General features: G+C 39.1%; 55 protein-coding genes (2 of these 55 cut by a window edge). 34 read left to right on the top strand and 21 right to left on the bottom strand.

Going from position 1 to position 57,671, the window contains the following annotated elements; genetic code table 11:
* Positions 1–1,223 carry the 3' portion of a M56 family metallopeptidase gene (locus RF53_RS09075; RefSeq protein ID WP_039037383.1) on the top strand. It extends 394 nt beyond the left edge of the window, so only the last 1,223 of its 1,617 coding nucleotides appear in the window; the start codon falls outside the window, past its left edge; it ends in the stop codon at positions 1,221–1,223.
* Here RF53_RS09075 and RF53_RS09070 read toward each other — a convergent pair.
* The 11 genes from RF53_RS09070 to hisG form a co-directional block, all read right to left on the bottom strand.
* Entirely contained in the window at positions 1,218–2,015 is a 798-nt protein-coding gene (locus RF53_RS09070) for a glycosyltransferase family 25 protein (protein WP_039037382.1), read from the bottom strand. The two genes, RF53_RS09075 and RF53_RS09070, sit on opposite strands and share 6 nt — an antisense overlap.
* A 63-nt stretch (positions 2,016–2,078) precedes the next feature.
* Positions 2,079–2,264 (bottom strand): DUF1289 domain-containing protein, encoded by a 186-nt coding sequence (locus RF53_RS09065; protein WP_006793440.1) that lies wholly within the window; start codon positions 2,262–2,264, stop codon positions 2,079–2,081.
* Positions 2,265–2,266: 2 nt separating this feature from the next.
* Complete coding sequence (locus tag RF53_RS09060; RefSeq protein ID WP_039037381.1) at positions 2,267–2,797, bottom strand: hypothetical protein; 531 nt, start codon at positions 2,795–2,797, stop codon at positions 2,267–2,269.
* 119 nt (positions 2,798–2,916) lie between these two features.
* A complete protein-coding gene (gene hisIE / locus RF53_RS09055) occupies positions 2,917–3,531 on the bottom strand; it encodes a bifunctional phosphoribosyl-AMP cyclohydrolase/phosphoribosyl-ATP diphosphatase HisIE (protein WP_010556207.1) in 615 nt (204 codons plus the stop codon).
* On the bottom strand, positions 3,522–4,301 hold the full coding sequence (gene hisF, locus RF53_RS09050) for an imidazole glycerol phosphate synthase subunit HisF (protein ID WP_006793443.1): 780 nt from the start codon (positions 4,299–4,301) through the stop codon (positions 3,522–3,524). Before hisF ends, hisIE begins: the two co-directional genes overlap by 10 nt.
* Positions 4,283–5,017: a 1-(5-phosphoribosyl)-5-[(5-phosphoribosylamino)methylideneamino] imidazole-4-carboxamide isomerase gene (locus RF53_RS09045; RefSeq protein WP_004586383.1), complete on the bottom strand. Its 735-nt coding sequence runs from the start codon at positions 5,015–5,017 to the stop codon at positions 4,283–4,285. Before RF53_RS09045 ends, hisF begins: the two co-directional genes overlap by 19 nt.
* A 33-nt stretch (positions 5,018–5,050) precedes the next feature.
* Positions 5,051–5,641 (bottom strand): imidazole glycerol phosphate synthase subunit HisH, encoded by a 591-nt coding sequence (hisH, locus tag RF53_RS09040; protein WP_004586382.1) that lies wholly within the window; start codon positions 5,639–5,641, stop codon positions 5,051–5,053.
* The gene (gene hisB / locus RF53_RS09035) at positions 5,638–6,699 is read right to left on the bottom strand and encodes a bifunctional histidinol-phosphatase/imidazoleglycerol-phosphate dehydratase HisB (protein WP_039037380.1); all 1,062 of its coding nucleotides are present in this window, start codon (positions 6,697–6,699) and stop codon (positions 5,638–5,640) included. Before hisB ends, hisH begins: the two co-directional genes overlap by 4 nt.
* A complete protein-coding gene (gene hisC, locus RF53_RS09030; RefSeq protein WP_039037379.1) occupies positions 6,696–7,805 on the bottom strand; it encodes a histidinol-phosphate transaminase in 1,110 nt (369 codons plus the stop codon). The genes hisB and hisC overlap by 4 nt, the downstream gene beginning before the upstream one ends.
* Positions 7,795–9,096 (bottom strand): histidinol dehydrogenase, encoded by a 1,302-nt coding sequence (hisD, locus tag RF53_RS09025; RefSeq protein WP_039037378.1) that lies wholly within the window; start codon positions 9,094–9,096, stop codon positions 7,795–7,797. The genes hisC and hisD overlap by 11 nt, the downstream gene beginning before the upstream one ends.
* Before the next feature lie 5 nt (positions 9,097–9,101).
* Positions 9,102–10,001 (bottom strand): ATP phosphoribosyltransferase, encoded by a 900-nt coding sequence (gene hisG, locus RF53_RS09020; protein WP_008129142.1) that lies wholly within the window; start codon positions 9,999–10,001, stop codon positions 9,102–9,104.
* Between the two features lie 407 nt (positions 10,002–10,408).
* Between hisG and RF53_RS09015 the strand changes: the two genes are divergently transcribed.
* Positions 10,409–10,657, top strand: coding sequence for a hypothetical protein (locus tag RF53_RS09015; RefSeq protein ID WP_006793450.1), 249 nt, complete (start codon positions 10,409–10,411; stop codon positions 10,655–10,657).
* Positions 10,658–10,678: 21 nt separating this feature from the next.
* Here the strand turns inward: RF53_RS09015 and RF53_RS09010 are convergent, their stop codons facing one another.
* Positions 10,679–11,629, bottom strand: a complete 951-nt coding sequence (locus RF53_RS09010; protein WP_039037377.1) for a GlxA family transcriptional regulator — start codon at positions 11,627–11,629, stop codon at positions 10,679–10,681.
* 196 nt (positions 11,630–11,825) lie between these two features.
* Between RF53_RS09010 and RF53_RS09005 the strand changes: the two genes are divergently transcribed.
* The 4 genes from RF53_RS09005 (at position 11,826) to RF53_RS08990 (ending at position 15,612) form a co-directional block, all read left to right on the top strand.
* Positions 11,826–12,449, top strand: coding sequence for a transglutaminase-like domain-containing protein (locus RF53_RS09005; protein ID WP_039037376.1), 624 nt, complete (start codon positions 11,826–11,828; stop codon positions 12,447–12,449).
* A gap of 129 nt (positions 12,450–12,578) precedes the next feature.
* Positions 12,579–14,495 carry an ATP-dependent DNA helicase gene (locus RF53_RS09000; RefSeq protein WP_039037375.1) on the top strand — a complete coding sequence of 639 codons (1,917 nt, stop codon included), beginning with the start codon at positions 12,579–12,581 and terminating at the stop codon, positions 14,493–14,495.
* A 9-nt stretch (positions 14,496–14,504) separates the two neighbouring features.
* A complete protein-coding gene (tsaB, locus tag RF53_RS08995) occupies positions 14,505–15,206 on the top strand; it encodes a tRNA (adenosine(37)-N6)-threonylcarbamoyltransferase complex dimerization subunit type 1 TsaB (protein WP_006793454.1) in 702 nt (233 codons plus the stop codon).
* 76 nt (positions 15,207–15,282) lie between these two features.
* A complete protein-coding gene (locus RF53_RS08990) occupies positions 15,283–15,612 on the top strand; it encodes a hypothetical protein (protein ID WP_008129130.1) in 330 nt (109 codons plus the stop codon).
* Between the two features lie 97 nt (positions 15,613–15,709).
* Here RF53_RS08990 and RF53_RS08985 read toward each other — a convergent pair whose 3' ends face one another.
* On the bottom strand, positions 15,710–16,999 hold the full coding sequence (locus RF53_RS08985) for an alkaline phosphatase (RefSeq protein ID WP_039037374.1): 1,290 nt from the start codon (positions 16,997–16,999) through the stop codon (positions 15,710–15,712).
* 359 nt (positions 17,000–17,358) lie between these two features.
* Between RF53_RS08985 and RF53_RS08980 the strand changes: the two genes are divergently transcribed.
* The 3 genes from RF53_RS08980 (at position 17,359) to rnd (ending at position 21,160) form a co-directional block, all read left to right on the top strand.
* Positions 17,359–18,210, top strand: a complete 852-nt coding sequence (locus RF53_RS08980; protein ID WP_039037373.1) for an alpha/beta hydrolase — start codon at positions 17,359–17,361, stop codon at positions 18,208–18,210.
* Positions 18,211–18,325: 115 nt separating this feature from the next.
* Positions 18,326–19,978, top strand: a complete 1,653-nt coding sequence (gene fadD, locus RF53_RS08975) for a long-chain-fatty-acid--CoA ligase FadD (RefSeq protein WP_006793459.1) — start codon at positions 18,326–18,328, stop codon at positions 19,976–19,978.
* Between the two features lie 51 nt (positions 19,979–20,029).
* A complete protein-coding gene (gene rnd / locus RF53_RS08970) occupies positions 20,030–21,160 on the top strand; it encodes a ribonuclease D (protein WP_008131726.1) in 1,131 nt (376 codons plus the stop codon).
* Between the two features lie 61 nt (positions 21,161–21,221).
* Here the strand turns inward: rnd and minE are convergent, their stop codons facing one another.
* Genes minE through minC form a run of 3 tightly spaced genes read right to left on the bottom strand, consistent with a single transcriptional unit; the run spans position 21,222 to position 23,006 of the window.
* Complete coding sequence (minE, locus tag RF53_RS08965) at positions 21,222–21,485, bottom strand: cell division topological specificity factor MinE (RefSeq protein ID WP_006793461.1); 264 nt, start codon at positions 21,483–21,485, stop codon at positions 21,222–21,224.
* A 1-nt stretch (position 21,486) separates the two neighbouring features.
* Positions 21,487–22,296: a septum site-determining protein MinD gene (gene minD, locus RF53_RS08960; protein ID WP_006793462.1), complete on the bottom strand. Its 810-nt coding sequence runs from the start codon at positions 22,294–22,296 to the stop codon at positions 21,487–21,489.
* A 5-nt stretch (positions 22,297–22,301) separates the two neighbouring features.
* On the bottom strand, positions 22,302–23,006 hold the full coding sequence (gene minC, locus RF53_RS08955; RefSeq protein ID WP_010556195.1) for a septum site-determining protein MinC: 705 nt from the start codon (positions 23,004–23,006) through the stop codon (positions 22,302–22,304).
* Positions 23,007–23,161: 155 nt separating this feature from the next.
* Here minC and RF53_RS08950 point away from each other — a divergent pair, with 155 nt between their 5' ends.
* Together RF53_RS08950 and RF53_RS08945 are read left to right on the top strand one after the other, a co-directional pair.
* Complete coding sequence (locus RF53_RS08950; protein ID WP_006793464.1) at positions 23,162–23,443, top strand: YcgL domain-containing protein; 282 nt, start codon at positions 23,162–23,164, stop codon at positions 23,441–23,443.
* Entirely contained in the window at positions 23,436–24,452 is a 1,017-nt protein-coding gene (locus RF53_RS08945; RefSeq protein ID WP_006793465.1) for a lytic murein transglycosylase, read from the top strand. Before RF53_RS08950 ends, RF53_RS08945 begins: the two co-directional genes overlap by 8 nt.
* Before the next feature lie 32 nt (positions 24,453–24,484).
* Here the strand turns inward: RF53_RS08945 and RF53_RS08940 are convergent, their stop codons facing one another.
* From RF53_RS08940 to RF53_RS08930, 3 genes are all read right to left on the bottom strand, one after another.
* Entirely contained in the window at positions 24,485–25,030 is a 546-nt protein-coding gene (locus RF53_RS08940) for a GbsR/MarR family transcriptional regulator (protein ID WP_006793466.1), read from the bottom strand.
* Between the two features lie 176 nt (positions 25,031–25,206).
* Positions 25,207–27,624 (bottom strand): TonB-dependent receptor, encoded by a 2,418-nt coding sequence (locus RF53_RS08935; RefSeq protein WP_039037372.1) that lies wholly within the window; start codon positions 27,622–27,624, stop codon positions 25,207–25,209.
* A 410-nt stretch (positions 27,625–28,034) separates the two neighbouring features.
* Positions 28,035–29,312 (bottom strand): Xaa-Pro dipeptidase, encoded by a 1,278-nt coding sequence (locus RF53_RS08930; RefSeq protein ID WP_039037371.1) that lies wholly within the window; start codon positions 29,310–29,312, stop codon positions 28,035–28,037.
* 143 nt (positions 29,313–29,455) lie between these two features.
* On the opposite strand from RF53_RS08930, the gene RF53_RS08925 reads away from it, so the two are divergent.
* The 17 genes from RF53_RS08925 (at position 29,456) to asd (ending at position 52,479) form a co-directional block, all read left to right on the top strand.
* Positions 29,456–31,285, top strand: coding sequence for a DUF885 domain-containing protein (locus tag RF53_RS08925; RefSeq protein ID WP_039037370.1), 1,830 nt, complete (start codon positions 29,456–29,458; stop codon positions 31,283–31,285).
* 97 nt (positions 31,286–31,382) lie between these two features.
* The gene (locus RF53_RS08920) at positions 31,383–31,895 is read left to right on the top strand and encodes a YcgN family cysteine cluster protein (protein ID WP_006793470.1); all 513 of its coding nucleotides are present in this window, start codon (positions 31,383–31,385) and stop codon (positions 31,893–31,895) included.
* Positions 31,895–32,413 carry an RNA methyltransferase gene (locus RF53_RS08915; protein ID WP_006793471.1) on the top strand — a complete coding sequence of 173 codons (519 nt, stop codon included), beginning with the start codon at positions 31,895–31,897 and terminating at the stop codon, positions 32,411–32,413. The genes RF53_RS08920 and RF53_RS08915 overlap by 1 nt, the downstream gene beginning before the upstream one ends.
* A 157-nt stretch (positions 32,414–32,570) precedes the next feature.
* A complete protein-coding gene (locus tag RF53_RS08910) occupies positions 32,571–33,464 on the top strand; it encodes a substrate-binding periplasmic protein (protein ID WP_006793472.1) in 894 nt (297 codons plus the stop codon).
* A 98-nt stretch (positions 33,465–33,562) separates the two neighbouring features.
* Complete coding sequence (locus tag RF53_RS08905) at positions 33,563–34,813, top strand: sugar MFS transporter (RefSeq protein WP_008131736.1); 1,251 nt, start codon at positions 33,563–33,565, stop codon at positions 34,811–34,813.
* Between the two features lie 252 nt (positions 34,814–35,065).
* The gene (locus tag RF53_RS08900; protein WP_039037369.1) at positions 35,066–36,955 is read left to right on the top strand and encodes a methyl-accepting chemotaxis protein; all 1,890 of its coding nucleotides are present in this window, start codon (positions 35,066–35,068) and stop codon (positions 36,953–36,955) included.
* Between the two features lie 2 nt (positions 36,956–36,957).
* Positions 36,958–38,046, top strand: coding sequence for a GGDEF domain-containing protein (locus tag RF53_RS08895; RefSeq protein ID WP_039037368.1), 1,089 nt, complete (start codon positions 36,958–36,960; stop codon positions 38,044–38,046).
* Positions 38,047–38,054: 8 nt separating this feature from the next.
* Complete coding sequence (locus RF53_RS08890) at positions 38,055–38,669, top strand: DsbA family protein (protein ID WP_039037367.1); 615 nt, start codon at positions 38,055–38,057, stop codon at positions 38,667–38,669.
* Between the two features lie 211 nt (positions 38,670–38,880).
* Entirely contained in the window at positions 38,881–39,633 is a 753-nt protein-coding gene (locus RF53_RS08885; protein ID WP_006793478.1) for a DUF3450 domain-containing protein, read from the top strand.
* A gap of 10 nt (positions 39,634–39,643) precedes the next feature.
* The gene (locus RF53_RS08880) at positions 39,644–41,011 is read left to right on the top strand and encodes a MotA/TolQ/ExbB proton channel family protein (RefSeq protein ID WP_039037366.1); all 1,368 of its coding nucleotides are present in this window, start codon (positions 39,644–39,646) and stop codon (positions 41,009–41,011) included.
* 3 nt (positions 41,012–41,014) lie between these two features.
* A complete protein-coding gene (locus RF53_RS08875; RefSeq protein ID WP_006793480.1) occupies positions 41,015–41,542 on the top strand; it encodes a MotA/TolQ/ExbB proton channel family protein in 528 nt (175 codons plus the stop codon).
* Positions 41,543–41,592: 50 nt separating this feature from the next.
* Entirely contained in the window at positions 41,593–42,003 is a 411-nt protein-coding gene (locus RF53_RS08870) for an ExbD/TolR family protein (protein ID WP_006793481.1), read from the top strand.
* Between the two features lie 9 nt (positions 42,004–42,012).
* Positions 42,013–42,618, top strand: a complete 606-nt coding sequence (locus RF53_RS08865; RefSeq protein ID WP_006793482.1) for an energy transducer TonB — start codon at positions 42,013–42,015, stop codon at positions 42,616–42,618.
* A 30-nt stretch (positions 42,619–42,648) separates the two neighbouring features.
* Entirely contained in the window at positions 42,649–43,977 is a 1,329-nt protein-coding gene (locus tag RF53_RS08860; protein WP_039037365.1) for a tetratricopeptide repeat protein, read from the top strand.
* Between the two features lie 307 nt (positions 43,978–44,284).
* On the top strand, positions 44,285–48,373 hold the full coding sequence (locus tag RF53_RS08855; protein WP_039037364.1) for a hypothetical protein: 4,089 nt from the start codon (positions 44,285–44,287) through the stop codon (positions 48,371–48,373).
* Between the two features lie 63 nt (positions 48,374–48,436).
* Entirely contained in the window at positions 48,437–51,136 is a 2,700-nt protein-coding gene (locus RF53_RS08850; RefSeq protein WP_039037363.1) for a TonB-dependent receptor domain-containing protein, read from the top strand.
* 203 nt (positions 51,137–51,339) lie between these two features.
* Entirely contained in the window at positions 51,340–52,479 is a 1,140-nt protein-coding gene (asd, locus tag RF53_RS08845; RefSeq protein ID WP_039037362.1) for an aspartate-semialdehyde dehydrogenase, read from the top strand.
* Between the two features lie 125 nt (positions 52,480–52,604).
* Here asd and RF53_RS08840 read toward each other — a convergent pair whose 3' ends face one another.
* Entirely contained in the window at positions 52,605–53,570 is a 966-nt protein-coding gene (locus tag RF53_RS08840) for a GGDEF domain-containing protein (protein ID WP_235420611.1), read from the bottom strand.
* Between the two features lie 466 nt (positions 53,571–54,036).
* On the opposite strand from RF53_RS08840, the gene RF53_RS08835 reads away from it, so the two are divergent.
* A complete protein-coding gene (locus tag RF53_RS08835; protein ID WP_039037360.1) occupies positions 54,037–55,152 on the top strand; it encodes a DUF748 domain-containing protein in 1,116 nt (371 codons plus the stop codon).
* Positions 55,153–55,204: 52 nt separating this feature from the next.
* On the opposite strand, the gene RF53_RS08830 is transcribed toward RF53_RS08835, so the two are convergent.
* The gene (locus tag RF53_RS08830) at positions 55,205–56,008 is read right to left on the bottom strand and encodes an ion transporter (RefSeq protein WP_006793489.1); all 804 of its coding nucleotides are present in this window, start codon (positions 56,006–56,008) and stop codon (positions 55,205–55,207) included.
* A gap of 101 nt (positions 56,009–56,109) precedes the next feature.
* On the opposite strand from RF53_RS08830, the gene RF53_RS08825 reads away from it, so the two are divergent.
* The 5 genes from RF53_RS08825 to RF53_RS08805 all read left to right on the top strand — a co-directional run.
* The gene (locus RF53_RS08825) at positions 56,110–56,322 is read left to right on the top strand and encodes a hypothetical protein (protein ID WP_039037359.1); all 213 of its coding nucleotides are present in this window, start codon (positions 56,110–56,112) and stop codon (positions 56,320–56,322) included.
* 8 nt (positions 56,323–56,330) lie between these two features.
* The gene (locus RF53_RS08820; RefSeq protein WP_039037358.1) at positions 56,331–56,612 is read left to right on the top strand and encodes a hypothetical protein; all 282 of its coding nucleotides are present in this window, start codon (positions 56,331–56,333) and stop codon (positions 56,610–56,612) included.
* A 68-nt stretch (positions 56,613–56,680) separates the two neighbouring features.
* Positions 56,681–56,872, top strand: a complete 192-nt coding sequence (locus RF53_RS08815; RefSeq protein WP_006793492.1) for a YwbE family protein — start codon at positions 56,681–56,683, stop codon at positions 56,870–56,872.
* The gene (locus RF53_RS08810; protein ID WP_039037357.1) at positions 56,872–57,387 is read left to right on the top strand and encodes a DUF4240 domain-containing protein; all 516 of its coding nucleotides are present in this window, start codon (positions 56,872–56,874) and stop codon (positions 57,385–57,387) included. The genes RF53_RS08815 and RF53_RS08810 overlap by 1 nt, the downstream gene beginning before the upstream one ends.
* A 226-nt stretch (positions 57,388–57,613) precedes the next feature.
* A protein-coding gene (locus RF53_RS08805; RefSeq protein ID WP_039037356.1) for a hypothetical protein crosses the window boundary here: on the top strand, positions 57,614–57,671 show its start. The gene runs 398 nt beyond the window's last position; the window shows 58 of its 456 coding nt (coding positions 1–58); its start codon is at positions 57,614–57,616; its stop codon lies off the right edge, out of view.

Raw genomic sequence — 57,671 nt, 5'->3', positions numbered from 1 at the left:
ACTCAAAGCCAAGTCCTGAACTTAAACACATCAACAATCAGTATCCAATTAGGCTAACAACCCATACAGAGCCAGCTTTTGCTACCGGATTAATAAAGCCTGTTATTTGGTTAGAGTCGACGATGATAAATCGTGAAGAATTAGATTCAGTCATTCAGCACGAGGCAACCCATTTACAACAAGGTGATATTTATTGGACGTGGCTTATTTGTTTTATAGAAAGCGTTTTATGGTGGAATCCTATCTGCTTAAAGTTAACTGGTTTAGCGCGAGAACAACTTGAACTGAGCTGTGACGAATTGTGTATGGAAAAGCTAAAAGATAAATACCAATTAGATTTAGCCAGTTTATTACTAAAAAAGCAAAACGTTATAAATAAAAACAACTTTTTTACCCCCCCACTTTTGAATATTGCTCATTCTAAGAGCTTTAATATTCAGAGGATCAAAATGTTAAACAAGGAAAAAACAATGAAAAGTAAATATTTGGTTATGGTCGCGGCGGCAATGTCTTTTAGTGCTTTAGCTGCAGCGCAAATTGTAGATGGTAATACGAGTAGTAAACAGCAAAGTAGTAAAACTTCTCAGGTACCTGTAAAAAGTGAAGCTTATAATCAACAACTTGCACAACTTCTTAAAAGTGCAGCAGGGGCAAAAAGTGATAACTCTGAACTGTTAACCCAAGCTGCGCAAGGCATTCAACAATGGCACTTAAATAGAGATAAACTTGCTGGTTTTGAAGAAGCTGAAATCAAACTACAAAGCTTTAGGCTGCTAAATCACGTTTACTCTAAACTTGAGCAATATGAAGATATATTAAGTGCTTACGAAAAATGGTATGAGCCTGGTAGTAACCCGCCTTACTTTTTAAAAAATTCACTAGCAACCGCGTATATACAACTAGGGCGTTATGAGCTTGCAGTTGTAGAGCTTGAAGATTTATCAAAACAGCTTGGAGGGAAACTACATGTTGGCTCTTCTGATAACTTAGCACTGGCATATATTTACCTTGCTGATTACGATAAGGCATTAAAAACTCTAGAGCAGGTTGATGCAAAAGATGATGTATACGGAAATATCCTTAAATACTATGTTTATGATAAACAAAATAACCGCAAAAAGATGAACGAAATCAGTAGTAAAATCCCAGAAGTATTTGCAGTTACCCCTGCGTTATTACCGCAAACTGGCATACCAGGTTCTCAGCTTTTAAGGATGTTATAAGCGTTGAGTAATTAAACTTGGAGCCTTTGAGGCTCCTTTTTCATTCTGTTTAAATTTTTTTACAAAGGCGCTTGTATAAACCTTATTAAAGATACAGCTTTTAATTTGTTGTGCTTTACGCCTCAAAAAAGCTTTTTTAACCTTGGTTTTAGTAGCGCAGCTTGCAATATCGCTCTGTATGTCGGTATTTTGCGAAACAGGGTATGGCATAAGCGAAAAACCATTTACGTGGGTTTCCCAAATATGTTGTAAGTCGCAATCTACAGGGCGGCCAAATTGAGCTGTGGCTTTAAGTAATTGTTTAGCCCCTTCATAGCTTATTGCTGTAGCGCAGCAGCCAGTCATTAGCTTTTTATGTATGACTAATCGCTGGTGGTTATTTAGGTTTTGCTGATAGGCAATAGGGCGAGTGCGGTTTTCATAGGCTGCGAGTTTAATAAGTTGCCAGGGCTGGTTTAACTGCTCAATATTTTTAATCGCATTATGAATGCTGTCATCAATATAAAAATCATCCTCTAGCACAATCGCGTATTTTAATTTCTCATCAACTATTTTTTGCCATGCTTTACGGTGGCTTAAATAGCAGCCAATTTGGCCATTGCTTAGCGGATAGTGATACTGTTGTTTATTCAATTGCGGGCTGTAATGTAGGTACTTTTGTAGTGTACTCAATTGTGCGCCATCTACGGCATCAATACGTTCAAATGGCAAGCTAACACGTGCCAGTTGCGTTTGAGTATTTGCGAGTCGCTGCGTTGAGCGCGCTAAGTTTATTACAAATAATGCTGCCATGATGTTCACCCCCTAGCGTTTTCAGCAATACTAAAGAGGGGCTGTTACACGCAAGTGGCAAATTTATGGATTTTTTAAGTCAGCTCGCGGCTGTGCTAAAATGGCGTTTTTTTCTTCTTGAGAGAGAATGATCCAATCAAATATTTCTTCATTAGTTCGACCGCACCCAGTGCAATAACCGCTGCGACGTTCACATATGCCTAAACAGTCGCTTTTTAATTTAGATGTGTTTTTATTCGTTTTTCGCATTATTAAAATCCTAACGGTGGAGCAATTTCAAAGCGAGTAGAAAACCCATTACCTTCTTGATTTGTAGACAGTGTAATAACCGGATTTTTAGTATCAAGTACAAAGGTGCTGTAAATTGAACTGGCTGTTTCTTTTTGGCTTTCAAACCAACCTGTTTTTGATAGGCATTGGCGTAACTGTTCAGCAAGTGTTTGATGCGAATTTACTGCATGCGTTTGCGCTTTAACAGGTGTTTGGCATTGGTAACTTACTTGCTCAGACTTATTTAAAGTAATTGTACAGGCAGATCCAATGATATGAGTATTAGTGCGCCATTGGTTTGAAAACGGGTTATTCACTTTATCTGTTTTGATTGAATTAAAACCAAACTCATAACCATTTATTAGTTTATTTATGCTGCTACATTCATCGGATGTGACTGTGGTTTTTACAGACTGATTCGTTGTAGTAGCTTTGGTTGTAGTCTGATTAGTTTTGCTTGTACAGCCCGCTAAAATAAACACGATAATAAGAAGGATAATATAGTTTTTCATAGTTCACAGTAACCGATAAATTGAGCCATGCACTATAACACACATCATTTATTCAACTAAAAGGGAAAATAAAAAGGCCCATAAAATATGAGCCTCTTTTTAACTTACTTTAGCACGCGTTATTTATGGCGACCTTGCAGGCATTTTACAACGTCTTCTAGGGCTAAGCCTTGGCGTTGTAGTAATACAGTAAGATGATAAATTAAATCAGCCGATTCGTTAGTAAGCTCATCGTTATCGTGCTTCATTGCGGCAAGCGCTACTTCTACGCCTTCTTCGCCCACTTTTTGACAGCTACGGCTTAAGTCTTTAGCAAATAATGAAGCGGTGTAGCTTTTTGCTGGGTCGTCGTTTTTACGCTCAACAATCACATCTTCTAATTGCGCTAAAAAGCTTAGGCTAGGTTTTGCATCATCACCAAAGCAGCTTTGTGTGCCTAAGTGACATGTTGGGCCTTCTGGATTAGCCAGTACTAAAATTGAGTCGTAGTCACAATCGGTATGCACCGATACTACGTTTAAGTAGTTTTCTGATGACTCACCTTTGGTCCATAAACGTGACTTTGAACGCGAGTAAAAGGTTACTTTGTTACTTTCAAGCGTTACCTTTAGTGCTTCGCTGTTCATGAAGCCTTGCATTAAAATAACACCAGAGCGAGCATCTTGAACAATCGCAGGGATCATTTCGCTTTTAGCAAAATCTACTTGAGTTTGGTTTTGTTGTGTTACTTGCATAGTCTTGCTGCCACTTGGTTATCAGTTAAAAATTGTTTTAATTCGCCAATGTTAATCACATTTTTGTGAAAAACGCTTGCTGCTAATGCGCCATCGACTTCGCTTTGTTTAAATACATCAACAAAGTCTTGCATACTGCCTGCACCGCCTGATGCGATTAAAGGAATATTACACAATGCGCGCATTTTACTTAGCTGTTCATTGTCGTAACCGTTACGTACGCCATCTTGGTTCATACAGTTTAAAACAATTTCGCCTGCGCCTAAGTCTTGTACGCGTTTAACCCATTCCTCGGTTTTGTAACGTGTACGGCTTGATGCATTAGGATCGCCGGTTAATTGATACACTAAATACTCGCCGGTCACTTCATCGTAAAAGCTATCAATACCTACAACAACACATTGCTTACCAAATTCATCGTGTAGCTCTTTTATAAGCTCAGGGCGGGCAATAGCAGGGCTGTTAATACTTATTTTGTCAGCGCCACGCTCTAGTACACGTGCTGCATCGGCTACCGATTTAATACCGCCAGCCACACAAAATGGAATATCGATGTGGCGGGCAATGCTCTCTACCCAATTTACATCAAGTAGGCGTTTTTCAACACTTGCGCTGATTTCATAAAAAACCAGTTCATCGGCGCCGGCATCGCTGTATGCTTTTGCCATTGTTAAAATATCGCCCACTATTTCGTGGCCTTTAAATTTAACGCCTTTAACTACCTGGCCGTCTTTTACATCTAAACACGGGATTATGCGTTTTGATAACATGCCAACGCCTCCTCAACACTAAATGCGCCATCAAGTAGTGACTTACCTAAAATAACGCCACCTACACCAAGCTCTTTAAGCTTTTTAATGTCATCAAGTGAACTTACGCCACCCGAAGCTTGCACTTTAATGCTGCTGTTATGGCGAGTTAAATCTTCGTAAAGCTCAAACGATGGGCCAGTCATGGTGCCATCTTTACTGATGTCCGTACATAAAAAGTCAATAACGCCCAAGCTTACATAAAAATCTACAAGCTCAAGTAAACCAAACTCAGATTCACTTAACCAACCATGGGTTGCAGGAGCCCAGCCCGTGGCTGTTTTATTTACATCAAGGGCAATAACAAAGTGCTCTGCGCCAAATTGTTCTATCCAGGCTTTTACTTGCTCGCGTTTTTCTACCGCCATTGAACCAATAACAACTTGGTTAGCACCGGCTTTTAGCCAATCGCTTACATCCTGCTCTGAGCGAATACCGCCGCCCACTTGATACGGTACGTTAAGCGCTTTAGTTGCAGCTTGAATATGTTGCCACTGTTTTTTACTTGGATCGCGTGCGCCTTCTAAATCTACAAGGTGCAATTTACCTGCGCCGCTATCGGCGTATTCTTTTAAACGTGCGCCAAGCTCAAAAGGGTAAAACTGAGCGGTGTCGTACTTACCTTGGTATAAACGAACAATTTGATTTTGTAATACGTCTAATGCTGGAATAATCACAAATAATCTCTTTATTGTTGGTTAATGGGCCGTTTATAACTGCCAATCAACAAAATTTTGTAATAAACGTGTGCCTACTTTTGCACTGCGCTCTGGGTGAAATTGCATGCCAGCGTAGTTGTCTTTTGCAACTATGGCTGAAAAGGTTTGGCCGTATTCGCCGCTTACAAGTGTTGCATCGTTTACGGTGTGCGCAAAGCTATGTACAAAGTACACTTGCTCGTCTTGTGTTAAGCCTTTGGTGAGTGCATGCTCTTTATTTACGCTTAAGTTATTCCAACCCATATGCGGCGATGTTAAATTGCCAACATCAAGGGCTTTTACTTGGCCTGGTATTTTACCTAAGCATTGTACGTTACCTTCTTCGGTGCTTTCGCACAGTAACTGCATACCTAAGCAAATTCCCATAAGTGGGCGCTGGTATTCGTTTATAGCTTGTTGCCAGCCGTTATCTACAAGGCGTTTCATGGCAACAGATGCATGTCCAACGCCTGGTAATATTGCACGCTCAAAACCAGCTAATTGCTCTGGTGAGGTAATGACTGTTGGCGTTTGACCTAAGCGTTCAAAGGCAAAGCGTACTGAATTTATATTGGCACACCCGGTATTAATTATGGCAATCATAAACATCCCTTAGAGCTGGCTGTTTGTTGGGTCGTGTCTTGTGCTATTGCCATACGAAGGGCACGTGAAAACGCTTTAAATAAGCCTTCTACTTGGTGATGACAGTTACCGTCGCTGACCGATAAAATAAGGCTAATAGCGGCATTATCGCTTAAGCTTTTGAAAAAGTGCTCCACCATTTGTACGTCTAAATCGCCTGCTTTTTCGCGGCTAAAATTAGCGTTTAATACAAACGAAGCGCGCCCCGATAAGTCAATTTGTGCTTCAGCTTTACATTCATCCATAGGTAGCGCAAAACCATAGCGCGCTATTTGCGATTTAGTGCCAAGCGCTTGTTTAAGCGCAACACCTAGGGCAATACCTATGTCTTCAACAAGGTGGTGCTCGTCTATGTGTAAATCGCCTTTCGCTTTAATATTTAGACCAATGTTGGCGTGGGTGCGAATTTGATCAAGCATATGATCAAAAAAGCCAAGGCCTGTTTCGATACTACCGTTTTTAGTTTGATCTAGGTTTATGGCTACATCAATTTGGGTTTCTTTGGTGTTACGCGTAACACGGCCTTCGCGATTGGCAGTTGTAAGCTTTGTAACAATGGCAGGCCAGCTGCCATCATACAAAATGCCTTCACAACATAAATTTTGAGCAAGGCCAATATCGGTTTGGCGATCGCCAATTACATATGAACGTGCTAAATCAACTTTGCCAGAGCGCATAAGCTCAGTTAATAAACCTGTTTTAGGTTTACGGCAATCACAGTTTTGCTCGTCAAAGTGTGGACAAATCAATACTTCATCAAAGCTAATGCCTTGGCTTTGCATTATGTCCATCATTTTATCTTGGGCTATGTCAAAGTCAGCAGTCGGGAAGCTGTCTGTGCCTAAGCCATCTTGATTCGATACCATCACTAAACGGTACCCTGCGGCTTGTAACTGTAATAAAGCCGGGATAACACCAGGTAAAAACGCTAATTTTTCTAGGCTGTCTACCTGTTTGTCGGTGATTGGCTCTTCAATTATGGTGCCGTCACGGTCAATAAATAAATAGGGGTTACTCATGATACTTCTTGTCCTGATAAAAGAGGTGAGGTTGCTGGCTTATCAAGGCCATCTAACCAAATTTTTACTTGCTCAAGTTCTTGCTCATTACCAATGGAGATACGTAGCCAATCGTCTTCACCGTATAGGGTAAACGCGCGCATCACTAAACCTTGTTCAAGTGCTACTTTAAAGTAGTTTTTGTCGGCTAATTTTAAGGTAACAAAGTTACCTTCACCAGTGAGAATTTTTAATGCAGCAGGAGATGCGTTTAACCACTGTACAAGTTTAGCTTTTAAACTATTTAAAATAGTTACTTGTCGGCGCATTGATGTAATGGCATCAGGTGCTATGGCTTGTGCTGCAATACTTGCTACCACACCCGATACCGGATACGGCGCAATCACTTTGCGAATAGGTGCAAGTACACTTTCTTGTGCAAGTGTAAAACCGGTTCTTAGCCCTGCAAGTGCAAACGCTTTAGATAAAGTGCGCAGTACCACTACATTACTATATTCGTTAATCAGCGCTGTAGCACTTTGCTCAGGGCAAAACTCAATATAGGCTTCATCAACAATAACTAAGGCCTTACCGGCAAGCGCTGTTGCCAGTGCTTTTACTTTTTCAAGGGGGGTTATGCTACCTGTTGGGTTATTTGGATTACAAATAAACACCAGTTTTGAGCTGCCCACTGCCTCAACTATTTCATCAACACTGCCATCAAGTAATAGCGCTTGGGTTAAGCCATTGATTGCAACGTTATGCGTATCAGCGGTTACTTTGTACATACCGTAGGTTGGCAAAAATAACGCAATGCTGTCTTTTGCAGGTTCGCAGTAGGTACGTACTAAAAGCTCAATGCCTTCATCGGCGCCGCGCGTCATTAATACGTTTTCGCTTTCAAGCTCTGCATACGCAGCATAGCGGTCAATAACCAATTGTGGTTGTGGATCTGGGTAGCGATTTAAATCTTCAATACTCAGTTCAATATTTTTAGCGTACGGGCTTTCATTGGCATTTAACCACGTTGACCCTGTTAGCTTTTCACTTTTAGCAGAGCTGTAGGCAGCAAGGGCTGCAATATTTTGTGGTAATAAGCTAGTCGCTTGTGCGCTCTCATTGCTCATTTTTAATTGCCTCTAAACGAATTGAAACCGCATTTGCGTGTGCATCAAGGCCTTCTGCATCTGCTAGTGGTAAAATAGCTTTTGACAGCTGTGTTAGGCCACTTTTACTTATAGTTTGTACTGTGTAAGTGCGGAAAAAATCAAGCAAGTTTAAGCTTGAATAGGTTGCACTGTAACCGTAGGTAGGTAACACGTGGTTAGTACCCGATGCGTAATCGCCCGCTGATTCTGGCGTGTAGTCGCCAACAAATACCGAGCCTGCATTTTTTACTTTATCTAAGTAAGGTGTTGAATCTGCTAATTGCAAAATTAAGTGCTCAGGGCCATATTGCGCTGATACGTCAAATGCTTGCTCAACAGAGTCCACTAAAATAAGTGATGAATTAGCCAGAGCTTGCTCGGCTGTCTCTTTGCGGCTTAATTTAACAAGCTGACGTGTAAGAGCCTGCTGCGTTTGCTCAATGATACTTTCGCTGTTACATAATAAAATAACTTGCGAGTCTGCGCCGTGCTCAGCTTGCGAGAGTAAATCTGCCGCTATAAATTCTGGGTTTGCACGCTCATCTGCAATAACTAGTACTTCAGAAGGGCCTGCTGGCATATCGATTGCCATACCAGGAATTGTTTGCGCAACAAGCTGTTTTGCCATCGTTACAAAGCTATTACCCGGGCCAAAAATTTTGTTCACTTTAGGCACTGATTCAGTGCCGTAGGCCATTGCGGCAATTGCACCTGCACCACCACTTTCAATTAAAGTTGTAATGCCACATAACTTAGCTGCATATAATATCGCAGGGTTAATGCTTTCATCACCTTGCACAGGAGTTGCAAGAACGACGGTTTTAGCACCACTTAATTGTGCAAGTACACCTTGCATAATAACCGATGATGGCAGTGGAGCACTGCCACCAGGTACATAAATACCCACAGCTTCGATGGCCTGATATTTCAGTTCACATTCAACGCCAGGTTGGGTTGATAACTTAATATCTTTAGGCAATTGCGCTTCGTGAAAACGTTTAACGTTTGCATAAGCGGTGTCAATTGCGTATTTAAGCTCTGCGCTTAGTGCTTGCTCTGATGCGTTTATTTCATCAAGCGGTACACGTAAACGAGGGTTAGCTCTATTATCAAACTTTTTAGCCATATCAAGTAAGGCTTTATCGCCTTGCTCTTTCACATTGCTCATAATTGTTTGGCATATAGCTTCAACCTTTGCGCTGGCAGAAACCGCAGGGCGCATTAGCGCCGCTGCTTGTACTTGTGAAGATTCCTCATTCCAACGAAGCATGGTACTTACTCCATCATTTTTTCAATTGGCATTACTAAAATAGAGTTAGCGCCTAGGGCTTTAAGCTGCTCCATTGTTTCCCAAAATAATGTTTCGCTGCTTACCATGTGAAGCGCTACGTACTCTTCATTACCAGCAAGTGCAAGTAGAGTAGGTTGGCCAGAGCCTGGTAAAATTTCGCAAATTTCATCAAGTTTAGTTTTTGGCGCGTGTAGCATAATGTATTTGCTTTCTTTAGCTTGTTTAACACCGCGAAGGCGTGGCATAAGCTTATTGATTAGCGCTAGTTTGTCTTCATCTTGCAGGTCTTTATTTTGAATTAAACATGCGTTTGATTCTAAAATTGTATCACCTTGAATCAAGCCGTTCGCTTCTAGCGTTGCACCGGTAGAAACTAAATCACAAATTGCATCAGAAAGACCGGCACGTGGGGCTACTTCTACTGAGCCTGTAAGCATTACAGTGCTTGCATTAATGCCTTCGCGCTTTAACCACTGCGTTAATATTTCTGGGTAGGTTGTTGCAATACGTTTGCCTTCAAACCAGCTTTTATCACGTGGGCCAAGCTCTTGTGGCCATGCAAGTGCAAGGCGGCAGTAACCAAAGTCTAGTTTTGCTAGTTTGCTAACTTCGCTTGGTACACCTTGGCGTTCACGTTCTGCTTGTACTTCTACTAGTACGTTTTCGCCAACAATACCTAAATCACAAACACCGTCCATTACTAAGCCCGGAATATCGTCATCGCGCACACGAAGTACGTCAATTGGCATATTAGTTGAGTGTGCAATTAAGCGTTGCTCACGTAGGTTTAATTTAACACCTAGTTGCTTTAGTAAATCTTGACAATCTTTAGACAGGCGTCCGCCTTTTTGGATGGCGATACGTAGACGATTTGTGTTATTCATTATTCATTTTCCTTTAATTTAAAAACTAAAAACCCCGAGGGGAACCTCAGGGCGAAAATGAATCAATGTGTTTTGAATCGCCAGAGGTTCCTTTTAGGAATAACCTCTCAGCGAAAGACCTGACAGGTTATTCCGGTGAATGGTGGTGATGATGTACTGTTGTCAGGTTTAAGCGCATTTTATTTCCTTTGTGCTGCTCGTTACTAACGTAACGCTCAACAAATATCTGTTTTAATAAATTTCGCGATTATAAAAACATATTATGCACCACTATGGCAAGTGTTTTTTAAGCTTAATTAAAGCATATCTTATAACTGCCGATACTATAGATGTAACCGCATTAGTTTGTATTATATCAATTGGTTGATTTTCACTCACAACTAGGCTTTGGCTTTAAGGATGTATTAATGGATATGATGATCCCTTATTTGGGTAGAATAACGCGACTGTCAATTGAAACTAAAGGGGCATTCCATATTGCAGGTGTGCAAAATAGCGCGGCGAGTGAAAAAGTAGAACTTGAAAACAAAAAAAAGAGAGAATTACAGAAAAAGAAAAAACTAAACGGTTTAAGTGATGAGACTCAACCATCAACCCATAAAAAAAGCGTTAATCAAGATGACGATGGTATCGAGCATTTAGACACATGGGCATAAGTGCCCAAAAATTAAAACTTATTATTCATTTTTACGCCACTTTGCGGGTGTTATCCCTGTATTTTTTTTAAACAGGCGGGTGAAGAAACTGCTGTTTTCGTAGCCTACGTTAATTGATATTTCGTTTACGGTTTTATCTGTAGACAGTAACAGTTTTTTGGCTTTGTCTATTCTCACTTCTTGCACATACCTATTTATAGATATACCGGTTGCTTGCGTAAATCGTCTCTTTAAATTGCGTTCACTAAAATTAAAGTATTTTGCTAACTCAACGATTGTGATTACGCTGCTTGAGTGATTATAGATCCAGTCTTGCACTTCACTAATTTTTTCGTCTCTGTGGCTACTATATTTTGGTAATGCAAAATTTAACTGACCAGAGTCAGAAATAAGTAAATGTGTGGCACATTGCTGGGAAAAGCGATCGCCTTTGTCTTTTGCAACTATTTCTAGTAGTACACTTATTCCCGCCTCAAAAGAGCCCGTTGTATAGATACTTCCCATTTTTAAATACGATTTATGATTAATAAACTGGCAGTCGGGAAATAGTTTACTCAATGGTTTAATCAAACTCCAATGAGTTGCAATGGCTGTTTTATTTAACTCGCCTGTGGCGGCTAAAAAATAAGAACCAGTGCTTAAGCTGAGAATAGACGTACTACTATTGATTTTAGGTATTAACCATTCAATTATTAATATACTGCTAGAGGGCATACTCTTTAATTTAGAACCCTCAATTGGTGGAATAATCACTAAATCATACGGTTTGTCAGAAAGCGAATTATCGGCAACAACAATTGAATTACTTGAGCTTGTTATAGGTGCACCGTCTGTCGTAACTATTTCTACGTTATAACTTTGAGGCAATAAATAATGCGAGTCGAGTAACGAAACAATGGTAAAAAAGTCTTTAGCTAATAATACGCTGACGGCCCAGCATCCCTCGTAGGCAATAATTGCTATATTTTTCATAATTTCATTTGGCCCAATCGGACTGTTAAAAGTACCCGTGCAGACATATTATTTTAATTTTTGTATTAGTAACATTAAAACCTACTTCAAATAGCGGTTATTTTTTAAGTGGCTGTTTTAAAGGTTGTTTTATTTAATATTAAATGCATTTTAAATATTTTAATTTATAAAAATCAGAGTCACAAAGGGGAATGGTTTGCAGCAGTATATACAAAATGATGCTTATTTTAATCAAAAGCACATTGAAATAAATAACTGGTTGAAAAATGTTAAAGGCCATGACGAACGTACTAAGGCCGTATCAATTTATTATCTTGTAAGAGATGGAATTAAATATGATCCTTTTACACTTTTAGATGGGGCAAAGTCACTTAGTAGCGACTATTGCTTAGACAATAAAGCAGCATACTGTATTCCAAAGGCATCATTACAAATTGCATTGAGCCGAGCTATTAATATTCCTGCCCGCTTGGGTTTGGCTGATGTTCGTAATCATTTAAGTACACCTAAGTTAGACAAGTTACTAAAAAATGATGTGTTTACAATGCACGCTTATGTAGAGCAGTTTATTGAGGGAAAGTGGGTGAAATCGACACCTGCCTTTAATAAAGAGCTGTGTGATCTCGTTAATATAAAGCCATTAGAATTTGATGGGGTTAACCACTCTTTATTTCATCAATTTACTGCTGACGGCGAAAAGCATATGGAGTATTTAAAAGATCATGGTCAATTTGCGGCAATGCCAACGGCACTTATTAACAAAAATTGTGATCACTATTACCCGCATTTAGCTCTCGATTTTTCAAATATTGGTGGGTAAATATTTTATATGGGTTGCTCCTTTTGCAGTCTTTAGTACTTAATTATAATTTTTTATATTTTGTTAGGAGGGGGATTTGCTTGCCCTTGGTTACAGCCTTACGTAAAATCGCGCTATTGTTTTTAAAATGTGATTGCTGTTATCAAACAATTGTTTAGTGCAACCGGCCCTTTAGCGTTATCTTTTGATGGCTACACACCACGTCAACCGCAAATTGATATGGCCGTTGCAGTTGCCCAAGCGTTAAAAAACAGTTCCCAACTCGTTGTTGAGGCCGGCACAGGTACGGGCAAAACGTTCGCTTACTTGGCACCCGCGCTTAGGTCTAAGGGTAGAACAATTATTTCTACTGGCTCTAAAGCACTACAAGAGCAACTGTATCATCGTGATTTACCACAATTAGTAAAGGCACTCAGTGCTACAAAAAAAACGGCCTTACTAAAAGGTCGCGCTAATTACTTATGTACTTACAGGCTAAATCAACATGTTGCGCATGTGCCTACAGACGATCCCGATGTTATGCATCAACTTGCCATGGTTGCTAAATTTGCAAGTGAAACACAATCAGGCGATTTAGCTGATTGTATTGGTATAGAAGATGACGCCAAAGTTTTACCTTATGTGAACTCCACTGCAGATAATTGTTTAGGTAAAGAGTGTCCAGACTTTCAAGAGTGTTACATACGAAAAGCGCGTTTAACTGCTGCTGAAGCTGACGTTGTTGTTATTAATCATCACTTATTTTTTGCAGATATGGCTGTTAAAGAAAGTGGCTTTGCTGAATTGATGCCCACAGCCGACGCTTATATTTTTGATGAAGCTCACCAACTAAGCGAAATTGCCAGCGACTATTTTGGTGAAAGTGTAAGTACTAAAAAGCTGGTGGATTTAATTAACGATTTACGCGCGATATACCGAGCTGAAATTCCTGATATGTTACAACTTGGTAAAAGCTTGAATAAATTAGAGACCAGTGTAGCTGATTTACGCTTGCAGTTTGGTGTCGATGGCAGTAGAGGTGATTGGCGAGAAAAGCTTAGCGATAAGCAAATATGTGCAGCACTGCATCGTGTCATTAGCGATTTGGACTTTGTTTATCAAGTACTAAAATTATGCTTAGACAGAAGCGATAAAATAGAACACCCGTTTGAACGGGCTTTAGCATTTAAAGGTCAATTAGAGCGGGTTTTTGATACAGCACAAACTGGTTTTAGTTACTGGTATGAGACAACACGGCGCTTTTTAACTATAAATATTACGCCGTTAAATGTATCGGCAAAATTTTCACAAATGATGCAAGATACCGGTGCTGCATTTGTGTTTACCTCTGCAACGCTTTCGGTTGATAATAAGCTTGACCACTTTAATGCAAGCTTAGGGCTAAAACCAGCACAAAGCATGATGGTTGACAGCCCGTTTGATTACCCAAACCAAGCATTATTGTGTTTGCCAAGATACTTGCCAGAATCGCATGCTGATAATATGCCTCATGCTATTGTAAAATTAACCCTTGAGCTTATAAAATCAGCGCAAGGGCGCTGTTTTGTGCTTTTTACAAGTTACCGTATGATGCATTTAGTTGCAGAGGGGCTCACAACGCAAATAGACTACCCCGTTTATATGCAAGGGCAAATGTCTAAGCGGATTATTTTAGAAAAATTTACCCGCCATGGTAATGCAGTTCTACTCGGTACGGCATCATTTTGGGAAGGGGTAGATGTGAGAGGCAGTACATTAAGCTGTGTTATTATAGATAAATTGCCTTTTGCAGCGCCAGACGACCCCTTGTTGCAAGCTAAAATGCAGGATTGCCAAATGCAGGGAAAAGACCCATTTGCACATATCCAATTACCACAAGCAGTTATTGCCTTAAAGCAAGGTGTAGGGCGATTAATTCGCGATAGCAAAGATAAAGGCGTGCTTGTTATATGTGATAATAGATTAGTAACACGCCAATATGGTCAAGTGTTCTTAAAAAGCTTACCTGCAATGCGTCGTACGCGAAGCTTAGAAGTCGCTAATACATTTTTACAACAAATTAATTAGAGTAATAAAATGATCAAAAGTAATATTCTTGCCCTTGATGCTTCAACAGAAGCACTATCACTTGTTTTACATTATAAGGGAGAGACATTTCATCATTTTGAAGAGTGCCCTCAGCAGCATAGTCAAAAAATTCTACCTTTGATTGATGAGTTATTGGCCAAAGCAAATTGTAAATTAAAAGAACTGGATGTTATTGGTTTTGGCCAAGGGCCCGGTAGTTTTACAGGCGTAAGAATTAGTGTTGCTATAGCTCAAGGGTTAGCGTACTCAACTAATTTACCATTGGTAGGTGTTTCTACATTGGCTGTTATGGCGCAACAAGCATACGAGCAAAACAACAGCTCACTTGTTTTTCCAAGTATAGATGCGCGTATGGGTGAAATTTACTTTGCACAATACCAAGAAAATAATGGTTTAATGGAATTAGTTAATAACGAGTGTGTTATTAAACCTGAACTTTTAACTAATGAGTATATAACGAGTAACGAAGCATCAGTTGCAGTAGGCACAGGTTTTAAAACGTACCCTGATGCATTAGCAAACTTTGAAAACATCACTATTAATACAGACATAACATTACCAGATGCACGTTTTATGCTTGCCTTTGTTGATGCCGCATTTATTGCAGGCCAGGGCGTTCAAGCAAGTGATGCCCAACCAAAGTACGTTCGTGATACTGTAACATGGAAAAAGTTACCAGGGCGCGAATAAAACAGTACCGCGTTAATTTGCAAATTGGTTGTTTTTAAATCATAATTTTAGTTATGTTTAAGGTTGGAGAAGCGTGATGACGCTGCCTATTGGCTCAGGTTTTTTTACAGGTGATATTCCTGGTAGAGTAATCCCTGCTAAGGGAGTAATTGCAAGACCACAAGGTTTGGCAGATCAAGCTGCTGCTCAAAAAACAAATACTGATTATGTAAAAACCAGTGCCGAGGGTGTTGAGCTTGCTAATCGATTGTTCAAAACTAGCGCAAAGGGTGAAAACTTCAGCCAAACAATTTACGACCAGCCTAGTGCAAAAAATAGCAAAGCCATTTCTACCTATACTGAGTTTGCAAATTTAGAACGCAGAGCTGAAGTACAAAATTTAATAGGGGTAGATATTTACGCTTAAAAGTAATCAACCTTTAATAAAAAAACCGAACATTGTGAAGTGACCCCCAATAGTTGGACAATCCAATTACTGGGGGTTTTTTTGCTTTATACGTATTTTACTGTTCTATAAAGTGTATTAACTTATCAGCTATATCTGTATTATTTTGAGAGCCAACAAATTGCTCACTCCCTTTACCATAAGCAAAAACTTGTACGTCTACTGCAGTATGGCCACCCGTAGTCCATCCAGTAAAGCTTGTGTCACTAATAATACTTTTAACGGCTAAGTTGAGTGCTTTGTCACCCATAGATTTAGCTTGCTCAAGTTTTATTTTGTTTTCAGGGGTAAATGCAATGCTGGTATATTTATTCCACACTGATTTTAAATCATCAGACTCAAGTAAGTGTTGTGTAATTGCACCCGCTGTTGCTTTTACGCCATGCACAACATCTGCTTCCCACTTATATTGGCCGTGCGCACCCAATGTTAAGCCACCTGTAGAGTGATCAGCAGTTATAACTAATAAAGTATCTTTATTTTTATCAACATAGGCTTTAGCTTTTTCGATAGCAGATGCAAAGTCATCCATTTCGGCCATGGCACAGGCTATATCATTTGCATGCCCACACCAATCAATTTGGCTACCTTCAATCATTACAAAAAAACCATCTTTATTTTGATTGTCTAGAAGGTCGAGTGCTTTAGAAGTAAGCTTAGTTAACCTTGTTGGGTTTTCGTCTAACGCAAAAGGTAAGCCTTTAGTGGCATATAAACCGATAGCTGGAAGTTGCGTAATTTGATTAAGGTTTTGAATATCGTCACCATACTGGTAACCCGCTGCTTTAAATTCGTCAACTAAATTTCTATCGTCTCGAATAAAGTATTTAGTACCACCACCCAGCATTAGGTCAACGGGTAGTTTGCCTGCAATTTTATTATCAATATAATCATTAGCAATTTCGTCGTAATTATTACGTGATTCATTATGAGCGGCAAAGCTTGCTGGTGTAGCGTGGTTTATTTGTGATGTAGCTAATAGGGCTGTAGTCATGCCTCGCTGTTTAGCGATTTCAAGCATTGTTTTAAGTGGTTTTTTATCAGTATCTACGGCAATTGCACCATTATAACTTTTATGCCCGCTGCTCAACGCTGTCGCACTTGCGGCGCTATCGGTTACAACTGTGTGATCGTCAGGGTAAGTACGCGCCATTCCTGTCAGCATGGTATCAAAAACAGTTTGCTCAACAGACTTTGTAGTGGGGTCATCTTTAAAATAACGATAAGCAGTAGTATAAGCAGGCCCCATGCCATCACCAATCATATAAATTACATTTTTAGGTGCAGTTTCGGCCATTGCACCAGATGCAGTGCACATTAGAGCTAACACACTTAATTGTTTTTTCATGTTTTATGTACCTTTTGAGTGTACTTTATTAATAGCTAAATTATTGTATACCTTAACTATGATAAATAAATTAATAGATTGCGACAAATGATGATTTAGCTATATATAAGCTGATTATTGTGCGTAAAAATTATTGTAAAGCCGTTAAAATATCTATTAGGAAACACCAAATAACAAAAAACACACACATAATAGTCGAGCTAAATTAAAAATAACATTATGAATAAATGACGGTTTTTATTTATTCTTCTAGGTTGCAGTTGTAGCCTCAGCGACTAAAATAACAAACATTTAGTGAAACTATTTAGTGGTCTGACAACTTGTATGTTATAAATTTACAAAAATAAAAAGAGGTTTATGTGCGGCCATTTAATATTAAAACACGTAATTTAGATATTCATGGTTTAAAAATAGGCTCTGGTGAAGAGGTAGTAATAGCACTTCACGGTTGGTTAGATAATTGTAAAAGTTTTAAGCCCATGCTTGATGGTCAAAAGCCAGAGCAAACTTGGTACTGTATTGATTTTTCTGGACATGGTTTAACATCGTGGCGCAGTGATGACGCACATTACTATTTTGTTGATTACATCGATGATGTTTATCAATTTATTGAAGCCATTGGTGCTGACAAAGTTCATTTAGTCGGGCATTCTATGGGAGCTATGGTCGCGGGTCTTTTCGCCAGTTGCTTTAGTCAAATGGTTAAATCGGTAAATTTTATTGAGGGTATTGGCTGCGTAACAACACCCAGCGATGAAGTTACGGAGCAACTAAAAAATGCTGTGCTTAATCGTGCAAGAACGCATAATAAAAAAACAAGAATATATCCCTGTAAAAAAGATATTTACGAGGCACGGTCTAAAACAACCGACTTAGATGTTGAATTAATTTCGCTATTGATGGAACGAAATATCAAAGCAGTCTCTAAGGGTTTTGCACTTACAACCGATCCTAAGCTCAAAAATCATTCAGGTTTTAGGTTAGATGAAGTGCAATGTATTGGTGCAATAAAAGAATTAATTGCACCATGCCAATTAATTTTAGGTAACCAAGGTTACGCGTTTGTAAAACAAAATTTAGAAAAGTATATTAATTATTACAATGACTTGAGTGTAATTAATGTGGAGGGTGGGCACCATTGCCATATGCAAAGTAGCAAAGAATGTTATGAACACATTCAAGCATTTATGGTTCAAAGTGGTGCACGTTAATTGTATATTGACGTTAAATGTGGGATTATTCCCGCATTAGAGTATTTGCTCAATTGTTAAAGTGCCTTACTTAGATTAAGGTTAATAAAAATATAACTATAAACAGGGGCTAAGAGTGGAAAAAATCTGGCTTAAGCGCTACCCAGAAGGTATGCCTGAAACAATCGATCCTGAGCATTACAACTCGTTACTCGAAGTGTTCGAAAAAAGTTTTTCTGATTACAAAGATTTACCTGCATTCACAAACATGGGTAAAACGTTGTCGTATGAAGAAATAGACACAGCAACTAAAAAAGTTGCCTCGTATATTCAAAATGATTTGGGACTCAAAAAAGGCGACAAAGTTGCCGTAATGATGCCTAACTTATTACAAACACCTATTTCTATTTTAGGTATTTTACGCGCCGGGTGTGTGGTAGTTAACGTTAACCCTTTATACACTGTACGTGAGCTCGAACATCAGTTAAAAGATTCAGACACAAGCGCCATTTTCATTCTTGCAAACTTTGCAGATACTCTTGAAAAGGCTTTAGGTAAAACAGACGTTAAACACATCGTGGTTACTCAAGTTGGTGACATGGTGGGTGGCCTTAAAAAGCACATTGTTAACTTTGTTGTTAAGCACGTTAAAAAAATGGTGCCTAAATACAACTTACCAAACACGATTAAATTTTCAGATTTGTTAAACGCTGACGAAAACGCTTACACACGCCCTGAATTAAATTTATCTGACCTAGCATTTTTACAATACACAGGCGGTACGACCGGTGTATCTAAAGGTGCTATGTTGAGCCATGGTAATATGGTGGGTAACCTTGAGCAGGTGTCTGGTTGTTTAGATAAGGTACTAAACCGTGGAACAGAAGTGGTTGTTACTGCACTTCCGCTTTACCATATCTTTGCACTTACGGCTAACTGCTTAACGTTCATGAAATATGGTGGTTTAAACTTATTGATTACTAATCCGCGTGATATGCCGGGTTTTGTAAAAGAGTTAAGTCAAACTAAATTTACAGCAATCACCGGTGTTAACACATTATTTAATGGTTTACTAAACACACCAGGTTTTGATGAACTTGATTTTAGCCACCTAAAAATGTCGTTAGGTGGTGGTATGGCTGTTCAACGTCCTGTTGCTGAAAAGTGGCAAAAAGTGACGGGGTCAAAACTGATGGAAGGCTACGGCCTTACTGAATGTGCTCCACTTGTTACAATTAGCCCTTACGACTTAGAGTCTTATAACGGTTCTATTGGTTTACCTGCACCAAATACTGACATTAAGCTAATGCTTGAGAATGGTGAAGAGGCAGCTAAAGGTGAGCCTGGCGAATTATGCGTTAAAGGCCCTCAGGTTATGCTTGGCTATTACAAGCGCCCAGATGCCACAGCCGAATGTTTACAAGACGGTTGGTTCGCAACAGGTGACATTGCTACATATGACGATGAAGGCTTCTTCTATATAGTAGATCGTAAAAAAGACATGATCATAGTATCTGGCTTTAACGTTTTCCCAAATGAGATTGAAGAAGTTGTTGCAATGCACGACGGTGTGCTTGAAGTGGCGGCTGTTGGTATACCTCATGATGTCAGCGGTGAACAAGTTAAAGTTTTTGTTGTTAAAAAAGACCCTTCTTTAACTGAAAAAGATATAATAAACCATTGTCGTGATAATTTAACTAATTACAAGGTTCCAAAACTCGTTGAGTTTAGGGATGAGTTACCTAAAACAAACGTAGGTAAAATACTCAGACGAGCCTTGAAAGATTAGAAAACTATAAAAAAGCCGGCATTAGCCGGCTTTTTTATTGTAGGAGACTAAGTGCAATATCAATTAATTCAAACACAAGTTCAGCTTAATACCTTTGTTGAGCAGATCCAAAATAAGCCTATATTAGCTATTGATACCGAGTTTATGCGTCGTCGCACTTTGTATCCAGAAGTTGCACTGATTCAGGTTTTTGACGGTGAGCATTTAGCACTTATCGATCCTTTAGCTGAGCTCTCGTTATTTGATTTTTGGCAGGTTTTAAAAGACCCCGCAGTTTTAAAAGTGCTTCATTCACCATCTGAAGACATTGAAGTATTTCAAAAATATGCTGGGTTTGTTCCTGCACCATTGTTTGATACTCAATTTGCTTTGCAATTGCTTGGTGAAGGAAACTGTATGGGGTTTGCCCTTATGGTTAAAACACTCCTAGGTATTGAAATAGATAAAAGCGAATCACGTACCAATTGGCTACAACGACCGCTAACTACTAAGCAACTTGATTATGCTGCCGCTGATACATTTCATTTATTACCGTGCTTTGAATTAATTATCGATCGCATCAACAAAGCTGACTTGTTTGAGATTGTGTTGGATGAGAGCGAATTAATTGCTAATAAGCGAGCTTTTCAAACACCGGATGAATTGCTCTATAAAGATATTAAAAATGCTTGGCAGTTAAAACCACATGAATTAGCTGTATTAAAAGAGCTAGCTATATGGCGCCGTAATAAAGCAATACGTAAAAACCTTGCTCTCAATTTTGTGTTGAAAGAACATAACATGACCGAAATAGCTAAGCGAGGGCCATCTAGTTTAAATTCATTGCGTCAAATACCGGGTGTAGAATCGATTGAAGTTAATCGCTCAGGCGTTGAGATTTTAAAGTGTATAGAAAAAGCTAAAGCAATTGCTGTTGACGAGCACCCGCAAGTGTTGAAGCGTTTAATCGATTTTCCTAATTATAAACAAACGGCAAAAGATATTAAGCAAAAAATAACGAAAGTTGCTAAAGCTAATAATATTCCCGAGGATGTTTTAGCATCTAAAAAACAAGTAAATCAATTAATTAGCTGGAATTGGAAGTTAACGGCAGAGCAAAAAATGACACATATAAAGCCAGATTTATTGAGCTCTTGGCGTTATAGCTTTATTAAAGAAGCTTTAAAAGAGTGGGATACCTAAAAGGTTAATATTTTAGTAGTTGTTAGTTATAAAGAGGGCGCTTAACGCGCCCATTCTTCAATTATTTCTTTTCTTCGTCAGGTAAAGTTACGTTTAGCTCTAATACAGCTAAGTCGTCTTCATTCTGATCAAATTGTACCTGCACGGCATCACTATTAACGTTCACATATTTTCGAATTACATCCAAAATATCTTGTTTTAATTGTGGTAGGTATTCAGGTGTTCCACGCTGAGAACGTTCGTGTGCGACAATGATTTGCAATCGCTCTTTTGCAAGAGACGCACTGTTTTTCTTTTCTGAGCGGAAATAGTCAAGTAACGACACATTAGCCTCCAAAAATCCGTTTAAAAATGCCTTTTTTCTCTACATCTAAGAAGCGAAAATCGACGGTTTCACCAAGTAAGCGGTTTATGGCATCAGCATATGCTTGACCAGCATCTGATTCGCCATCCAATATTACCGGTTGACCTGAATTTGATGCACTCAATACTGCTTGTGACTCAGGAATAACACCTAACAAATCGATAGCTAAAATGTCTTGTACATCTTCTACCGAAAGCATTTCACCTTTAGCAACACGCTCAGGGTTGTAGCGTGTTAATAATAGGTGTTCTTTGATATTTTCAAGGCCTTCTTCAGCGCGTTTAGATTTGCTATGCAAAATACCTAAAATACGGTCAGAATCTCGTACAGATGACACTTCTGGGTTGGTGGTTACAATCGCTTCATCAGCAAAATACATTGCCATCATCGCACCCGCTTCAATTCCTGCTGGTGAATCACATACAATATAATCAAAGTCTTCTTTTAGCTCGTTTAAAACGCGTTCTACACCATCACGAGTTAGTGCATCTTTATCACGCGTTTGCGATGCTGGCAGTAAAAATAACTTCTCAACACGTTTGTCTTTGATAAGTGCTTGGTTTAGGTTTGCTTCACCGTTTATGACGTTTACAAAGTCATAAACAACGCGGCGCTCGCACCCCATAATTAAATCAAGGTTACGTAAACCGATGTCAAAATCGATAATAACCGTTTTGTAGCCTTTTAATGCTAAGCCTGTGCCTATTGCGGCACTTGATGTTGTTTTACCAACACCACCTTTACCCGAGGTAACGACAATTACTTTTGCCATGAGATTTATCCTTTAACCAAAGCTGAAATTTCTAATGATTCATTTTTTTGTTGTATTTGCACTGCACTGCCCCAAAACTCACCTTGTAGAGAGTCACTGATCCAGTAGTTGCCATTTATGGAAACAAGTTCTGCTTCTAGCTTTTGGCAAAATATATGTGCGTTTTCTAATCCTTTTGCGCCCGCTATTGCGCGACCACGAAGGGTTCCGTAAATATGTACGTTGCCATCTGCTATTACTTCTGCACCATGACTAACAGCGCCTAATACAATAAGGTCGCGGTCTTTTGCATACACCTGTTGACCCGAGCGTACAGTACCGTTAATTATTTGTGCTGGAAGTATAATATTTTTTTCGACAATTGACGTGTTTGGTTGCTTTTCAACGGGCTCTGCTTTTACGTCTTGCGAATAATTTAATACTGAAAAGCCAGCTTTTTTGGCATTTGCATGCTGCCCATCAGAGCCATTGCATACACCCACTGCGTTGAAGCTCATTCGTTCGATAAGTGACTTTAAATGAACAAAGTCTAAAGAACTGCTTTTTACTTCTTCTAAATTGACAACAATAGGGGCTCCTTCAAAAAAACGAGGGGCTTGGGCTATTTTTACGTACAATTGTTCTGCTAAAAGGTTTATATCAGCACTATAAAGATGTAAAACTGATAACGTAAAAAGATTCCCTTTTAACTCAAAAATTTGGTCCGACATACACGCTCAATTGAATTGTATGATAAGAAATTATAATTAGATAAACACAGGCTGAATAAGGCCTTAATCAAAATTTCTAATCTAAATTTTCTAACTTATTATTACTCTCATGGTATAGTGTGCAGCATTGTTGTGCAAGAATTTATAGGGTCATAATGTTAACTGCGGTATATAAAAGTAAGAAAAAGACGGATACCTTCTTATTTGTTGAAAAAAGAGATGATTTTAGCAAAGTTCCAGAACCTCTAATGGCTATGTTTGGCAAACCTCAATATGTGATGCTCATCAACTTAGCTAAACGTGAGCACCTAGGTGGTGCGGATTTGGAAACCGTTAAGGGTGCATTAACCGATCAAGGATACTATTTACAACTTCCACCACCGGAAGATAATTTGCTTACTGAACTAAGAAAACAAAATGGAGCCGATCGTGATTAAAAAACTGGCAGTTGTATTATGTGGTTTATGCTTGAGTTCGTCAGTTGTTGCCAAAACACAAGCCGAATTTAAAGATTACTTAGTAAACCTAAAAGAAGAAGCAATCGCAAAAGGCTACGAAACGTCGTTAATTGATAGTGCATTTGCGACTGCGACTTATAAAGAGAAAGTGGTATCAGCTGATAAAAACCAGCCTGAAGTGAAAGAAACACTCGAGACCTATTTACCAAAACGTGTACCACAATGGAAAATTGACCGTGCTCGCAAACTTTATGCTGAGAATAAAGATATTCTTGAGCAAGTAGCTAAAGAGTTTGGCGTACAAGCACGCTTTATAGTCGCTTTATGGGGTCTTGAAAGTAACTTTGGTACTATTCAAGGCGGTCACAATGTTATTTCATCATTAGTGACACTTGCCTTTGATGGCCGCCGTGAAGCACTTTATAAACGCCAGTTGTGGGCGGCTTTAGACATTTTAAAATCGGGTCATATTACTTTAGACAAGTTTAAAGGTTCTTGGGCTGGGGCTATGGGGCAAACTCAATTTATGCCAACGTCTTTTAATGCTTACGCAATTGATTATAACAATGATGGTCGCAAAGATATTTGGACTACAAAAGAAGATGCGTTTGCTTCAATTGCTAATTATTTAAAGCAAGAAGGGTGGAACGACTCATTAACTTGGGGTCGTCAAGTTATGCTTCCTGATAACTTTGACAATAAATATATTTTAGTTCGTGGTACTAAAACACGTAAACAATGGCTTGAGTATTGGAATGATTCTGAGCGTTCACTCGATGAGTGGCAGGCTTTAGGGGTGAGAAGAGCAGACGGTACTGCGTTGCCTAACGTTGATGTACGAGCAGCACTGGTTATGCCTGATGACATTAATGGCCGTATGTTTTTGGCTTATGATAATTACAAAGTGTTAATGCATTGGAACCGTTCTTATTACTTTGCAACGAGTGTGGGTTATTTGTCTGATAGAATCGGATACCCAAAAATATAGTTCAACAAAAAATAAAGCCGCAAAATGCGGCTTTATTCTTTTTTAAAAATTTTCTCTTTTAAATCGATGACCTTGCCAATTCCTGATCCCAGTTTCATAAGTTTGTTGAGCTGCTCGGGAGTTAAACGCTGTAACTCAGACGACCATTTAGTGACCGTTTCAAGTAGGTTGTGAATTTCTTCCATTTGCTTTTGGGCATACACTTCTTCTTCGTTATTCGCTTCATCGAGTAAGTTATCTCGCAAAAGGCTGAGCGTTGGATCGATTTCACGTTTTTTTCGCTCTTCAAATACTCGATTAGCCATATCCCAAATATCGCCTGCAGGCGCATAATACTCTTTACGATCACCCGGAATGTGCTGAACTTTAATTAATTGCCAAGATTGCAGCTCTTTTATGCCCATACTCACATTGCCACGCGAGATACTTAGTGAGTCGGCAATTTCATTCGCTGTCATCGGGTTTTTAGTAATGATTAGTAAACCACACATTTGGCCTATTGTACGGTTAAAGCCCCAACGGCTGCCCATTTCGCCACAATGCATCACAAAGGTAAAATTCTTTTCAGATAAAGTCATATTATTAACTTTCAGTAATTTCAGAAATTAAATGCTAGCATGTTGATTTGCGATAGCAAGGCATTAAGTGCACTAAAATAATCTTAGTTTGGCTTAAATACAATTTAATCCATTTTATGCATAGTTTTTAAATATTAAGGGCGCTTGTAAACACAAGCACCCATAAATTTTAACCGCTAAAGTGTGTAACTAAAACTTAATTTAGCATTACGCTCTTCACCAGGCATACCGCCTAAAAACATCGCTTTAGAATAATACTGTTTGTTAAATAGGTTGTTTAAATTAAGCTGCATGTTCCACTGTTTAGTTGTATACGAAATTGCAGCATCGTACACAGTGTAGCCAGGTACATAGCCATCAGGAATACTAAATGAACTTGAGTTAGTACTTCTGTTATCAACGTAAGTAATACCCCCGCTAATATTAACTGACTCGGGTAAATTAAATATGTTTGCATAGTAAGTAACCCATGTGCTTGCAGTTACATAAGGCACCCCTTTTTGACGAGTGTCGTAAGCGCTACTAGTGGGGTTAGATTTATCACGCGCGTCTTGATATACGCCGTTAACATTTATTTTCCATTGCTCATTTAAATACGCATTTAAATCAAGCTCAACGCCTTTGGTTTGCTCTTCGCCATCAAAGTAGCTTTCTACTATATCAGGGCCAGACACACCAGCTTCATACAGTGGGTTACTGTATTCAAGATTTGTACGAGCGCTTTCAAACACAACTAAAGTAGCTAGTAGCTGGTCGTCAAATGCTTTATACCTAAAGCCTAAGTCATTACTTATTGACTCTGAGTCTTCTCTATCTGCTTCGTTACCAGCAACAGAGCCTAATACACTGTATGCGGTTCGGCCTTTAGAGTGATTAACAAACACAGAAAAATCTTCAGTAGGCTGATAAGTAGCACCTAAATTATAGGTTAAACCTGAATCAGATGTGTTTGCTTCAGGGGTTGGCTCTGCACGGCTTGAACTGTAACGTTCATCTACACCATTATGTTCGTAGCTCTGCTTAATACGGTTATAGGCGATTCCTATGCGTGTAGTCAGTGTGTCATTAATATAACCTACATGCTGAACGCCCATTCCCCATGCTTGAACCTTTTTATTATAATCACTCGTTTTTAGCGGGTCGTAATCGTCAAAGCCACCGATTGGCCAATTTGGTTGCCTCATGTCATAGATATAGGGTAAAGCACCTTGATAAAGCAAATTACCATCAGTGTCGTAAATTACTTTATCGCTGTCATAAATAGAGTATTGTTTGAAACCAATATCTCGGTCTTCATAATTTGCATTAACTAAGAGTTCGTTATCAATATCGCCTATCTCAAAGTCGTATCTTAAATCTAAAAAGTACTGCCATGATTTTTCATCTGCTTCTACTTGGCGATACTCTTGGCGCCTAGCTGCAAATGGATAAAGTACATCATTTTCAACTAAAGGAGCACGAGGGTCTTGATTAATAACGCCACTGCGAGTTGAGTACACGTAATTAAAAGCCCCTGTTTGACGAGCAAAGCTTGATGTGTAATTACGGTACTGTAGTTGCTGGTTTAAGAATAAGTCATCAGTAATAAAGTAATTATGCGTAAGTTTAAATCGTAATTCTTCACCTTCATTATCATCGGCCATTGGTGAAATAATCCCATTGGTACCAAAGTCATAGGGTGTTAAACCATCTGTTGCAGAAAGAGAGTTCGCTAATTGTAATTGCTGTTCACTTGTCAGTTGTAAGCCACTGCCTGTCGGATCGTTTACTAAGTCTGCAGCGGTTACTTCACCAGCAGTTAAGCCATTCGCTGTCTCTGCGTTGTATATGCGAATAGGGTGGCCAATTGAGTCAACAGCAATTGAGTCCTTAATATAGGCAGCAGAGAGCATAACGTCTTGTTTATCGTTTAACACATACTTAAGTGATGTATAAATTTCATCACGCTCTGCTTTTAAATCACGAAAGCCATCGCTTGATGCTGTTTTAGCCATTACACGATACGCTAAGTTCTTGCTAAGTGCATTTGTGCTGTCAAACGCAAGAGAGTAGCTGTCCCATTGACTAAGCTCTAAAGCGACTTTATGCTTTTCTTCAAATTCAGGTTTTTTTTCAATTAAATTAATTACACCACCAGCGCTACCAATACCATATAAACCTGTAGCTGGGCCTTTTAACACTTCAACCGACTCAACATTGGTTAATGAGCGAGTTGGATTAAAGGTGTTTCCAAGTCCAGCTCCCCCATACATACCATCATAAGTGTAATTGGCGTCAAGACCACGAATAACCAGGTTATCGCCAATGCCATAATTATTACCCGCTTGGGTTAAACCACTCACATTACGGACAAGATCTTGTAGGTTGTCTACGCCCTGTGATTCAATTAATTCACGATCAATAATAACAACAGGAGCAGGGGTTTCCATTAATGACATATCTGACTTTGTGGCAAGGCCCGAACTCATAACAACTTGATTTTGTTTTTGATAGACACTTATGTGTTCAATATCTTGTTCTGCAGTGGTTGATGCTAAAGCGGCTTGTGCATTTAAACAAGCAAGGGTGAGGAGTGAGTATTTAAACTTTTTCATTATGATAACCATTCGCATTTATTTATTTGCGGTAATGGTAATGATTATTATTTGCAAAATATACTAAAAGTTCAATAAATATTAGATTAAAACAACTGTTTGCGTGTTTTTTATACAAATAGGCCGGCTTAGTTAATAAAAACCAAACAAATATAAAGGAGGGGACGAATTTGGCAATTAAGAAAAAAAAATTGCAATATGATTTTCTTTAACAACTCTCCCGAATTAAGAGTAATAAACTAAAAGTGACAATAGAGATCAGGTAAAACAATGCTATTAAAGCTTTAACACATTGTTTTACTCTGCTTTTAATTTTAGTGTTTTTAGGATTGAGAATTAAAATTTAATGAATTTTAACGTTAAAAGTAAAGGCTAACATTATAAAGCCAGCCTTAACTTAGATTTAAATTTTATTTTTCAGTTTTATAAACAATACCTGCTTTCATCACAAACTGTATTTGCTCTAATGTTGAAATGTTTTTTAATGGGTTTCCTTCAACAGCAATAATATCGGCGGCATATCCCGTTTTTATTTGCCCTAGTTTGTTATGCATTTTCAGCAGTTTAGCGCTGTTAATGGTAGCTGATTGAATAGCTTGCAGTTCAGTCATGCCAAATTCAACCATACGTGAAAATTGCTTTGCATTATCACCATGTGGGTAGATGGCAGCGTCGGTTCCAAATACCATGTTCACACCAGCTTTCACAGCTCGGCTAAAGCTATCTCTTTGTTTTTTAGAAACTTGGCGTTCTTTGTTTAGGTTTTCTTCGTCTACACCATTTTGTTCGCCAAAGCTTAATGTGTATTCTGTGTTGTATATATCCATAGAAAGCCAAGTGCCATGTTTTTTAGCCAGGGCTATGGCTTCATCGTCTAAAAAGCTTGCGTGTTCTACGCTGTCAACACCTGCAATGATGGCTGTTTTTATGCCGCTTGTGCCGTGTGCATGCGCTGCAACTGGTAGGTCGCGCATGTGAGCTTCTTCAACAATGGCTTTCATTTCTTCAAGCGAATATTGTTGCACACCTACTTTGGTACCCTTTGAAAAAACACCACCTGTAGCACAAAACTTTATAGCGTTTGCACCGTACTTTATATTTTCACGTACTTTTGTTCTAACCGCCCATGGCCCGTCTGCTACACCTGTTGAGGTATATTTTAGCTCAGGCGGTAAACGGTTATTGTCACAGTGCCCGCCAGTTATACCCAATGAAGGCCCTGCAGCCCAAATTCGTGGGCCTACAATGTCACCCGCATTAATACCGTCTCGCACCGCAATAACGCTATAACCATCTGCGCCCACATTTCTTACGGTAGTAAAACCTGCTTCAAGGGTCTTTTTAGCAAAATAAGCCGATTTAACTGCCATGCGTGGGATTGATTGACCCAAGCGCTCACTTCGAGAAACAGTAGGATCACTCGTTAAGTGTACATGCATGTCCATCAATCCAGGCACTAGTGTTAATTGTGGCAGGTTAATAAGTTCATCATTTTTACCTAATTTCGGCTTTTTATTACGTTCTATTGAGGTGATCACACCATCATCAATAGTAATTAATGGCGATTGAATGAGTGTGCCATTCTCTACATCTAACATGGCTTTTGCAGAAATGTAGGTGACTGCCTGGGCAGGTAGACTGCTGAAACATAATATGGCTATTGAGGCTGATAATAGGTGCTTTTTCACTTTTTAATTCTTTTATATGAAAGTTACGTTGTTTTGACTTTACCAAGCTCAAGTAAAAGTGCAATAAAATAACGACTAAGTTACTACTTTATTTAGCTTAATTTAAAGCTCATAATCGAGCTGAGTTTTTTATAAGGATTAATATGAAATTATTAAAATTAGCACTGGTAGCTTCTTCAGTGATCGGTGCGCTAATGGGGTGTAGTAGCACAACGTCTCAACAAAATAATAGTAAACCGGTTCCATCATCTATAAATGCTGTGGTTTCAGAATTATCGGCCGAGCAGCAATTAGACGTGCTTGTTGATCAATACTACAACGAGTCGCTTGCATTTTCGCCAATCAGGGCAACATATAGCGGTAAAAATGAATTTAATGATCAGTTCACGCCTGAAATTTCAGCGACAAATCGTAACAAAAAGGCGGCTTTTTATAAAAAGTATCAACAACGCCTTGCTTACATTGATTCAAAGCAGTTAACAGGGCAAGCGCTATTAAGTTATGAAATTTTAAAACGTGACCTTGCACTTAACCTAGAGGGGATGCAATTTCCAAGCTACTTTCTGCCTATTAATCAAATGTCGGGAGCACATAATGTGTTTGCTGGATTTGGCTCTGGGCAAAGTGCACAACCTTTTAAAACAGTACAGGATTACAATAATTTTTTAAAACGTAGCGATGGCTATATCAAATGGCTTAAAAGTGTTGAGCTATCTATGGCTGAAGGTATAAAACAAAATATTGTTTTACCTTTGCCACTTGCAAAAAAGTTAGCCCCACAATTTAGTGCGCATGTTGTAAATAAGGCTGAAGATTCACTGTTTTGGGGACCTATAAAAAACTTACCTAATTCGTTTACAGTTGAGCAAAAACAAGAAATAACAGCGCAATACCGCGATTTAATCATGAAGCAATTAGTGCCGGCTTATCAAAGCATGCACACATTTTTAATTAACGATTATATACCTAGTAGTCGTGTGTCAGTAGGCTACAGTGATTTTACTAATGGTAAAGCTTGGTACGAATACCAAATAAAGAAAAACACAACGCTTAACTTATCTGCTGACGAAATTCACAATATTGGTTTAAGCGAAGTATCGCGTATTTTAAGCGAAATGAAAAAGGTAAAACACACCGTTGGCTTTGACGGCGATTTGCCTACATTTTTTACTCACTTGCGTGATTCAGATGAGTTCTACTTTAATACCGCTGATGAGCTTATTGAAGCGTACGAAAATGTTAAGAAAAAAATTGATGCAAAAGTACCGCAGTTATTTGATGTGGCCCCTAAAGCGCCTTACATTGTTAAACCAGTTGAGGCTTATCGTGCTCAGTCTGCGGCGGGTGCTTCTTATGCAGCCCCAGCACCAGATGGTTCACGTCCGGGTATTTTTTATATCAATACTTTTAATTTAAAAGCACAACCTAAGTTTTTACTCGAAACACTCTCGATTCATGAAGCGGCACCTGGTCATCATTTTCAAATTGCTCTTCAACAAGAAATAGACGGTTTACCTGATTTTCGTAAATTTGGTGGGTATACGGTTTTTGCTGAAGGGTGGGCACTGTATGCAGAAAGTTTAGGGAAAGAGCTTGGGTTATTTACCGATCCTTATATGTGGTATGGGCGTTTGGCTGACGAGCAATTACGGGCAATGCGTTTAGTGCTCGATACTGGTTTTCATGCAAAAGGGTGGACGCGCGAGCAAGGTATAGAATACATGCTTGCTAATTCATCAATGGCTGAAAGCGATGTAGTGGCAGAGGTTGAGCGTTATATTGCGTGGCCAGGGCAAGCACTTTCGTACAAATTAGGGGAGTTTAAAATTAAAGAACTTCGCGATTATTGTAAAAAAGAGCTAGGTTCCCAATTTGATATTAAGGCGTTTCATACGCAAATATTAATAGATGGCGCATTACCCATGCCTATTTTGGAGAAAAAAATAAAGCGTTGGGTGCAATCGCAGCGTTAATGAATAGCGCAAAGTGATTATCAAATTGAGGTATTCGCTTTGCGCCATTTAGTGCAATACGTTAGAATGCGCGCTCTTAAAAGGGCGCGAGAACACTATGTTTGATCAACAGTTAGCAAATACACAGTTTTGGCTTACAAAAAGCTTGAGCGAAATGAGCCAAAATGAATGGGAAGCTATTTGCGATGGCTGTGGTAAATGTTGTTTAAATACGTTTATAGATAGTGAAGACGAAGACGATTTTTCCCCAACCGATCAGCTACGTGAAGGTGAACAGCTCATTTTCACAAATATTGTTTGTCAGTATTTAGATAATAATACCTGTGGGTGTAGCGAATACGAAAACCGCCAAACACTTGTCCCTTCTTGCGTAAAACTAACCAAAGAAAACCTTAAAGATATTTTCTTTATGCCGCAGAGCTGCAGTTACCGCCGCCTGCATGAAGGGCGTGGTTTAGCTTCGTGGCACCCGTTATTAAATAACGGCGATAAAACACTTATGCATGATCTCGGTATTTCAGTAAAAGATAAAACAGTCAAAGACAGTAATGTAAAATTAGATGATTTTGATTTATACATTGCTGAGTGGCCAACAAAGGATTGCGATTAATGAGCAAGTTAAAAGCGAGTATTGGTTTAATAAACCCGAAGAGCCCTACTAACGTTGGCGGTGTGTTACGAGCTGCTGGGTGTTACGACGCAAAGCAGGTTTATTTTACGGGTAATCGTTATCTTAATGCGCAAAAATTTCATACCGATACTAAAAATGTGGTTGAACGTATTCCATTAACCTCTACTGATAGCCTAGAAAAAGTAAAACCTGAAGGGGCAACCGTTGTTGTTGTTGAGTTAATTGAAGGGGCTACACCGCTCCCTGAATTTAAGCACCCAGAAAATGCATTTTATGTTTTGGGCCCAGAAGATGGTTCTGTTCCTAAAGACGTACTAAAGTGGTGCGATGAAGTAGTTTACATTCCTACTATAGGGTGCATGAACTTAGCTGCAACCTGTAATGTAGTACTTTACGATAGGCTTTCTAAATTAGGTGGTGTTAAAAGCAGTGATGACACTATAATAAGTTCGCGCGATACCAATAATAAAATGAAATGGGTTAAACCTGCTTTATAACTTTTGTAATGCCAATTAAATCTGCTAGTTGGCATTAGACACTGTCTATATTCAATTTCACGTTCTACCAATTTTTCATTCTCTAGATTTATTTCTCCTTCAAAAGTGTAAATAACGCCTACACTTAACTGACTATTAGTTTGACGATAGCTTTATTATGCGCATTGTAGTCTTTTTGTTGTCCTTTATTAGTTGTTTTAGTTTCGCGAGTCAAAGCGTAACCTTCATTCATAAAAATAGCCTTAAAACTGTAGAAGGGCAGCGTTATAAATCGGGGCTTTTATATAGCGCCCCAAATAGTAAACGCACATTACATATTGTTACCTTAGATTGGCCGCCTTATATAAGTAACGACTTATGTAACAAAGGGTGGGTCTATCATTTTGCCGTTGCTGTTCTTAATAGTCAGGGTTACAGCGTTTATTTAGAATTTTTACCTTGGGCAAGAGCTGTGCGTAATGTGGAACTTGGAAAAGCCGATATTTTAATGCCTGAGTACTTTATTGAAGACACTGCGCCTTCAGACTATGTTAAAAATAAAATGCGAAGAGAGCTGCTTGGTATTTCAAATTCGTTTCAAGGTGGAAATATTGTATTTCTAAAGCGAAAAAACGCACCTGGTATTTTTACAGGTAATCTAAACTCATTAAAAGGCTCAACAATAGGTGTTGTAAGAGGATATCAAAACACGCCTGAATTTGATGCCATGATGGATAATGAAGAGTTTAAAGTTATTAGTGCGGTAAACGATTTGCAGTTAATGCAATTACTTTTTGCCAAGCGGGTCGATCTTATTATAGGCGATCCTTCGGTGTTAACCCATTCAGTTACGTTTTCTGAGCTTAACCAAAGTGAAAAAATAGCACTGCTTAATGCTGTTGAGCAAGATGGCAAACCACTACATTATAACTCATTGTATTTTGCTATAAGTAAGCTAACACCTAACTGGCTTGGAGTGCTAGATGATATAAATCAAGCCTTATATATATTTTCTAATAGCGGTGAAACTGAGCGTTTAATCAATACTGTTTCAGAAGAATGTGCAGTTTGAATATGTATGATGATTTGGAACGTTCTAATCACCTTATGCCCAAACAACTTATTAACAATGTAGAATCAGTTTAACTTGTTAATGGAGTGAAAATAAAAATGAGCACACTGAACACACATCATGATTATGGCGTTAATAAACAGCACAACAAAAATTATCTGTTTCCCCTAACTGCAATGACAACCCTGTTTTTTTTATGGGGTTTTATTACAGTATTAAATGATGTATTGATTCCACGATTAAAAGGCGTATTTGATCTTAGCTACTTTGAGGCAATGCTAGTGCAGTTTTGCTTTTTTGGTGCCTATTTCATTGTATCTATTCCCGCTGGTATTTTAGTTAAACAGCTTGGTTATAAAAAAGGTATTCTAACGGGCCTTATTATTGCTTCGATTGGTTGTATGCTTTTTTACCCTGCGGTAGTAGTGCATGAGTATTGGTTGTTTTTAGGCGCATTGTTTGTACTCGCTGCTGGTATAACCGTATTGCAAGTATCAGCTAATCCATACGTTGCTGCTCTTGGCCCAGATAAAACCGCCTCTTCACGATTAAACTTAGCGCAAGCGCTTAATGCCCTGGGTACTACAGTAGGGCCTTACGTAGGAGGCATTCTCTTTTTCGGTACTGCTGGTACATTGGCTGCGTCTGCTGCATCGGCAGAATCAGTAAAAGTGCCTTATTTAATGTTGGCGGCAGCACTTTTATTAATTGCCATCGTGTTTGCATTTATAAAGTTACCTGAAATTGAAGCCCATAAGGAAGACAGTACCGATACTGAAACTCGTTCTTTAATGCAAGCGCCTCACCTTACTATGGGGGTTGTAGCAATATTTTGTTATGTAGGCGGTGAAGTAGCTATAGGTAGCTTTTTAGTTAATTACTTTGGTGAAGCACACATTGCTGGGCTTGAAGAGCATGCTGCCGCGGCACTTATTAGTTATTATTGGGGCGGAGCAATGGTTGGGCGTTTTGTAGGCTCTGCGTTGTTACAAAAAATTGCGCCTTCTAAAGCAATTGCCTTTAATGCTATCAGTGTTATTGCGTTGTTATTAATCACTATTTTTACACAAGGTGATGTCGCTTTGTATTCAGTATTGGCAATCGGGTTGTTTAATTCAATTATGTTTCCAACTATATTTTCTGTTGCGATTGAAAAATTAGGCCCGTTAACTAGTAAAGGCTCTGGTTGGCTATGTTTAGCGATTGTAGGTGGTGCATTAGTGCCTTTATTACAAGGGTATATTGCCGATACCGTAAATATTCAAGATAGCTTTTTCGTGCCTATGGTATGTTATGTATTTATAGCTTGGTATGGTTTAAATGCTGTTCGTTTAGCTAAAAAATGGTAGAAAATGTATTGAATAATAATGGCTGAATACGTATTCAGTCATTATTATTCTCTTTTTATTTGGAACATTCCAAATTTTGTTATCTATTGAACATTATTTATGTAAAATTAATTACTTAAAATTTGTAATTAAGTTTGTCTAGTCCTTTTTTATTGTTTTTAGCTGCTATTTTCGGAAAAACCGAAAATAGCTAAGACAATGCTCACAATATTTGCTAAAACTAGAATGCTAAAAATAAATTAAAGGGCATTTATGTTTGGGGCATTCAAATTTACTACAAAAGTCACAATAGCAGCGTCTGTTGTACTCGTTTTGGTATTAGGGTTATTCACTGTAAATAACTACTTTACCTTAAAAAACCAAACACAAAATCAGCTTGCTCTCGTCTTGCAACAAAACTCAGAATCTGTTTCTCAAAATATAGCTAGCTGGTTAAATGCAAAGCTGGCCATTGTTAGCGCGTTTGCTAAAACCCACCAACCATCAGATCCAAATACGCTTACATTACTACAATTAAACACAGCAGGGTTAGCAGGTAGTTTTAAAAACACCTATATTGGCCAATCTAACGGTAATTTTATTTTAAATGATCAAAGCATCGTTTTACCGCCAGATTTTGATGCAACATCACGTCCTTGGTATAAGCTAGTCGAAAACAAAACCAATACTGCCTTTACTACTCCCTATATTGATGTAACAACTAACGAGTTAACTATATCTGCTGTTGTGCCTATAAACCAAAATGAGCGTTTTGTTGGTGTTGCTGGTGCTGATATTGATATGCAAACGGTGACAGAAATTATTAATAATATTGATTTTTTAGGGCTGGGTTATGGTTTTTTACTCGATGACAGCGGCCAAATATTAAGTCACCCACAAAGCAATGTTAACCTAAAAAATATCGCTGAGTTATTTGGCACCAAACCATTACTTAGTAGCGAGTTTGTTGAATATCAAATAGCTGGCGAAACTAAATTGGTTTCGTTTAATAAAATACGTGGTATTGAAAATGTAAATTGGTATTTAGGGGTTGTTATTGATCAACAAAAAGCATTTGCTAGTGTATCTAGTTTTGGTGAAACGGCATTTATTTACTTAATTGTGGGTACAATCGTAATTGTAATTTTAATGCAATTTTTACTTCGTTATTTAATGCGTCCAATGAATCGGTTAAATGACGCTATAAAAGATATTTCACAGGGAGAAGGTGATTTAACACGTCGTTTAGAGATAGAAAATGACGATGAGTTTGGTGAGCTAAGTCATTCATTCAATGTGTTTATTGAAAAAATTCAATCATCAATCGAACAAGTTAAAGATACAACAATACTTCTTGATGACGTAATAGCCAGTCTGCTATCACAAACACATTCTTCACTTGCTATGTATGACGATCAAAGTATGCGTACTGATAGCGTTGCAGCTGCAATTAATCAATTTACAGGGATGACATCAGATATATTCAATAGTGCGTCTGACGCATCAACACTTGCAAAAGATGCGAATAAGCACTCTACACAAAACCAGGAAATATTAAGCACTAATGTTGCAGGGATCCATGAGCTATCTGCCAATATAGTGCAAGCTCAACAAACTATTAATAGCTTAAATGAACATACAGAAAGCATTGGTAATGTTTTAGAAGTGATTAAAGGCGTGAGTGAACAAACCAACTTACTTGCATTGAATGCAGCTATTGAAGCAGCTCGCGCAGGTGAAGCAGGGCGTGGTTTTGCAGTAGTGGCAGATGAAGTTCGACAATTAGCTCATCGCACCAAAGAATCAACGCAAGAGATTGAAGAAACAGTCATAGAATTGCAAAAAGGGTCAACTTTGGCTGTGGAGTTAATGAAAACAAGTTTACAAGGCAGTGAAAAAAGCGTGTCAGAAGCTGATGCAGTTGGAAAATTAATGCAGCAAGTTATAGAAGATATAAAACAAATAAGTGTTGCCAATCATACCGTTGCAGACGCTACAGAAGAACAAAATCAAGTTGTTAAATCATTAGATGCAGATATACAAACTATCAGTGAACTATCTATTCAAAGTAAAACCAACCTAAATAATACGCTAAACGAATGTACAAAACTGAGACAACAATTCGGTGATTTAGAACAAATGGTCCAAAAGTTTAAAGTATAGATATGGAAGAGGAAAAATTAGCTAAGTCAAATTGGCGCAATTTAATTAACATAGATAGCGTTTACAATTCGGACAGGCAGCGCCAAGCACTTTCATTATTTACAATGATAGCCTTTGCTATTCTTATATTGGGTTTTTTACTTCTATCTAATTATGATGTGTATTCGCCCATCTTAAGTGTGGCTTTGCTCGTTGCTAATATGACGATCATTGCCTGCACTGTTTACTTCTTCAAAACCGGTAAGCTAGAGGTTGTGTCTTTAATAACCATGCTAATCATTTTTATTATGTGTATTGCGCTTATTTACACAGGTGGTAAAGAGAACACAGCGCTGTATTGGCTTATGTTTTATCCAGTTGTTACCTTTGCTACTCTCGGTGTTAAATTAGGGTTATGGCTTAGTGGGTTTTTATTGGTCTGCTGTTTAGGGCTATTATACGGCCCTAATTTTGGGCAGGTCGATTACGGTTTTGTAGAAAAATCACGTTTTATGGCCTCGTTTAGTTTGGTGTTTATTTTTTCGTTGATTGGTGAATTTTTTAGGCAAAAAAGTCATGCGTCTATTGCTGAAATTACTTTATCGCAAAAAAAGGATGCGTATACCGACCAGCTAACTGGCGCTGCAAACAGACGTTTTGTTACATCTCACTTTTTTAACTTAGTAAGTGACTGCCCAGATGAGTATTTACCATTTAGTATTTTATTATTAGACCTCGACCATTTTAAGTCTATAAACGATAACTATGGTCATGATAGTGGTGATACTGTCCTAATAGAATTTACTAAAATGCTGGAGTCACACTTCAGTAGCGATTCAATAAAAGCGCGTTATGGTGGTGAAGAGTTTGTGGTTATTCTCCCAAAAGCGACTATTCAAATTGCAGAGCACATTGCTAACAACTTTAGAGAAAGTGTCGCCAATACAACACTTTTGAATGTTGATAGTAAAAACGTAGCACTTACCTGTAGCATAGGTGTAGCACAAGTAAATAAACTATCAGATTACAATGATGCTTTAAAACAAGCCGATCGATGCCTTTATAAAGCAAAGGAAATGGGTCGAAATAAAGTTGTTTCAGCTTTTATGTAGGAGTTGTTATGTTTCAAAGTAAGTTAATTTATATACACGATCCAATGTGTAGTTGGTGTTGGGGCTATGCACCTACTTGGCTAAAATTAAAAGAACAACTTGAGCATAAAATTATTGTTGAATATAAAGTGGGCGGCTTAGCTGCCGATAGTCAGCAGCCTATGCCAAAAGCAATGAAAGAAATGCTTGAAGATACGTGGCACAAAATACAAAAGCAATTAGGTACCCAGTTTAATTATGACTTTTGGCGTAATTGCGAACCTCGACGTTCTACTTACCCGGCTTGTAGAGCAGCTCTGATCGCGCGTAAAACCAATAAAGAAGCGCAAATGATAGAAGCAATCCAACATGCTTACTATTTAAATGCGCAAAACCCTTCTGATGAAGCCACCTTGTTAGCGCTCGCTAAAAGCATTGGTCTAGATGAAGAGGGATTTGTAAATGAATTAGTCAGTTCATCATTAAATAATGAATTGAGTGACGAGTTGGCATTTGTTAATGCGTTGCCTATTAATGGCTTTCCTTCCTTGGTACTTATTCATAACAACAGCTACTATCCTATTGGCGTTAATTACACTGATTGGCAAAGTACTTACAGCCAAATTTTAAATATTATTGATTAGGCAGCGTTAATTTTAACGCTTCGACCGTCTTTATTCTGCTATAAGTCCTAATTATGACAGCTGTCATAAAAGCGACTTTTTTGCGCAACATCCTTGTCATCTTTTATCTATAAACTTCCCTTCATTGAATTATTCAAGCCACTAAAGCTCTGTTTATTGGCTTGAAATACAACCTAGCAAATCCGCTAATTAACGAGTAAAGGTGTATGCGATGAAAGGCGTTAAACCATTAATCTTAGCTGGTATTGTGGCCGCAAGTGCAGCAGTACACGCTAACGATTTAGATAAGGTTATTGATAAAAGCAGCGAAATTAATAAATCAGCTGCGCAATCACAAACAAAAATAGACAAGATTGCAGATTCAATGCAAGGACGTTTACAGCAATTTAAAACGCTCAATAAAGAGATTGACGGTTTAGCTGTTTATAACGCGCAGTTAAATAAACAGCTTAATAATCAAATTGAAGAAATGGAATCGCTTAACCTATCAATGGATCAGGTTTCTATTATTGAGCGCCAAATTACACCACTTATGATGCGAATGATCACAGGTCTTGAGCAGTTTGTATCGTTAGATATTCCCTTTTTGCAAGACGAGCGCGCTAAGCGTTTAGTATCACTTAAAGCCATGATGGACCGTGCTGATATCACCTCGAGTGAAAAATTTCGTCGTGTGCTAGAAGCTTACCAAGTAGAGGTAGATTACGGGCGCACTATTGAAGCTTACACCGCATTGTTAGATGTAAACGGTAAAGAGCGTGAAGTTGACTTTTTACGCATTGGCCGATTAGAGCTGATTTACCTAACACGTGATGGTAAACACGCTGGTAGCTATAACACAGAGACTAAAACATTTGAAACATTACCAGATTCAACAATTAGTCAAATCAATAAAGGTTTACGTATTGCGCGCAAGCAACTTGCCCCAGATATGCTAACTCTGCCAGTACACGCAGCAGAATAAGAGGTTAAAAATGAAATTGTTTACTAAAATGACAAAAATGGCATTGTTTGTTACAAGCCTCGGTTTTGCAGGCGTTAGCACTGCGGCAGAAACAATGGATCTTGATTCATTATTAAAAACATTAGAAAACGGCAAGACCGTTCAAAGTGCGCAAAATAAACAACGAGAGCAGGAGTTTACTTCTCGCCAAAACCAGCAAGTTCAAATGTTAAATGATACAACTGCAAAGCGTAACCAAATGCTTGTTGAATCAGAGCGCCTTGAAACACAATTTGAAGAAAACGAAGTTAAACTCGCTAACTTAACCGATACCTTATCTAAGCGAATGGGATCACTTAAAGAGTTATTTGGGGTATTACAGCAAGTCGCTGGGGACTCTAGCAATAAGTTTGCTACTTCGGTTGTATCAGCAGAATTACCGGGCCGTAGTGACTTTATGGACGAGTTAGCTCAAAAAATGGGTTCAACGTCTAAGCTTGCATCAATAGAAGATATTGAAAAGGTGTGGTACGAGCTGCAACGTGAAATGACTGAGCAAGGTAAAGTCAGTCGCTTTAATACTTCAGTTATTGTTGAAGGTGGAAATAAAGCAGAGCAAGAAGTTGTTCGTGTTGGTGCCTTTAACTTAATTTCACAGGGTCAATACTTAGAATATAACCCAGGAACAAACACGCTGAGCGCGCTTACTCGCCAACCAGTGTCTCGTTATACCGCTACAGCTGCTGACTTACAAGATGCTAAAAGTGGTGTTGTACAGTTTGCATTAGACCCAACAGGTGGCTCTATTTTAGGTTTGCTTGTTCAAGCACCAGATACATCAGAGCAAGTTCATCAAGGTGGTGCGGTTGGTTATGTCATTTTAGGTGTTGGTTTGCTTGCTTTATTAATTGCAATTGAGCGCTTTATTTCATTGTTACTTGTTGGTGGGAAAATTCGTCGCCAATTAAAAGATTCAGTAGCGCGTGACGACAATCCGCTAGGTCGTGTAATGAAAGTAAAAGACGACTACCCACATGTTGCTTACGACACGTTAGAGCTTAAATTAAGTGAAGCAATTTTACGTGAAATGCCAAAAATCACACGTAACTTAACGCTTATAAAAATCATCTCTGTTGTTGCCCCATTACTTGGCTTGCTAGGTACGGTGACCGGTATGATCAATACGTTCCAAGCAATCACATTATTTGGTACTGGCGACCCTAAACTAATGGCTGGTGGTATTTCTCAGGCACTAGTTACGACCGTACTTGGCTTAGTTGTGGCAATCCCAACAGTGTTTATATACACATTACTAAACACGCGTTCAAAAGGCTTACTGCTTATTTTACAAGAGCAAAGCGCAGGTATCATTGCTGAGCGAAGCGAGAAGGGAGAATAAACCATGGTGCTATTGATTGACTCAATCAATGCTATCCGTGATTTTCTCGACACCGGTGGCCAAGTCCTCTTGGTCATTGGGGTGTTAATCTTCGCGATGTGGTTATTGATACTCGAGCGATTTATATACTTTTTCAACGGGTTTCGCGGATACAAAAATAGCATTAAAGGAACATGGTCAACCCGTAACGAACGCAATAGTTGGAATGCTGAGCAAATACGCCAAGCTATGATTTCGCGAGCAAGTATGCGTTTAAATGCAAACCTTCCGCTTATCAATGTCATGGTGGCTTTGTGTCCACTACTTGGGTTGCTTGGCACAGTAACGGGCATGATTGAAGTGTTTGATGTAATGGCTATAACAGGCACCGGGAGTGCGCGTTCAATGGCGTCAGGTGTATCTAAAGCCACAATCCCGACGATGGCGGGTATGGTAGGGGCGTTATCTGGTGTATTTGCCTCAACGTACTTACAACGTAAAGCCAAACGTGAAGTAGAACTACTTGAAGATAGCATGTTGCTAGATCACTAAATAAGTTTTATGAGCGGCTAAACATACCCGCTCATATCAGGAGAATAAAAATGAGAGCGCCTTTAGGTAATTTAATGCAAGAAGATGAAGCTGAAGAAATAAACATGACACCCATGCTAGATGTTGTATTTATTATGCTTATCTTCTTTATTGTAACAGCTTCATTTGTTAAAGAAGCAGGCATTGACGTAAACCGGCCAGAAGCCGCAACTGCGGTTAAAAAAGAAAGAGCCAATATATTAGTTGCTATTTCAGATAAGGGTGAAATTTGGATTAACAAACGCCAAATAGATGTTCGCGCAGTGCAGGCAAATATTGAACGCTTAAAAGCTGAAAACCCACAAGGCAGCGTTGTAATTCAAGCCGATAAAAAAGCAACCACCGATACGTTAATTAAAGTAATGGATGCCGCACGCGCTGCAGGTGTGTTTGATGTTTCAATTGCGGCTCAAGAAGCGTAAGGGTAAGTAATGCGTTATTTAGTAGCATTAATTGTTGCCGGTGTAGTCACGTTTATGCTGTTTTTGGGCATGCAAGCACTTATAACTGGCGGTGAAGGGGCAATGAGCGAACCAGCTAAAGGTAATGTTCTTGATTTTGTTCGTTTGAAAAAAGAAGAAAGTGTTCAAAAGAAAGAGCGTAAACCACAAAAGCCACCTACGCCAAAAGAGCCGCCACCACCAATGGAGTCGCCACAAATGCAAAGTAGTGATGCTAATGCCAACGCTAACAACTTTGACTTTGGTGCTAATGTTGATGCGGAAGTGAACCTGGCGGGTGGATTAGCACTGGAAACGAGCGATGGCGAATATTTACCCATTGTAAAAGTTGCACCAGTTTATCCGCGTCGAGCGCTATCGCGCGGTATTGAAGGGTATGTGATTGTTGAATTTACAGTGACAAAGCAAGGTACCGTTCGCGATCCGCAAGTTTTAAAAGCAGAGCCAGAGTCGTTATTTGATCGGGCTGCAATGGACGCTGCTCTTAAATTTAAATATAAACCGCGTGTTGTCAACGGTGAAGCTGTTGAAGTAGCGGGTGTTCAGAACAAAATATCTTTTCAAATTGGCGGATAGTAGCTAACTAGAAAAGACCGTGAGGCGATTATGAAGTTATTAACCAAAACTAAACTTTTAAAAGTAACACTACTTTGTACCACTGCGATAGGGTTCAGTATTGTTACACCCAGTGCACTAACGTTGTTACCTGGCGTATCAATTGCAAGTGCTCAAGCGGCGCAGGAGCAAAAAACAAAACGCGTTCCTGCGCTTCGTGAAAAAGTATACAGCCAACTGGCTCGCGCACAAAAATTGGCAGACAATGGCGATGTAAAAGCTGGACTTGAAGCGCTCGATAGCATTAATGAACGTTCTTCAAGTATGAACTCGTACGAAATAGCCATGATGCATAATTTTTACGGGTTCATTTACTACAATCAAAATGACTTACCAAAAGCGATAGCTTCATTTGAACGCGTTGTGGCAGAAGAAGGGATCCCTGAAACATTGCGTTTAAGCACCACTTTTAGTTTAGCGCAGCTTGCAATGGCAAACAGCGATTACGATAAAGTCATTGCCTTTTTGGATAACTGGGATGAGATTAACACTCAGCCAATACCTGAAGGGTATTACTTACTTCGTGCACAAACGTATTACCAGTTAAAAGACTATAAGCAAGGCCTAGACTACATCACTAAAGTTATTTCATTAAGTGATGACGAAGGTAAAACCCCAAAAGAAAACTGGCTTGTATTACAGCGCGCTATGTTTTATTCACTAAATCAAACTAACCAAGTGGTTGAAGTGCTTGAACGCATGGTTAAGCTTTATGATAAACCAGAATACTGGGTACAGCTTTCGGGTATGTATGGTGAAACAGGGCAAGAGAAGAAGCAATTAGCTGTTATTGAAGCTGCCTATCAGCAAGGGTTTTTAACATCAAGAGCCGACTTACGCCAACTTGCTCAAGTTTACTTATACAATGGACTTGCTTTTAAAGCGGCAGAAGTTATGAGTAAAGCAATAGATAATGGCATTGCCGAAAAAACAGCTAAAAACTATGCGTTTGTAGCCGAGGCGATGATCCAAGCAAAAGAAGATGAAAAATCGATAGAGTATTTTGTTAAAGCCGCCGATTTATCAGAACATGGGCAATACGATCAGCGTTTAGCTGAGGTATATGTTAATACAGAGCACTATGAAGATGCTGCCGATTCAGCGCGTAAAGCGCTTGATAAAGGGGGACTTGATTTTGAGTCGAATGCCTTTGTTGCACTGGGTATGGCGCAGTACAATTTGCAAAATTTCGATGCGTCTATTTTAGCGTTTGAACAAGCTGAAAAACACAAAAAATCACAGCGTTTGGCTAAGCAATGGATTAAGTATGTTAAACGTGAAAAAGTACATGCTGAAACGTTAAGAACCGCTCTGCTTTAAATTTTAGACCAACAAGTCACTACTTCGTTGGTGCTTGTAATATCAATTTCATAATCGCACTACGCAAGCCGGCTCAATAATAATTGAGTCGGCTTTTTTATTGCTTTGGTAATTAAGTTGTTGAATTTTAATAATATAGTTTTGTCATGTTATGTTTATTAAAGTGTAACTCCAGTGTCATATAGCTCCCGTAAGGTAAGCCCTGCTGATAACTCAAGTGACCTTAACGCATTATTAAGTGCTTTAAAGTGACTTGAGTTTTTATAAAGCGCTAACAAAATAATTAAATACTTTAACGGAGTGAACAATGAAATTATCTGACTTATTCAAAGTTAGTTTGATTGCAACTGCAGTATCTTTAGCGGGTTGTGGTGGTGACTTAGTAGTATCTGAAGGCGACACAACAATTAACGAAGGCGATACAATAACAAACGTTGTTGAAGGCGGCTCAGACACAGGCGGTGAAACGTCATCTCGTGATGATTCACAAAACGGCACAACTGGTTTTCCTACCACAATTGATAACGCATTTGTTCAAGGTTTAGCCACAGACGTATCAAGCGAATTTCCGGAAATTACTGATAAGCCAGTGTATCGCCTAACAGCAGATACAACGTTCACTACCGATGCAACACTTACAAACGACGCGCATTGGATTGTAAATGGTCGTACAGCAGTAGGTAATGACCGTGCAGATAACGCAAAGCTTTATATTCAACAAGGCACAACAATTATTGGTGAATCTGGCGATGACTTTTTAGTCGTTCGTCGTGGTTCACAGCTTGAGTCGGTTGGTACGGTAAGCCAGCCAATTACTATGACCTCTATTCAAGATGTAACGGGTGGTGAAACAGCCATTGGTCAATGGGGTGGTTTAGTATTACTAGGTAATGCTCCTGCTAACTCATGTGGCGATCAACAAGGTGAAGCAACAGCCGACGAGCTAGCTAACTGTGGTGTATCTGCTGAAGGTGACGCAGGCCAGTTTGGTGGAGATGTTGCAGATGATAACTCAGGTACATTAAAGTACTTAATCGTTAAGCAAGCAGGTAAAACTCTGGGTAATGGCGATGAGCTAAACGGTATTTCGTTTGCCGGTGTGGGTTCTGCAACAACTGTTGATTACATTCAAGTACACGAAAACCTTGATGACGGTATCGAGTTTTTCGGTGGTACAGTTGATGTAAGCAATGTTGTATTAACCAGCATTGGTGATGATTCACTTGACTGGTCGTTCGGTTGGACAGGCTCTGCAACTAACGTATACATTCAACAAGCTGCAAACGTGGGCGATAATGCGATTGAAGCAGATAACTCTGAGTTTGATTCAAGTGCAACACCACTTACAATGCCAACCGTTTCAAACGTAACAATTGTAGGTGCTGAAGGTAACAACGGTATTCGTTTACGTGCAGGTACTGCGGGCGCATTAAGTAATGTATTCGTAACGGGTCCAGCTACTTATGAAAATTGTTTACGTGTGGGTTCAGACTCTGTACCACGCGCAGAAGACGGTTCATTAACTATCACTAATTCAGTTGTTGCATGTCAAACAACAGCTAACAACTTTGGTAGTGAAGCGATTAATGGCGGCGATGTTAAATCGTGGTTTGAAGCTCAAGACGGCAACCAAACGCTAACTCCAGCAGATTTAATGCTTGATGATAATGGTTACACACCACTGCCGGGTTCACCGCTTATTGCCAATGGGCAAATTGGTGCATTTAATGGTACAACTAACTGGATGGAAGGTTGGACAGTAGGTATTAATGGTGGCTTCCCAACAGATATTTCAAATGCGTTGGATCAAGGTTTAGCGACCAATGTATCAAGTGAATTTCCACAAATTACCGATAAGCCTGTTTACCGTTTAACACAAGATACAACATTTACAGCCGATGTAACGCTTACAAACGATGCACATTGGATTTTAAATGGCCGTACTGCGGTAGGTAACGATCGCGCTGATGCAACTACACTTTACGTTCAAGCGGGCACTACGCTTATTGGTGAAACTGGTGACGATTTCTTAGTTGTTCGCCGTGGTTCACAAATTAACGCTAATGGTAATGCAACAGCACCTATCACTATGACATCTATTCAAGATGTAACGGGTGGCGAAACAAATATTGGCCAATGGGGTGGTTTAGTATTACTAGGTAATGCTCCTGCTAACTCTTGTGGCGACCAACAAGGTGAGACTACTCCAGAAGAACTCGCTAACTGTGGTGTATCGGCAGAAGGTGATGCAGGTCAGTTTGGTGGTGATATCAACGATGATAACTCAGGTGTTCTTCGTTATATTGTTGTAAAACATGCTGGTAAAACACTGGGTAATGGCGATGAACTAAACGGTATTTCGTTTGCTGGTGTAGGTTCACAAACTAAGGTTGAATATATCCAGGTTCACCAAAACCTAGACGACGGTGTAGAGTTTTTTGGTGGTACAGTAAACGTACGTAACATTGTACTGACTGATATTGGCGATGACGCATTTGACTGGTCGTTTGGTTGGACAGGTCGTGCACAAAATATCTACATTCAACAAAGTGCTGTTGAGGGCGATAATGCCATTGAAGCTGATAACTCTGAATTTGATTCAAATGCAACGCCATTGACTAAGCCACTTATTTCTAACGTAACAATTGTAGGTGCAGATGGTACTAACGGTGTTCGTTTACGTGCAGGTACAGCGGGTGTGCTTCGTAATGTTGTTATTACTGGCCCAGATGGGTATTCAAACTGTTTACGTGTAGGTTCTGACTCGGTAGCTAATGCAGAATCGGGTGAGCTTTCTATTGAAAACTCAGTAGTAGCCTGTAATGAAGATAATAACTTCGGTAGCGAAGCAATTGCTGGTGGTAACGTTCAATCGTGGTTTGAAGGCCAAACAGGTAACCAAACACTCACGGCTGCAAACCTAAGCTTAGCAACTGATGGATATACACCTAAGTCAAGTTCACCTTTACTTGGTGCAGGTGTTGATACCTCTGGCCTTGATTCGTTCTTCACTAAAACCGATTACATTGGTGCGTTTGACGGTGATAATAACTGGATGGAAGGCTGGACCGTTGCTATTAAACCTAGCTTCCCAACTGATATCCAAAACGCATTAGAGCAAGGGCTAGCAACAGATGTGTCTGCAAGTTTCCCAGCTATTACCGATAAGCCTGTTTATCAGTTAAATTCAGATGTGGTATTCACAGCTGATGTAACACTAACAAATGATGCACATTGGATCTTAAAAGGACGTACAGCTGTTGGTAATGACCGCGCAGATAACACAACATTGTATGTTCAGTTTGGTACAACATTAATTGGTGAATCGGGTGATGACTTTTTAGTTGTTCGTCGTGGTTCAAAAATTGAGGCCGTAGGCACAGCAACTCAGCCTATCACCATGACATCTATTCAAGATGTAACGGGTGGCGAAACAACAATTGGCCAATGGGGCGGCTTAGTATTATTAGGTAATGCACCGGCTAACTCATGTGGCGACCAAGAAGGTGAAGCAACAGCTGATGAACTTGCAAACTGTGGTGTATCTGCTGAAGGTGATGCTGGCCAATTTGGTGGTAATGACCCAGAAGATAACTCAGGTACGTTAAAGTATGTTGCTGTAAAACAAGCGGGCAAAACGCTAGGTAATGGTGATGAACTTAATGGTATATCACTTGCTGGTGTAGGTAGCCAAACAGAGCTAGATTACATCCACGTTCATGAAAACTTAGATGACGGCGTAGAGTTTTTCGGTGGCACAGCAAACATCAGCCACTTAGTGCTTACAAATATTGGTGACGACTCTTTAGATTGGTCATTTGGTTGGACGGGTAAAGCGCAATACGTACTTATCAAACAATCAGGCTCTGAGGGCGATAACGCGATTGAAGCTGATAACTCTGAATTTGATTCAGATGCATCACCGCTTACTATGCCTACTATCTCTAATGTAACCATTATTGGTGACGCAGGCGTAAACGGTATTCGCTTACGTGCAGGTACTGCGGGCATACTTAAAAACGTAGTGGTAACGGGTGGCGCAGATTACGCAAACTGTTTACGTGTAGGTTCTGACTCAGCACCACGTGCCGAAGACGGTTCACTTACTATCACTCACTCAGTGGTTGCGTGTGAAACAGCTAACAACTTTGGAACTCAAGCAATTGGTGATGGCAATGTTGAGTCTTGGTTCTTAGGTCAAACTGGTAACTCAGTGCAAACAGCTGCAAGCCTTGCACTAGCGAGTAACGGTTACATGCCTTCAAGTGAATCATTACTACTCGGTGCAGGTTTTGATTCTTCTAGCCTAGATAGCTACTTTGATACAGTAGATTACATTGGTGCAATGGATGCGCAAACAGACTGGACAGCGGGTTGGGTAAAAGTAGGTCTTTAACCTTAAACGCTTTAGGCCGGGCGAAAGCCCGGCTAATGTCTTGTTTTGTTTCGGAGTATAAAAATGAATTCTTATAAACCCTCTAAACTTGCCTTATCAACATTAAATTGCGCCGTTTTGGCTGCACTATTTGGTTGGTCGGTAAATACTGCTGCTGCAGAAGCCGACATTCAAGAGCAAGAAATAGAAGAAGTGGTTGCAGTAGGGCAACGACTCAAAGGGAGCGCAGGTGCAGTACTGCAAGAACGCCAAAATCAGGCGTTTGTTGCTGATATTATGGGTGCCGACCAAATTTCACGCACCGGCGATGGTGATGCTGCATCGGCTCTTCGCCGTGTAACAGGCTTAACCTTAGTTGATGGTAAATTTATATATGTGCGTGGTTTAGGTGAGCGTTACTCAAGTACACAATTAAATAGCATGTATGTACCAAGCCCCGATCCTACTCGCTCGGTTGTGCCACTCGATTTATTTCCATCTGAAATAATCGAAAGCTTAAGTGTACAAAAATCATTTTCACCAGATATGCCTGCGCATTTTGGTGGTGGTAATGTAAACATTCGTACCAAGTCTATTCCGTCTGACTTTTTATTTAAAGTACAAGTAGGCTCATCGTATAACACGTCAAATAGTGATTCTGGCTACTTTTACGAAGGCGGTGATGATGATTGGATGGGCCGTGATGATGGCACACGTGCGCTATCTAATGTATTTACTACAGCACTTACCAGCGACGCAGGCCTTGAAGGCAATATTAATTCTACGCTTGAAGAGCGTAAAAACCTTATTCAATCGCTTGATTGGAATGTAGGCATTAGCAAGGAAGATGTTGACCCAGCTATGAGCTTTTCTGTTGCCGTGGGCGACAGACTAGAAAGCGAAATAGGTACCTTTGGTGTGCTTGCGGCTGTTTCTTATGACAACGAATGGGAAGTTGTTCAAGAACAAAGTGGTTCAAGCCTAGGTAGTTTGGGTTGTGAGAACAAATGTTTTGCACAATATTACGATGGTACATCGACTGAACAAAATGTTCGCTGGAGCGGAACGTTAAACCTTGGCTATGAGTTTAACTCAAACCATCGATTTGAGCTGACTAACATTGCGTTACACGATATGAGCGATCGGGTTCGTAATCGTAACTATTACGATGCCAATGAAACCGAAGAGGGTGTTACTGAGCTTCGCCGTGTTGATATTAGCTACGAAGAACGTGAAATGTTTTCTTCTCAGCTTAAAGGCACGCATAACTTTCCAGAGCTAAATAATTTATTCTTTGATTGGTATGGTGGCTTAAGTAGAGCTAATCGAAACGCACCAGGCGGTTTAGATGTTGTTTTTCAACAAAACTATAACGACGGTGTATTTGAGTCAGAGCAGCTTCAAGATGTTGCAGCAACTAATATTACGCGTGAATACCAGGTACTTCACGATGACGTAGAAACATTTGGTTGGAACATGGGGTTACCTTTTTATGGGGACGGCTACGAGCTCGAACTTAAAATTGGCGGTGACTTTTCAGAAAAAAAACGTGATGCAAGCAATGTTAAATTTGGAATAACGCACCGTGGTATAAGCGATGAGTTTACGTTTGGTAATAACATTAGCGATATTTTTGCTGATGCAAACACATCAAACGACGCGTTTTACACAAGTGCTACGGGTTCAGGTATTTTTGATGATGGTACAACTGACGGTGACAAATACAGTGCAGCGCATAAGTTAGATGCTTATTACTTTATGGCTGACTACTTTTTTGAAAATACATGGCGTATTACCGGCGGTGTTCGCTGGGAAGATTTCAAACAAGTATCGATTGGCTATCAGGCACATTCAAACTTATTCGAAAACACGCTTGAAGAAATTCAAGACGTTGTCATTAACGAAGATACTTTTTTTCCATCACTTGCTGTTACGTACATCATGGATGAAGAAATGCAGTTTCGCTTAAACGTGAGTGAAACCACTATTCGCCCAGACTTACGTGATGTAAGTACCTCGTTCTTTGTTGACCCGCTTACTGAATTTTTGGTTCGTGGTTCGCCTAGCTTACAAAGCTCTGAGCTAACGAATATTGATTTTAGGTTTGAGTGGTACATGCCAACAGGTAATAACCTGTCAGTTGCGTTGTTTTACAAGGACATAGAAAACCCAATTGAAATGGTTGAACTTGCAGGTGTAGGTGGTGCGTCTCCGCAATTACTTACGGCTAATGCGCAGTCGGGTAAGCTATCTGGTATAGAGGTAGATTTTTTAACTGACTTTGGTTTTATCAATAAGGATTGGTCGTCTGCATTTTTGTCGGGTAACGTAACGCTATCTGATTCGAGCGTCAATTTAGGTATAAATGACTCAGATAATGTCGATTCATTATTTGAAACACAACTTAAAGAAGCACTCGAAGCCGATACCGTTTCAAATATTGTTACTAACAACAAACGCCGTTTAGTAGGCCACTCTGAATGGGTTGCTAACTTACAAATGGGTTACGATTCAGATGACGGTTTTCATTCAACATCGGTTATTTACAATGTGTTTGGGCCGCGAATTATCGTCCCAGGTACGCGGGGGAATGAAGATGCTGAAGAAAAGTCATTTCACTCACTTGATTTAGTTTATTCTTACTTTCCTAACTTTAACTCTAAAGTTAATTTTAAAGTGAAGAATATTCTTGGCCAAGAAAAACAAATAGAGCAAGAAGGGTTAACCCTTTGGGGCCAAGAAACAGGCACCGAGTTTAGCTTAAGCTATAGTTATGAATTTTAATTTTAGCTTGCGTTAAACCTTGTACATTCGCGCTATAAGCCCTGTATTAAATACAGGGCTTTTTTTATACCTTAATTTCGCATGAAAAATTTTTAAGTTCTGTTTTATTAACTAGTTTTAGCCGTCTAGCAGTGTTAGTTTGTTAACTTGAAAATTGAATCTCACGCAATGAATTTAATTTTTAATGTATTAAGGCATCTTTTATGAACAAAACAGTGGATAAAACAATGAAAAAAGTAGGTTTGGTCGGTTGGCGTGGCATGGTTGGCTCTGTGTTATTAGAGCGTATGGAAAAGCAAAATGATTTTGCCAATATAGACACCACTTTTTTTACTACCTCACAAGCCGGACAACTTGGTCCTGATTTAGCGGGTGATGCAAAACCGCTACTTGATGCAAGCGATGTATCTGAACTTGCAAAAATGGATATTATTGTTACGTGTCAAGGGGGCGATTACACCAAAGCGGTTTACCCAAAGCTTCGTGAATCGGGGTGGGATGGTTACTGGATTGATGCTGCTTCTGCACTTCGTATGAGTGATGACAGCATTATTGTGCTTGACCCTGTAAATAAAGATGTCATTACTCAAGGTTTAGAGCAAGGCGTTAAAACCTTTGTTGGCGGTAACTGTACTGTGTCGTTAATGCTCCTAGCTTTAGGTGGTTTGTTTGAGAAAGACCTTATTGAATGGGTAAGCCCTATGACTTACCAAGCAGCCTCGGGTGCGGGTGCACGCAATATGAAAGAGCTGATTTCACAAATGGGCGCTATTCATTCAAGTGTTGCTCAGCAACTCGATAACCCAAGTTCAGCTATTTTAGAAATTGATAAAATAGTCAGTGAAAAAATGGCTTCAAGCGATTTACCACAAGATCAATTTGGCGTGCCATTAGCAGGTAGCTTGATCCCATGGATTGACGTGCCTATGCCAAGTGGACAATCAAAGGAAGAATGGAAAGCACAAGTTGAAGCTAACAAAATTTTAGGCTCTACCCAGCAGCCTGTACCTATTGATGGTTTATGTGTTCGTATTGGCGCAATGCGTTGTCATAGCCAAGCAATGACTATTAAATTACGCGAAGACATAAGCGTAGAGAAAATAGAAGAAATATTAGCATCGCACAACGAGTGGGTTAAAGTTATTCCTAACGAGCGTGACATTACAGCGACTGACTTAACACCGGTTAAAGTAACGGGCACATTAAGCATCCCTGTTGGGCGTATTCGTAAGCTTGCAATGGGGCCTAAATATATTAGTGCTTTCACAGTGGGCGATCAGCTTTTATGGGGTGCAGCAGAGCCACTTCGTCGTATGCTTCGCATTATTGTAGACGGTGAATAAATTTAATTCATGCCAGTGTATTAAAGCAATCTTTATTTTTAGACGCTGTTCAGAACTAAAATATATTTGCGCTAACACCTAATTAAGGAAGTTAGTAAAATGGGTTAGCTTACTGTTAACCCATTTTAGTTAATAGGTGTTGCATAAGCGACTTTATTCTTACCTTCGTGTTTTGCTACGTAAAGGGCTTTATCAGCTAGGTCTATTGCTTTATCTATAAGTGTGTTTGCACTTTTTATAATAACTACCCCAAAGCTAGCCGTTACTTCTATTTGTTGTGTATTATATTCAATAGGCCTACTGCAAAGTTGTGTACGTAGTGTTTCGGCAAATTGCTGTGTTTTTTGTTCTGAATCTCTGGCTATGAGTATTACAAATTCTTCTCCGCCTATACGAGCAAATATATCGTCTTTATTTAAACAGGCTCTTATGCGTTTAGTAGCTTGGATAAGCACTTCATCACCACCAGCATGTCCGTATTCATCATTTATGTTCTTAAACGAGTCTATATCCCAATATATTAGCGAAACGTGTTGTAGGCAGTTTAAGTGAGTTTGTAGTTTTTGTTCGCCAATTTCATAAAATCCACGTCTGTTTATACATTTAGTTAGCATATCGGTGGTGGCGAGTTTTTGCATTTCTTGGGCTAAGTCTGACGCCATTATAAAAATAATAAATACCGCCATACCAACATGTGCAGTAGGGACGGTAATAAAATTTATGAGTGTGTATAAATCTAGGTAAGTTTGATTTACTTGGCTGCCTTGCATAAGCGCTGTTGTGGCTGCAACAAATAAAAGTAAACCACATACGGTATAGGTAACAGCTGCGCCAATTTCAGCCGGAAGGGATTGCGGTTTATGTTTTATTATAACAATGGCACTTATAAACAGCAGCATTATATCGTAATATAAGTACAACGACATAGATAGTCCAACATGTAGATCGACTGCTTTAAAGTAGTAAACAGCAGCAAATGTTATAATGGCTAATGCGACTAAAAAGCGAATACTTATCGGACAGCGTGTACGTATACAATGCCCCCAAGTTCCTAGTAAAACAGACCCCATAGATAAGCTTATAGCTAACATCCAATAAGTAACCTCTGACTCAAAGTAGGGTCGTAATAATATTGTACTCCATTGACATGCCGAGCATATAAACGCGCCAGCCCAAAATAAAGCATATGATTTTTTACCTAATGTATACCATGCCATCAAAAATATAACGGACCAAATAATACTGGTAAGCAAAAGAGTAATTAAAATAAAGAAGATTGGGCTCATAGAATATTTGTTTTTGTTTGAGTTACTTTTTAATGTAGTAGAGGTTTCCTCATAATTCTAATAACTCCATGTATTTAACACGTTCCATTAGAAAATATTTAGTGCTAGTGCGTATCCACTTTCCATGAATTACTTTTTTGGAACAGCTTTTGCAATTTATATTGATTACATTGTTTTTAGCTCGGTTAAGCTGTTTTTTAGGTAGTTAGTTCTTTTACGTGTGTAACTTTTACTTATACCGAGTTACTAAGTTTTACCACAAGGACATAAAATGGCTTTTATTTTCAAACATACCCGAAATAAGTGGCTTTCTGTTGTAATAGCTACTGTTTTATTTTTAATTTTGCTAAGAGGTGCATTGCCTTATGCAGTGCAATATTACGTAAATCAGCAGCTTGAACAAACACAAGGGATCAAAGGGCATGTTGGCGATGTAGACTTATATTTATATCGCGGTGCTTACGCTATAGATAGCGTTAACATTTACGCTCTGGGAGCAACATCCGCTCCAAAACCATTATTAGCAGTGGATACACTTAATTTTTCACTTTCTTGGCCTGCGCTTTTAAAAGGAAATTTAGTAACTAACATGCAATTTACCCATCCTGAAATTGTTGTTTACGACAAAGCCCCTAATAAAATGGAGCAAAACAAACAAGTTAAAAACGAAACAACCTGGATTGGGCTTGCTAATAATTTAGTCCCTTTTTCAATTGATACATTAATTATTGATAACGGTAAGGTTTCATTAGTTAATGCCACCCGCGAGGGTGATAAACCTACCTATATCTCAAATATTAATGCAGAGATTAAAAACATAACCAATGCTCAAAACCTTACAAAAACCTTAGTGACTTCGTTAAACGTTGAAGGGGATTTAATGGGCGAAGCTGCATTGTCTCTTAAAGGGCAATTAGACCCATTTAGTGAAAAAGCAAACTTTGACTTTAATGTAGAGGTTCAACGTTTTTCGGTTAAACACCTAGAAACGGTTTTTAAAGTGTACACCCCGTTTGACATTGAAGCAGGAGGCATTGATGGGGCAATGGAGCTTGCTGCAAAAGACAATGTTTTAAACGGCTATGCAAAGGCCGGTGTTTATAACTTGAGTGTTTTTTCGTGGCGTGAAGATATAGAAAAAGACGACGACGGACTGTTCACTGCTATTTTTGAAGGCAGCATAGATATACTCAGCGAATTACTTGAAAATGATGAATCTGAGTTAGTTGCTGCGCGTATACCGATCGACGGCACATTAAACAACACCGATATATCTACGTTTCAGGCAGTGGTATCAGTATTAAAAAATGCGTTTTTAGAGGCGTTTAAAATGGAAGTGGACGACGTCATCTCGTTTGAAACAGTAGAAAATACATCAGATGAGTAACAGGCTATTTGAGTTTTAAGCCCCACAAACATATTTTGTGAGGCTTAAACTGTTACTTTTTACTCAGCAATGTTTTTAACTCTGCTATTTGCGCTTGTAATTCGTTAACTTGTCCTTGTGTTGCAGGAAGCGAGTCGTTATCGGCCTGTTCTTCTCGTGCATTTCGGTGTTCTTCACCCATTACTTCTAAAATTGCGCCAACCATCATATTTAAAAATACAAAGGCGGTTAAAAATATAAAGGTCAGGTAGTAAATCCAGCTTAGCTCATACACCGCCATTGTTTCGTACATTATGTCGGTCCAATCTTCAAAGGTCGCTATTCTAAATAGCGTTAGCATTGAAATAGACACATCTTGCCAAAGCACGGGGTTAATGTCAGCAAACATCATACTGCCCATAGCGGCGTAAATATAAAAAATAACAAACATAAGCAGAGCTATGTAGCCCATTTGAGGGATTGCTTTAAGCAAGGAGTTAACGAGTAGTCTAAGTTCAGGAATCATCGACACTAACCTGAGCACTCTAAATATACGTAGTAAACGCGCTATTAGCATTGTAGAGCCCGCAGCGGGGTATAAACTACCCAATACAATAATGGTGTCGAATATATTCCAGCCCTTTGAAAAGAAGTCTTTTATGCCTTTGCTTGCAACAAAGCGAATAATCAGCTCAATTAAAAAGAATGCGGTTATGCCAATATCCATCCAGTTAAGTGCAAGCTCAACCGTAGGATGAAGACTATAGGTATGAGCGCCTACAGTAAGGGCAGAAACAATAATGACAGCTATAACAAATGATTGAAATATCTTGCTTTTGTCTATACGCTGAAACAAAGCTTGTAACTGCGACATCATAATAAGTGGTCCTGTAAATACGAAGATTTTTATGGCGCTAATATACAATATATTCGGCACAATTTAACGTCTTTTTAAACGCAATAGTGTAAGGAAATTTAATGGTTATTAATAAATTAAAAGTGTGTGCTGCATTTATAATCGGATTACCTATCTTAGCCGGGTGTAGTTCTGACGCACGCTTTGAACAATTGCAATCAGCCCGCCTTAACGAATGTAATTACAAAGCCGATAAAGAATATTATGAGTGCCTTAAAGAGCAAGACTCAAATTACGAAGAATTTAAAAAACAACAAGCAGAAAAAAGTAAATAATCCTCCTCATGACTAAAACACAAAAACAACGAGACAAACAAATACGCGCAGCGCTGATTAATGCCTGTGAGTCTATAAAAGACTCAGTGACCGATTTTGCATACCTTACTCACACTGTCGATTTAAATAACGAAGCTAACACCTTAAAAGTTAACTGCTATTTTGAAGATACTATAGCGCTTAATAACGCTGACTCTGAGATTGAACACCTTAAATCTATAATTATTACTCAACTAACGGGTATTAAATTGACGATAAAACCGTCACATATCGTGTTTTTTGCCAATTAAAATGGGTTTTGTTGGTTTGCCTGCAGTTGGGCGTTATAATTAAAAAAATTATATTTAGGGTTTAAATAATGGCTGTTCCTTCTCGTTCGCAAATATCACCAGGCACTGTAGTTAATATTGTTTTAAAAGAAGATCAAAGAAGTGGTACATTAACGGAAGGCGTGGTAGAGCGTTTATTAACTAAATCACCAAACCACCCGCATGGTATTAAAGTGAGATTAGAAGATGGCCAAGTTGGCCGAGTAAAAGAGATTTTATAATGGCAGCGTTATCAGAGCAGGCTTTTTGGGAATTAGTGACTACACCCGACTTAGGCCTTGATCCGCAAAGTGTAAGCGACCACCTTAAAGCAAATCTAAGCAATTTAGACGATCAGCAACTTATTGCATTTGATAAGTTTTTTGGCATAAATATGCGTAAATGTTTTACATGGGATTTATTTGGCGCTGCATTTGTTATGGCAGGCTGCAATGACGAATATGGTTTTAGTGAGTTTAGATGTTGGCTTATTTCACGCGGTAAAACAGTGTTTGATAACGCGCTCGTTAATGCCGACTCCATTGCATTATGTACACCTGTTTATCACTTAAATGAACAGCCTTACCCATACATTGACGAGTATGACCTCATCGCCGGCTTATTATATGAAGAGCGCAACGAGGATGAATTACCCTTCGTGCCATCAGGCGATCAACCCGCAGGAAAACGCTTTAAAGACAAAGCAAAATTTTTAAAACAAGCCTACCCACAATTATTCTCAAAATATTGGCAGTAAATCTTATAGTAATGCGCTTATTTAGCGCATTATTTTAAATCGTTTTATTGTTCGATAACGTATCTCAAAATGTGATAAATAATTACATGCCTTAATTTAGTTTTTTCTTTTTATATAGCCTTGTCTTCTAGTAGTAAATCTCTGTTATATTTAGCTATGTAATAAAGTTAAGCCATTTAGTATACGAACTAAAAAAATAATTAACGCATAAGGATACGTTTACTTAATGAAACACATCAAATTGACTTTATTCATGTTTGTTTTTGTCAGCGTCCACGTAGCCG

The sequence above is a fragment of the Pseudoalteromonas sp. ECSMB14103 genome (genome assembly GCF_000813065.1).
Lineage (GTDB): Bacteria > Pseudomonadota > Gammaproteobacteria > Enterobacterales > Alteromonadaceae > Pseudoalteromonas > Pseudoalteromonas marina.
The sequence above is the reverse complement of the archived record's forward strand: the minus strand, read 5'-3'. Positions and strand labels throughout refer to the sequence as shown.

Bases quoted from the DNA above. Each gene is read 5' to 3' on its own strand.
- RF53_RS09070 (WP_039037382.1), bottom strand. From the start codon at position 2,015: ATGGCAGCATTATTTGTAATAAACTTAGCGCGCTCAACGCAGCGACTC.
- RF53_RS09065 (WP_006793440.1), bottom strand. From the start codon at position 2,264: ATGCGAAAAACGAATAAAAACACATCTAAATTAAAAAGCGACTGTTTA.
- RF53_RS09060 (WP_039037381.1), bottom strand. From the start codon at position 2,797: ATGAAAAACTATATTATCCTTCTTATTATCGTGTTTATTTTAGCGGGC.
- hisIE (WP_010556207.1), bottom strand. From the start codon at position 3,531: ATGCAAGTAACACAACAAAACCAAACTCAAGTAGATTTTGCTAAAAGC.
- hisF (WP_006793443.1), bottom strand. From the start codon at position 4,301: ATGTTATCAAAACGCATAATCCCGTGTTTAGATGTAAAAGACGGCCAG.
- hisH (WP_004586382.1), bottom strand. From the start codon at position 5,641: ATGATTGCCATAATTAATACCGGGTGTGCCAATATAAATTCAGTACGC.
- hisB (WP_039037380.1), bottom strand. From the start codon at position 6,699: ATGAGTAACCCCTATTTATTTATTGACCGTGACGGCACCATAATTGAA.
- hisC (WP_039037379.1), bottom strand. From the start codon at position 7,805: ATGAGCAATGAGAGCGCACAAGCGACTAGCTTATTACCACAAAATATT.
- hisD (WP_039037378.1), bottom strand. From the start codon at position 9,096: ATGCTTCGTTGGAATGAGGAATCTTCACAAGTACAAGCAGCGGCGCTA.
- hisG (WP_008129142.1), bottom strand. From the start codon at position 10,001: ATGAATAACACAAATCGTCTACGTATCGCCATCCAAAAAGGCGGACGC.
- RF53_RS09015 (WP_006793450.1), top strand. From the start codon at position 10,409: ATGGATATGATGATCCCTTATTTGGGTAGAATAACGCGACTGTCAATT.
- RF53_RS09010 (WP_039037377.1), bottom strand. From the start codon at position 11,629: ATGAAAAATATAGCAATTATTGCCTACGAGGGATGCTGGGCCGTCAGC.
- tsaB (WP_006793454.1), top strand. From the start codon at position 14,505: ATGATCAAAAGTAATATTCTTGCCCTTGATGCTTCAACAGAAGCACTA.
- RF53_RS08990 (WP_008129130.1), top strand. From the start codon at position 15,283: ATGACGCTGCCTATTGGCTCAGGTTTTTTTACAGGTGATATTCCTGGT.
- RF53_RS08985 (WP_039037374.1), bottom strand. From the start codon at position 16,999: ATGAAAAAACAATTAAGTGTGTTAGCTCTAATGTGCACTGCATCTGGT.
- minD (WP_006793462.1), bottom strand. From the start codon at position 22,296: ATGGCAAAAGTAATTGTCGTTACCTCGGGTAAAGGTGGTGTTGGTAAA.
- minC (WP_010556195.1), bottom strand. From the start codon at position 23,006: ATGTCGGACCAAATTTTTGAGTTAAAAGGGAATCTTTTTACGTTATCA.
- RF53_RS08950 (WP_006793464.1), top strand. From the start codon at position 23,162: ATGTTAACTGCGGTATATAAAAGTAAGAAAAAGACGGATACCTTCTTA.
- RF53_RS08940 (WP_006793466.1), bottom strand. From the start codon at position 25,030: ATGACTTTATCTGAAAAGAATTTTACCTTTGTGATGCATTGTGGCGAA.
- RF53_RS08935 (WP_039037372.1), bottom strand. From the start codon at position 27,624: ATGAAAAAGTTTAAATACTCACTCCTCACCCTTGCTTGTTTAAATGCA.
- RF53_RS08925 (WP_039037370.1), top strand. From the start codon at position 29,456: ATGAAATTATTAAAATTAGCACTGGTAGCTTCTTCAGTGATCGGTGCG.
- RF53_RS08920 (WP_006793470.1), top strand. From the start codon at position 31,383: ATGTTTGATCAACAGTTAGCAAATACACAGTTTTGGCTTACAAAAAGC.
- RF53_RS08915 (WP_006793471.1), top strand. From the start codon at position 31,895: ATGAGCAAGTTAAAAGCGAGTATTGGTTTAATAAACCCGAAGAGCCCT.
- RF53_RS08910 (WP_006793472.1), top strand. From the start codon at position 32,571: ATGCGCATTGTAGTCTTTTTGTTGTCCTTTATTAGTTGTTTTAGTTTC.
- RF53_RS08905 (WP_008131736.1), top strand. From the start codon at position 33,563: ATGAGCACACTGAACACACATCATGATTATGGCGTTAATAAACAGCAC.
- RF53_RS08900 (WP_039037369.1), top strand. From the start codon at position 35,066: ATGTTTGGGGCATTCAAATTTACTACAAAAGTCACAATAGCAGCGTCT.
- RF53_RS08895 (WP_039037368.1), top strand. From the start codon at position 36,958: ATGGAAGAGGAAAAATTAGCTAAGTCAAATTGGCGCAATTTAATTAAC.
- RF53_RS08890 (WP_039037367.1), top strand. From the start codon at position 38,055: ATGTTTCAAAGTAAGTTAATTTATATACACGATCCAATGTGTAGTTGG.
- RF53_RS08885 (WP_006793478.1), top strand. From the start codon at position 38,881: ATGAAAGGCGTTAAACCATTAATCTTAGCTGGTATTGTGGCCGCAAGT.
- RF53_RS08880 (WP_039037366.1), top strand. From the start codon at position 39,644: ATGAAATTGTTTACTAAAATGACAAAAATGGCATTGTTTGTTACAAGC.
- RF53_RS08875 (WP_006793480.1), top strand. From the start codon at position 41,015: ATGGTGCTATTGATTGACTCAATCAATGCTATCCGTGATTTTCTCGAC.
- RF53_RS08870 (WP_006793481.1), top strand. From the start codon at position 41,593: ATGAGAGCGCCTTTAGGTAATTTAATGCAAGAAGATGAAGCTGAAGAA.
- RF53_RS08865 (WP_006793482.1), top strand. From the start codon at position 42,013: ATGCGTTATTTAGTAGCATTAATTGTTGCCGGTGTAGTCACGTTTATG.
- RF53_RS08860 (WP_039037365.1), top strand. From the start codon at position 42,649: ATGAAGTTATTAACCAAAACTAAACTTTTAAAAGTAACACTACTTTGT.
- RF53_RS08855 (WP_039037364.1), top strand. From the start codon at position 44,285: ATGAAATTATCTGACTTATTCAAAGTTAGTTTGATTGCAACTGCAGTA.
- RF53_RS08850 (WP_039037363.1), top strand. From the start codon at position 48,437: ATGAATTCTTATAAACCCTCTAAACTTGCCTTATCAACATTAAATTGC.
- asd (WP_039037362.1), top strand. From the start codon at position 51,340: ATGAACAAAACAGTGGATAAAACAATGAAAAAAGTAGGTTTGGTCGGT.
- RF53_RS08840 (WP_235420611.1), bottom strand. From the start codon at position 53,570: ATGTTAGCTATAAGCTTATCTATGGGGTCTGTTTTACTAGGAACTTGG.
- RF53_RS08835 (WP_039037360.1), top strand. From the start codon at position 54,037: ATGGCTTTTATTTTCAAACATACCCGAAATAAGTGGCTTTCTGTTGTA.
- RF53_RS08830 (WP_006793489.1), bottom strand. From the start codon at position 56,008: ATGATGTCGCAGTTACAAGCTTTGTTTCAGCGTATAGACAAAAGCAAG.
- RF53_RS08825 (WP_039037359.1), top strand. From the start codon at position 56,110: ATGGTTATTAATAAATTAAAAGTGTGTGCTGCATTTATAATCGGATTA.
- RF53_RS08820 (WP_039037358.1), top strand. From the start codon at position 56,331: ATGACTAAAACACAAAAACAACGAGACAAACAAATACGCGCAGCGCTG.
- RF53_RS08815 (WP_006793492.1), top strand. From the start codon at position 56,681: ATGGCTGTTCCTTCTCGTTCGCAAATATCACCAGGCACTGTAGTTAAT.
- RF53_RS08810 (WP_039037357.1), top strand. From the start codon at position 56,872: ATGGCAGCGTTATCAGAGCAGGCTTTTTGGGAATTAGTGACTACACCC.